General features: G+C 63.0%; 49 protein-coding genes and 5 pseudogenes (2 of these 54 only partly in view). 13 read left to right on the top strand and 41 right to left on the bottom strand.

Going from position 1 to position 57,671, the window contains the following annotated elements:
- The 4 genes from P5W99_RS07245 to P5W99_RS07230 form a co-directional block, all read right to left on the bottom strand.
- Window positions 1-466: the 5' portion of an HlyD family efflux transporter periplasmic adaptor subunit gene (locus P5W99_RS07245; RefSeq protein ID WP_434662353.1), read on the bottom strand. The gene continues 746 nt to the left of window position 1, outside the view; 466 of the gene's 1,212 nt are visible here — the first part of the coding sequence; the start codon lies at window positions 464-466; the stop codon falls past the left edge of the window.
- A 100-nt stretch (window positions 467-566) separates the two neighbouring features.
- Complete coding sequence (locus P5W99_RS07240; RefSeq protein ID WP_421079441.1) at window positions 567-1,175, bottom strand: hypothetical protein; 609 nt, start codon at window positions 1,173-1,175, stop codon at window positions 567-569.
- 9 nt (window positions 1,176-1,184) lie between these two features.
- Window positions 1,185-1,580, bottom strand: a complete 396-nt coding sequence (locus P5W99_RS07235; protein ID WP_421079440.1) for a hypothetical protein — start codon at window positions 1,578-1,580, stop codon at window positions 1,185-1,187.
- Between the two features lie 302 nt (window positions 1,581-1,882).
- On the bottom strand, window positions 1,883-2,917 hold the full coding sequence (locus P5W99_RS07230) for an IS630 family transposase (RefSeq protein WP_421079439.1): 1,035 nt from the start codon (window positions 2,915-2,917) through the stop codon (window positions 1,883-1,885).
- A gap of 321 nt (window positions 2,918-3,238) precedes the next feature.
- Between P5W99_RS07230 and P5W99_RS07225 the strand changes: the two genes are divergently transcribed.
- Together P5W99_RS07225 and P5W99_RS07220 are read left to right on the top strand one after the other, a co-directional pair.
- The gene (locus P5W99_RS07225) at window positions 3,239-3,409 is read left to right on the top strand and encodes a hypothetical protein (protein WP_421023898.1); all 171 of its coding nucleotides are present in this window, start codon (window positions 3,239-3,241) and stop codon (window positions 3,407-3,409) included.
- 121 nt (window positions 3,410-3,530) lie between these two features.
- The gene (locus P5W99_RS07220) at window positions 3,531-6,785 is read left to right on the top strand and encodes a YadA-like family protein (protein WP_434662348.1); all 3,255 of its coding nucleotides are present in this window, start codon (window positions 3,531-3,533) and stop codon (window positions 6,783-6,785) included.
- 115 nt (window positions 6,786-6,900) lie between these two features.
- On the opposite strand, the gene P5W99_RS07215 is transcribed toward P5W99_RS07220, so the two are convergent.
- The 9 genes from P5W99_RS07215 to P5W99_RS07175 all read right to left on the bottom strand — a co-directional run bounded on the left by P5W99_RS07215 (window position 6,901) and on the right by P5W99_RS07175 (window position 15,150).
- Window positions 6,901-7,410, bottom strand: a complete 510-nt coding sequence (locus tag P5W99_RS07215; RefSeq protein WP_421023896.1) for an ureidoglycolate lyase — start codon at window positions 7,408-7,410, stop codon at window positions 6,901-6,903.
- Window positions 7,411-7,541: 131 nt separating this feature from the next.
- Window positions 7,542-8,063: a 2-oxo-4-hydroxy-4-carboxy-5-ureidoimidazoline decarboxylase gene (gene uraD, locus P5W99_RS07210; protein WP_421023895.1), complete on the bottom strand. Its 522-nt coding sequence runs from the start codon at window positions 8,061-8,063 to the stop codon at window positions 7,542-7,544.
- Entirely contained in the window at window positions 8,060-9,019 is a 960-nt protein-coding gene (gene puuE, locus P5W99_RS07205; RefSeq protein ID WP_421079437.1) for an allantoinase PuuE, read from the bottom strand. The genes uraD and puuE overlap by 4 nt, the downstream gene beginning before the upstream one ends.
- A gap of 257 nt (window positions 9,020-9,276) precedes the next feature.
- Complete coding sequence (locus P5W99_RS07200) at window positions 9,277-10,065, bottom strand: aspartate/glutamate racemase family protein (RefSeq protein ID WP_421023893.1); 789 nt, start codon at window positions 10,063-10,065, stop codon at window positions 9,277-9,279.
- Between the two features lie 45 nt (window positions 10,066-10,110).
- Window positions 10,111-11,625 (bottom strand): NCS1 family nucleobase:cation symporter-1, encoded by a 1,515-nt coding sequence (locus tag P5W99_RS07195; RefSeq protein WP_421023892.1) that lies wholly within the window; start codon window positions 11,623-11,625, stop codon window positions 10,111-10,113.
- Window positions 11,626-11,995: 370 nt separating this feature from the next.
- Complete coding sequence (locus P5W99_RS07190) at window positions 11,996-12,718, bottom strand: GntR family transcriptional regulator (RefSeq protein WP_421079436.1); 723 nt, start codon at window positions 12,716-12,718, stop codon at window positions 11,996-11,998.
- A gap of 314 nt (window positions 12,719-13,032) precedes the next feature.
- Entirely contained in the window at window positions 13,033-13,959 is a 927-nt protein-coding gene (gene ldcA, locus P5W99_RS07185; protein WP_421023890.1) for a muramoyltetrapeptide carboxypeptidase, read from the bottom strand.
- A 103-nt stretch (window positions 13,960-14,062) separates the two neighbouring features.
- On the bottom strand, window positions 14,063-14,632 hold the full coding sequence (tadA, locus tag P5W99_RS07180) for a tRNA adenosine(34) deaminase TadA (RefSeq protein WP_421025209.1): 570 nt from the start codon (window positions 14,630-14,632) through the stop codon (window positions 14,063-14,065).
- A 119-nt stretch (window positions 14,633-14,751) separates the two neighbouring features.
- Window positions 14,752-15,150 carry a DnaJ family domain-containing protein gene (locus tag P5W99_RS07175; protein WP_421023889.1) on the bottom strand — a complete coding sequence of 133 codons (399 nt, stop codon included), beginning with the start codon at window positions 15,148-15,150 and terminating at the stop codon, window positions 14,752-14,754.
- Window positions 15,151-15,322: 172 nt separating this feature from the next.
- Between P5W99_RS07175 and P5W99_RS07170 the strand changes: the two genes are divergently transcribed.
- Complete coding sequence (locus tag P5W99_RS07170; protein WP_421023888.1) at window positions 15,323-15,661, top strand: hypothetical protein; 339 nt, start codon at window positions 15,323-15,325, stop codon at window positions 15,659-15,661.
- 26 nt (window positions 15,662-15,687) lie between these two features.
- Here the strand turns inward: P5W99_RS07170 and P5W99_RS07165 are convergent, their stop codons facing one another.
- A complete protein-coding gene (locus P5W99_RS07165; RefSeq protein WP_421079435.1) occupies window positions 15,688-16,884 on the bottom strand; it encodes an amino acid aminotransferase in 1,197 nt (398 codons plus the stop codon).
- Window positions 16,885-16,966: 82 nt separating this feature from the next.
- A complete protein-coding gene (locus tag P5W99_RS07160) occupies window positions 16,967-18,394 on the bottom strand; it encodes an amino acid permease (protein ID WP_421023886.1) in 1,428 nt (475 codons plus the stop codon).
- A 254-nt stretch (window positions 18,395-18,648) separates the two neighbouring features.
- Here P5W99_RS07160 and P5W99_RS07155 point away from each other — a divergent pair, with 254 nt between their 5' ends.
- Window positions 18,649-19,122, top strand: coding sequence for an Lrp/AsnC family transcriptional regulator (locus tag P5W99_RS07155; protein WP_421043849.1), 474 nt, complete (start codon window positions 18,649-18,651; stop codon window positions 19,120-19,122).
- A 174-nt stretch (window positions 19,123-19,296) separates the two neighbouring features.
- Here the strand turns inward: P5W99_RS07155 and P5W99_RS07150 are convergent, their stop codons facing one another.
- The 3 genes from P5W99_RS07150 to P5W99_RS07140 form a co-directional block, all read right to left on the bottom strand.
- Window positions 19,297-19,803 carry a hypothetical protein gene (locus tag P5W99_RS07150; protein ID WP_434662340.1) on the bottom strand — a complete coding sequence of 169 codons (507 nt, stop codon included), beginning with the start codon at window positions 19,801-19,803 and terminating at the stop codon, window positions 19,297-19,299.
- A gap of 78 nt (window positions 19,804-19,881) precedes the next feature.
- Window positions 19,882-21,129 (bottom strand): type II toxin-antitoxin system HipA family toxin, encoded by a 1,248-nt coding sequence (locus P5W99_RS07145; protein ID WP_421079425.1) that lies wholly within the window; start codon window positions 21,127-21,129, stop codon window positions 19,882-19,884.
- Window positions 21,122-21,361 (bottom strand): XRE family transcriptional regulator, encoded by a 240-nt coding sequence (locus tag P5W99_RS07140; protein WP_434662480.1) that lies wholly within the window; start codon window positions 21,359-21,361, stop codon window positions 21,122-21,124. Before P5W99_RS07140 ends, P5W99_RS07145 begins: the two co-directional genes overlap by 8 nt.
- 405 nt (window positions 21,362-21,766) lie before the next feature.
- Here P5W99_RS07140 and P5W99_RS07135 point away from each other — a divergent pair.
- Window positions 21,767-22,078, top strand: a pseudogene (locus P5W99_RS07135) (DUF2397 family protein); the annotation flags it as partial.
- 32 nt (window positions 22,079-22,110) lie between these two features.
- Here the strand turns inward: P5W99_RS07135 and P5W99_RS07130 are convergent.
- The 9 genes and pseudogenes from P5W99_RS07130 to P5W99_RS07090 form a co-directional block, all read right to left on the bottom strand.
- Window positions 22,111-22,473 (bottom strand): annotated as a pseudogene (locus P5W99_RS07130) (Arm DNA-binding domain-containing protein); the annotation flags it as partial.
- 992 nt (window positions 22,474-23,465) lie between these two features.
- Window positions 23,466-24,404, bottom strand: coding sequence for an electron transfer flavoprotein subunit alpha/FixB family protein (locus P5W99_RS07125; protein ID WP_421023883.1), 939 nt, complete (start codon window positions 24,402-24,404; stop codon window positions 23,466-23,468).
- Between the two features lie 27 nt (window positions 24,405-24,431).
- On the bottom strand, window positions 24,432-25,181 hold the full coding sequence (locus P5W99_RS07120) for an electron transfer flavoprotein subunit beta/FixA family protein (RefSeq protein ID WP_421023882.1): 750 nt from the start codon (window positions 25,179-25,181) through the stop codon (window positions 24,432-24,434).
- On the bottom strand, window positions 25,178-26,818 hold the full coding sequence (locus P5W99_RS07115; protein ID WP_434662335.1) for a GMC family oxidoreductase: 1,641 nt from the start codon (window positions 26,816-26,818) through the stop codon (window positions 25,178-25,180). Before P5W99_RS07115 ends, P5W99_RS07120 begins: the two co-directional genes overlap by 4 nt.
- Window positions 26,815-28,038: a CaiB/BaiF CoA transferase family protein gene (locus P5W99_RS07110; RefSeq protein WP_421079422.1), complete on the bottom strand. Its 1,224-nt coding sequence runs from the start codon at window positions 28,036-28,038 to the stop codon at window positions 26,815-26,817. Before P5W99_RS07110 ends, P5W99_RS07115 begins: the two co-directional genes overlap by 4 nt.
- Window positions 28,031-29,809: an FAD-dependent oxidoreductase gene (locus tag P5W99_RS07105; RefSeq protein WP_434662332.1), complete on the bottom strand. Its 1,779-nt coding sequence runs from the start codon at window positions 29,807-29,809 to the stop codon at window positions 28,031-28,033. The genes P5W99_RS07110 and P5W99_RS07105 overlap by 8 nt, the downstream gene beginning before the upstream one ends.
- A gap of 12 nt (window positions 29,810-29,821) precedes the next feature.
- Entirely contained in the window at window positions 29,822-31,003 is a 1,182-nt protein-coding gene (locus P5W99_RS07100) for an acyl-CoA dehydrogenase family protein (RefSeq protein WP_421079420.1), read from the bottom strand.
- 20 nt (window positions 31,004-31,023) lie between these two features.
- Window positions 31,024-31,848 (bottom strand): HpcH/HpaI aldolase family protein, encoded by an 825-nt coding sequence (locus tag P5W99_RS07095; protein WP_434662329.1) that lies wholly within the window; start codon window positions 31,846-31,848, stop codon window positions 31,024-31,026.
- 15 nt (window positions 31,849-31,863) lie between these two features.
- Complete coding sequence (locus tag P5W99_RS07090; protein ID WP_421023876.1) at window positions 31,864-33,345, bottom strand: NAD-dependent succinate-semialdehyde dehydrogenase; 1,482 nt, start codon at window positions 33,343-33,345, stop codon at window positions 31,864-31,866.
- Between the two features lie 239 nt (window positions 33,346-33,584).
- Between P5W99_RS07090 and P5W99_RS07085 the strand changes: the two genes are divergently transcribed.
- From P5W99_RS07085 to P5W99_RS07070, 4 genes are all read left to right on the top strand, one after another.
- Complete coding sequence (locus P5W99_RS07085; RefSeq protein ID WP_421025208.1) at window positions 33,585-34,613, top strand: TRAP transporter substrate-binding protein; 1,029 nt, start codon at window positions 33,585-33,587, stop codon at window positions 34,611-34,613.
- A 77-nt stretch (window positions 34,614-34,690) separates the two neighbouring features.
- Window positions 34,691-36,562, top strand: a complete 1,872-nt coding sequence (locus tag P5W99_RS07080) for a TRAP transporter large permease (protein ID WP_421079585.1) — start codon at window positions 34,691-34,693, stop codon at window positions 36,560-36,562.
- Window positions 36,563-36,593: 31 nt separating this feature from the next.
- Window positions 36,594-37,304 (top strand): GntR family transcriptional regulator, encoded by a 711-nt coding sequence (locus P5W99_RS07075; RefSeq protein WP_421023875.1) that lies wholly within the window; start codon window positions 36,594-36,596, stop codon window positions 37,302-37,304.
- Window positions 37,305-37,322: 18 nt separating this feature from the next.
- On the top strand, window positions 37,323-38,252 hold the full coding sequence (locus tag P5W99_RS07070) for a D-2-hydroxyacid dehydrogenase (RefSeq protein WP_421023874.1): 930 nt from the start codon (window positions 37,323-37,325) through the stop codon (window positions 38,250-38,252).
- A 55-nt stretch (window positions 38,253-38,307) separates the two neighbouring features.
- Here P5W99_RS07070 and P5W99_RS07065 read toward each other — a convergent pair.
- The 4 genes and pseudogenes from P5W99_RS07065 to P5W99_RS07050 all read right to left on the bottom strand — a co-directional run.
- Window positions 38,308-38,507 (bottom strand): annotated as a pseudogene (locus tag P5W99_RS07065) (IS256 family transposase); the annotation flags it as partial.
- Between the two features lie 51 nt (window positions 38,508-38,558).
- Window positions 38,559-39,112 (bottom strand): annotated as a pseudogene (locus P5W99_RS07060) (protein mobD); the annotation flags it as partial.
- 42 nt (window positions 39,113-39,154) lie between these two features.
- Window positions 39,155-39,586 carry a hypothetical protein gene (locus P5W99_RS07055; protein WP_434662326.1) on the bottom strand — a complete coding sequence of 144 codons (432 nt, stop codon included), beginning with the start codon at window positions 39,584-39,586 and terminating at the stop codon, window positions 39,155-39,157.
- A gap of 814 nt (window positions 39,587-40,400) precedes the next feature.
- A pseudogene (locus P5W99_RS07050) lies at window positions 40,401-40,590 on the bottom strand (LysR family transcriptional regulator); the annotation flags it as partial.
- 294 nt (window positions 40,591-40,884) lie between these two features.
- Here P5W99_RS07050 and P5W99_RS07045 point away from each other — a divergent pair.
- Window positions 40,885-41,805: a LysR family transcriptional regulator gene (locus P5W99_RS07045; RefSeq protein ID WP_057928653.1), complete on the top strand. Its 921-nt coding sequence runs from the start codon at window positions 40,885-40,887 to the stop codon at window positions 41,803-41,805.
- Here the strand turns inward: P5W99_RS07045 and P5W99_RS07040 are convergent.
- The 10 genes from P5W99_RS07040 to P5W99_RS06995 all read right to left on the bottom strand — a co-directional run bounded on the left by P5W99_RS07040 (window position 41,802) and on the right by P5W99_RS06995 (window position 54,651).
- Window positions 41,802-42,503, bottom strand: coding sequence for a sterol desaturase family protein (locus P5W99_RS07040; protein ID WP_057928652.1), 702 nt, complete (start codon window positions 42,501-42,503; stop codon window positions 41,802-41,804). The two genes, P5W99_RS07045 and P5W99_RS07040, sit on opposite strands and share 4 nt — an antisense overlap.
- A 62-nt stretch (window positions 42,504-42,565) precedes the next feature.
- Window positions 42,566-43,942: an MFS transporter gene (locus P5W99_RS07035; protein ID WP_057928651.1), complete on the bottom strand. Its 1,377-nt coding sequence runs from the start codon at window positions 43,940-43,942 to the stop codon at window positions 42,566-42,568.
- Window positions 43,943-44,009: 67 nt separating this feature from the next.
- Window positions 44,010-45,731, bottom strand: a complete 1,722-nt coding sequence (locus tag P5W99_RS07030; RefSeq protein ID WP_421023872.1) for a GMC family oxidoreductase — start codon at window positions 45,729-45,731, stop codon at window positions 44,010-44,012.
- 45 nt (window positions 45,732-45,776) lie between these two features.
- The gene (locus P5W99_RS07025) at window positions 45,777-46,583 is read right to left on the bottom strand and encodes an enoyl-CoA hydratase/isomerase family protein (protein WP_421023871.1); all 807 of its coding nucleotides are present in this window, start codon (window positions 46,581-46,583) and stop codon (window positions 45,777-45,779) included.
- A gap of 6 nt (window positions 46,584-46,589) precedes the next feature.
- Window positions 46,590-48,164 (bottom strand): AMP-binding protein, encoded by a 1,575-nt coding sequence (locus P5W99_RS07020; RefSeq protein ID WP_057928648.1) that lies wholly within the window; start codon window positions 48,162-48,164, stop codon window positions 46,590-46,592.
- Window positions 48,157-48,693 (bottom strand): (2Fe-2S)-binding protein, encoded by a 537-nt coding sequence (locus tag P5W99_RS07015; protein ID WP_028213734.1) that lies wholly within the window; start codon window positions 48,691-48,693, stop codon window positions 48,157-48,159. The genes P5W99_RS07020 and P5W99_RS07015 overlap by 8 nt, the downstream gene beginning before the upstream one ends.
- Complete coding sequence (locus P5W99_RS07010; protein WP_057928647.1) at window positions 48,690-49,511, bottom strand: FAD binding domain-containing protein; 822 nt, start codon at window positions 49,509-49,511, stop codon at window positions 48,690-48,692. Before P5W99_RS07010 ends, P5W99_RS07015 begins: the two co-directional genes overlap by 4 nt.
- Window positions 49,508-52,549: a xanthine dehydrogenase family protein molybdopterin-binding subunit gene (locus P5W99_RS07005; RefSeq protein WP_057928646.1), complete on the bottom strand. Its 3,042-nt coding sequence runs from the start codon at window positions 52,547-52,549 to the stop codon at window positions 49,508-49,510. The genes P5W99_RS07010 and P5W99_RS07005 overlap by 4 nt, the downstream gene beginning before the upstream one ends.
- A gap of 4 nt (window positions 52,550-52,553) precedes the next feature.
- Window positions 52,554-53,168, bottom strand: coding sequence for a UbiX family flavin prenyltransferase (locus P5W99_RS07000; RefSeq protein ID WP_434662318.1), 615 nt, complete (start codon window positions 53,166-53,168; stop codon window positions 52,554-52,556).
- Complete coding sequence (locus P5W99_RS06995; protein WP_421023870.1) at window positions 53,161-54,651, bottom strand: UbiD family decarboxylase; 1,491 nt, start codon at window positions 54,649-54,651, stop codon at window positions 53,161-53,163. Before P5W99_RS06995 ends, P5W99_RS07000 begins: the two co-directional genes overlap by 8 nt.
- 279 nt (window positions 54,652-54,930) lie before the next feature.
- On the opposite strand from P5W99_RS06995, the gene P5W99_RS06990 reads away from it, so the two are divergent.
- The 3 genes in view from P5W99_RS06990 to P5W99_RS06980 are tightly spaced (at most 19 nt apart) and all read left to right on the top strand, a layout consistent with a single transcriptional unit that may run on beyond the window.
- Window positions 54,931-55,872: a LysR family transcriptional regulator gene (locus P5W99_RS06990; protein WP_421023869.1), complete on the top strand. Its 942-nt coding sequence runs from the start codon at window positions 54,931-54,933 to the stop codon at window positions 55,870-55,872.
- On the top strand, window positions 55,869-57,308 hold the full coding sequence (locus P5W99_RS06985; protein ID WP_057928643.1) for an aldehyde dehydrogenase family protein: 1,440 nt from the start codon (window positions 55,869-55,871) through the stop codon (window positions 57,306-57,308). Before P5W99_RS06990 ends, P5W99_RS06985 begins: the two co-directional genes overlap by 4 nt.
- 19 nt (window positions 57,309-57,327) lie before the next feature.
- Window positions 57,328-57,671, top strand: the 5' end (the start) of a protein-coding gene (locus P5W99_RS06980) for an XdhC family protein (protein WP_421023868.1). It continues 679 nt past the right edge of the window; 344 of the gene's 1,023 nt are visible here — the first part of the coding sequence; the start codon lies at window positions 57,328-57,330; its stop codon lies beyond the right edge, outside the window.

Below are 57,671 nucleotides of genomic sequence, written 5' to 3'. Positions count from 1 at the left end.
CCTCGCTCACGAGCAGGCTGTTCTGCGCGCCCTGCACGCCCAGTTCAGCGAGCTCAGCGCAGCGGCTGGCTTCGTTGCTGCGCGCCGTGGAGAGCTGCGTCGTGAGTTCGATGCGACGCTGGGTATAGCGCGCGTCGGCAGCGCGGCGCTCGTCGTCGCGCACCTGGGCGTCGAAGGCCGTTCGGCGCGTGCCGTCGGTCGCGAGCGACAAGTCGCGCTCGACGCGAAAAAGCGGCTGTCCCGCACTTACCTGCTCAGGCGGCTGAACGTAGATCGACGAGATCAACCCGCTCGCGCCCTGGATCTTGATTTCAGCCGGCGACACGATTTCGCAGCGCACGTCCTGCTTCAGCTCTACCTCGTGCGTGAAGGCAAACGCCACGCCAAACACCACGATCGTCGACGCCGCGTAGGCAATCCAGCGCCAGCGAATATCCCGGAACTCGGGAAGATAAATCGGTTCCACGTTGTTATCGTTCCCCCGCGGCCGGTCATGCCGGCCGAAGTGTATTTTTTCGGCGCCATGCGCCGTTTGGTCTACTCGCTCTTGTACTTCTTAAGGATTTCTAACGAGCTGCCGCAAAGTGATATACCGACGGATGCCCAGCATAGAGCCAATGCGGATAATTTTCGCGGCGCGCAATCTCGATATCGTTAGCGAGATATTGAGGTGCAGCGGCATCGGCAAGCGCGATAGGATCGAATATCCTAATGCCAAATCGTCCTTTCTCGAAATTCAGATAAAACGGGAGCAATAGCGCATCCACCGGCATGCCTAGCCGGAATACGCCGTTATGCAGGCGCGCGGGCCGGTCCCCGATCGTCACACCGACCGTCTCCATGGGAAACTTGGCCAATGTATAAGGCGGAACATCGGAAAACACCACGGCCACGCCATCGCGACGCAATGCGCGTATGACCCGCAAGCCCAAACCGTTGCGGCTTTCGCGGCCATTCTCGTCGTAGGTGTAAAGCACACGGATCGAAGGAATCATCGCCGCGTCGTTACCGTACATGTCGCGCTGCACGCCGGAAACGACTGCCATTGATTCCATTCCCAGAACGCGACGCACTTCGTCCACCACCCAGATGTTCGCGTACTGGGACACATAGTGAAACGGCGAGAGCACGATGACGCGACCCGGTTCTTTAGTCCTGATCTGATTGATTCGCAAAACCAATTGCTAAGCTGCCGCGCGCAGATCGGGCCAGGCGTCCCGGTGCAATGCGCGCCCGGCATAGATGCGTTCGTCCAGCCATGCCTCGCGTACGTTCGCGCTCATCGTACGTAGCGCTTGAGTGCGTGCGAGGCCCACGTCAATGCGGCCGGCTTCGTAACGCGATACACCGTTTGCGCGGATGCCGCCGTCGAAGACCGATCGAATCATCCAGCTGGCAAGCGCCCCCCGCTCGACCGCGACGAATGGCAAACGGGCGAGCAGCCGGCGACGCAGCGCCAGACGCCCACTGGCAAATCGTGCGTAAAGGCGTTTGAAGAATTGTGAGGTTGTGCCCACGGACATTTCTTGGCCCAACAGTATCGGAACGAACCGAAGCCCTAAAAACCGAAAGGGGTGCATTTACCCCCCCCCTTTCGTTCAGATCAGGCGATCAACGCAGAACCGGCGTCGGATCCGGCTGAGGCTGATTCTTCGACTTGCAGCAGCCGCCTGCGAGCTTGGCGTTGGCCAGTTGGCCACGATCGATTTTTTCCATTTTGGTTCTCCAGTTTTCGGATGAAAGCCACCCCGTTTTGGTGGCGCGGCCATCTTAACAGCCGGAATAAAATTCAATCCATTATTGACACATTTTCGTATTAATCTTCAAATCCCCACAAATTTCTCAATTACTGACCAGTTCAGTAAATAGTGCGTATATTTGATCAAGCTGCGTAGCGAACATGCTTTTCTTGAAACAGATTGCGGATAACGTAAGGCTGCTTCTGCCGTCGATGCAGGTGGCGTCGCACGCTCTTGACCATGTCAGCCTTGCTGGTCGGCCGGCTCTTGCCCATCGCGTTGGTTTTCACGTCCTGATTGAGCAATTCGTCGGGGTTCAACTCGGGGCAATATCCCGGCAGCCGGATCAGGCGCAGACGCTCAGCGTTTTCCGCGACGAACTGCCGGACTGCGACCGACCGATGCACCGGATGCCCGTCGACGATCAGATAGATTTTGCGTGTTGCCTGCCTGAGCATGCGCTTCATGAACTCGATAAACACGGCGTTCTTGAACTTGCCCTCAAAGACCATGAAGGACAACTCCCCGCGATTGGTGATCGCCGAGATCATGTTGCAACCAAAGCGCTGGCCGGTGGCGCGCACCACTGGCGTTTGGCCCATCGGCGCAAAGCTCTTTCCGCTCACATGGTCACTGCGCAATCCCATTTCATCGCCCCAATGGATGGTGGCCCTTTCTTGCTTCGCCTCCTTCACGAGCTTCGGGTAGTCCTCATTCAGCCAGCGGGCGATCGCCGCATCGTTTCGTTCGTACGCGCGGCGCACCGGCTTCTGGGCACTCATGCCCCACGCCTTGAGATAGCGCCCGGCTGTCGTCGGCGAAACCGTGACACCGTATTCCCGCTCGATCAGGCTCGCGACGGACTCGCGCGTCCACAGGTAAAACGGCATCGCCAGCTGGTCCGGCATCCTGCTCACGATCAGCCCACGAATCCGGCTACCCTGACGAGCATCCAACCGTCCGCCGCCAGGGCGGCGGCCCCGTTTGCCGGGCTTCAACGCCCGTACGCCGCCTTCTCTGGACAGCTTCATCCATTTGCTGACCGCTCGCAGGCTTACGCCAAACGTCGACGCCGCTCCGGTCTGCGTCATTCCCCCTCGGACCGCTTCCACCACGAGTCTTCTCAGGTGGGCTTGCGTCGCGACATCCAGTTTCCGGGCATCAGTCTTTGTCTTCATGCACGTATAACGCACCACGCACTATTTGGTGCACACGTCAGTAAATAAGCAAAAGCGACCAATGAATAAGAATTGTGCTTTTTCTGCTGTAGTCAATGGATATAAATTTAAGACTCATATTTATGTAAAAATCTCCTTTCCATAAATTACGTCATCCTTATAACTAGAATTAATAATATTCGTATTCATGACACCGCACTCCCCCCATAGAGTTGCCCAACGCATCGCCGAAACGGGGTTTCCTTTTTCGACAGCCGTGCACTCACACGGAGGTCATTGGCGCATGCGCTGACGAAAATCAACTCTAATATGGTTGCCTGAATGAATAAGACCTATCGCTCTGTCTGGAGCGAACAGACCAAACCTCGGTCGCCGCGCCCGAAACCGCCACGGCACACCGCAAATCTTCGCGCCGGCTCGCTGTCCTCGCCACCGGTGCTGTTGGATTCGCTGCAGGCCTCTCTTCCGCAACAACCGGTGCTGCAACGCTGACACCTGCGCAACTTGCCGCTCTCTCCGCCGCGGCTTCGACGACCAAAACCACGACAAGCACCACAACAGGTACAACCGTTGCGCCGGTGCCGGGAACGGTCGGCCAGGGCGGTCTTGAGATTTGCTCGGCACCTCGGGATATTCGTGGGGCTCCAGCGGTGGCAGCCAGTCGCTCGATTGCTCCAGTGGCAGCGGCACGTCCGACGGCCTGGCCTTCTCGCTGAACAACGCCGCGGATGCAAAGGGTGGCTACGGATTCGGCGCATCGACCGCACAGGTCGCTGGCTACCAGAATGGCACGCTCGCTATCCGTGGCGCTAGCGTGATGGTTTACGGTCCGACGACGTTCGACAGCGTCGTCACGATGAGCAACCAGAAGATCGTGCAACTCTCGCCAGGCACGATATCGGCGGACAGCACGGACGCCGTCAACGGCTCGCAACTCTACGCGCTCAGCGTCGGAGTCGGCAACGCCGTGCAGTATGACTCGCCGGCACAGGATTCTGTCACGCTTGGCGGCGCGGCAGCCATGAACCCGGTCGCGCTGCACAACGTCGCGAACGGCACACTCTCGGCGGCCAGCACCGATGCGGTCAACGGCGGCCAGCTCTACGCGACGAATTCGAGCATCTCGAACCTCGCGGGCGACGTCACCAACATCCAGGGCGACATTACCAACATCAACGGCAAGCTCGCTGATGCGGTGATGTACGACCCGTCCGCGCACGACTCGGTAACGCTGGGCAACGCGAGCGACATGAAACCCGTCGGACTGCATAACGTCGCCAATGGTGAAGTCTCGGTTGCCAGCAACGACGTCATCAACGGTTTGCAGCTCTATGACGCCATCCAGAAATTCGACAGCAAGTCGATGCATTACGTCGGCATCAACAGCATGCCGAACGATGGCAACTACAACGGAGAAGGCGCAACCGGCACGGCTGCGATCGCCGTCGGCGCGAACGCACTCGCCAGCGGCGACAATGCGCTCGCCATCGGCACTGGCGCCACGGCCTCGCACAGCGACGCCGTCGCACTCGGCGCGGGCTCGACGACGGAAGCCGCAATCGCCACCACCGACGCCACGATCGGCGGTCAGGACTACACTTTCGCGGGCAGCAATCCGGCAAGCACCGTCAGCATCGGCAGCGTCGGTAACGAACGTACGCTCACGAACGTCGCAGCCGGCCGCCTGAGCGCTTCGTCGACCGACGCCGTCAACGGTTCGCAGCTGTACGCGACCAATAGCGCGCTCGACAACCTCGCGCAGCAAACCAGCAACATCGTGCAGTACGACGATACGAGCAAGAGCACCATCACGTTCGGCGGCGCACAAGGCACGAAGCTCACCAACGTGGCGGCTGGAGACGCGTCGGTTTCGAGCGCGGACGCGGTTAACGGCGCGCAGCTGTACGACGTCAAGGAAGGCGCCAATATCGCCATTACGAAGATCAACAACACGCTGACCACCGCGGGCTGGGGTGCGCAGGCTGCGTCGTCGGATCCCACAGGCTATACGTATGGCGGCTTCATCATGGACGCCAGCGGCAAGGTCAGCAATCCTGCCGTCCTCTACGTTCCGAACACCATCGGGACCTCGGCATCGCAGATCGTCCTCGATCCGGGCCAGGGCAATAGCCCGTATTTCGTCAACGGCAGCCGGTCCCAGTACCTGCCCAAGGGCACCGTCATCAGCAACGTGGCGAACGGTCTGGTGGACACCGACGCGGCCAGCGTGGGCCAGGTCTACGACATCGTCAGTGCGGCAACGGGCGGCGGCCTCCAGAGCACCTTGCTGCGCTCACAGGCGCCCGACCCCGCGAACGGCAGCTCCGGCGTCAACGCGGCCGGCCTCACGCGGACCTATACGACTGCGGCGTACTACTCGCAAGTCAGCGGCCTCGCGGACAGCTCCGGTTCTCGGGGTCCGTCCGACGCGGCACGCGCTTCGGGCGCCGGCTCTATCGCGATCGGCTCGAACGCCTTTACGCCTTCGGCAAACGGCGTCGCTGTCGGTGTGCAGGCGTTTGCGAGCGCGAAGGACGCGGTAGCGATCGGCGCTGGCTCGGTGGCGAACCAGTCGAACACGGTCTCGGTCGGTAATGACGGTACCGGTTCGTATATCGCATATGACGCGAACGGCCAGGTGCAGACGATCCAGAACGCCGTCAACACGCGCCGTATCGTCAACCTCGCAGCGGGCCAGGGCGACACGGACGCGGTCAATGTCGGCCAGCTGCGCAGTGTGGCAGCGGCTCTGGGCGGCTGCGCCGGTATCAATGCGGCCGGCGGCCTGATCGCACCGTCCTACTCGGTGGGCGGCACGACGGTCAATACGGTGGGCGACGCCATCGCCAATCTCGACAACCGCGTGCAGAAGAACACGGCCGAGATCGCGGCGCTGGCTGCGGACGCAACGAGTTCGTCGGCAACGGTCCAAAGCGCATCGAGCACGGCAGCGGCTGCGCCCGTGGTGCAAATGGCTGCGGCACCGCGCTCGCTGCTCGGCGCAAGCACGGCCGGCAGCAACTCCGTCAGGTCGATGGCCGCCGTTGGCGACACCTCGTCCGGCACCGACGCCGATGCAGTCCATTACGATAACGCCGACCACTCGAGCGTGACGCTCGCCAGCACGAGCGGCGGCAATGTCAAGCTGAGCGGCCTGTCGAACGGCGCCCTCTCGCTGGACAGCACGGACGCGGTGACCGGACAGCAGCTCTACGCCACGAACCAGCAGGTCGACAGCCTGAACCAGGCCCTGCAGAACATCAGCGTGGGCGGCTCCACGGCAACCTCGATCAACTCGACGAGCGGCGTCGCGGCAGCCTCGGGCTCGCAATCGTTTGCAGTCGGCGGCGGCTCCGTGGCAACGGGCGCGAACTCGACGGCGATCGGTGACAAAGCCAACGCGTCGGCGAACAACGCCGTGGCGATCGGCGCGAACTCGATCGCGAACCGCGACAACGCGGTCTCGGTCGGCGCCGAAGGCTCCGAAGGCTCCGAGCGTCAGATCGTCAACGTCGCGGCCGGCACGTCGGGCACCGACGCGGTCAACCTGAACCAGTTGAACAACGCGATGGCGCAGCAATCGAACGCGTTCGGTCAGCAGATCGGCAATCTGCAGAACTCGATCAACACGGTTTCGAAGAACGCGTACGCCGGCGTGGCGGCTGCAATGGCCATGCCGAACCTCACGCCTTCGGGTCCTGGGCGCACGGTGGTCGCGGCGGGTGGCGGCTACTACATGGGCGGCAGCGCTGCGGCAGTCGGCGTGACGTATCGTTCGGCGAACGCGCACTGGCTCGTCAACGGTGGCGTCTCTGTCACGAGCACCGGCAACACGGCGGCTCGCGCTCAGGTCGGCTACGAGTTCTGATCGCAGCCAAACTCGCATGACCGGGGCATGTCGCTAACGCGCATGCCTCTTCAAATGCAAAAAACCACGGCCTCGGCCGTGGTTTTTTCTTTCGCCAGCGCGATGCTTCAGCGCATCAGCGTTGCGCTGCGACCATCGCCTCTTCGGTCAGCCAGAGCGACTCCGGCAGATCCTGCTCGTTGAGGTTCAAGCCATCGCCGCCGCGATCGACGACGATGAAGTCGCTCACCTCGCCCAGTGCGATCAGCGGGTGATGCCAGACGCCCTTCGCATAGTTCACGCCTTGCCAGCCGTGCGAAACGAATGCGCGAATCTTCGCGACGTCCAGATCGCCCGCCGGCGCCACCACGACGAGATACGGCTTGTCGTTGAGCGGCACGAATGCCTGGCTGCCGAGCGGATGGCGCTCGAGCATCTTGATCTCGAACGGCAGCACGCGCGGCTGGCCGCGGAAGAGATTGACCAGCGTGCGGCCGTTCTCGTCCGTGACGTCCACTTTCGCGAGATCGTGATAGCGGATCGTCGTGCCCAGATTGATCGGAATTTGCTTCGCGCCAGCCAGCTCGATCACGTCGCCGAAGGGCGCGAATGCTTCGGGGGTCAGCAATTCGATTGCTAGTGTCATGCCAAGATCCTGTGTCGTATCGCTCATATTCGCCTCGTTATCGCTCAAGCGGGTGCACGCGCGAACCCCGGGTTAGCGGCGCCGCGCGGTAGCAGACGCGCCGTCGCGATATGCGAGGCGCGGCGTCAATCTCATGCGTCGATCAACTCGTCGAGCCGGAAGCGCGCGATGCGATAGATCTGGTCGAGACTCGCGCGCATTTCGTCGGTGCGCGTGTTGTTCACACGCGACTCGAAATTCGCGATGATGCCATGGCGGTCATAGCCGCGCACCGCGAGAATGAACGGAAAACCGAACTTCTCGCGATAAGCCTGGTTGAGGGCCTGCAGCTTGTCGAATTCCTCCTGCGTGCACAGGTTCAGGCCTGCGCCACTTTGCTCACGCGTGGATTCGTCGGTCAGCTCGCCGCGCACGGCGGCCTTGCCCGCGAGTTCCGGGTGAGCGTTGATGAGTGCGAGCTGCTTCTCTTCGCCAGCGGTCTCCACGATATTCGACATCGTCTTGTGCAACGTGTCGATGCTCGTGTAGGGGCGCTGCTGCGCCGCTGCTTCCGCCACCCAGGGCGAGTGCTCGAAAATGCCCGAAAGCGCTGCCACGAAGGCGTCGGTCGAGGCGGTATTCAACTGGTCGAGGGTGTATTGCATTGCCTTCATGCGGCGGCCCCGCGGTGGTCGTTCTGCTGCGGTTGATAGGGATGGTGCTCGCGCCAGTGGCGCGCAATGTCAACACGACGCGTGACCCACACGCGATCGTGCTGTTCGATGTGATCAAGGAAGCGCTGCAGTGCGCGGAACCGCCCCGGGCGGCCGAGCAAACGGCAGTGCATACCGATCGAAAGCATTTTCGGCGCTTCGTCGCCTTCTGCGTAGAGTACGTCGAACGCGTCGCGCAGGTAGGTGAAGAAGTGATCTGCCGTGTTGAAGCCCTGCGGCGTCGCAAACCGCATGTCGTTGGTGTCGAGCGTATAAGGCACGATCAGTTGCGGCACCTGCTTGCCGCCGGCGACTTCGACATCCATCCAGAACGGCAGATCGTCGCCGTAATTGTCGGAGTCGTAGAGGAAGCCGCCGTGTTCCGCCACGAGGCGGTGCGTGTTGGGGCTGTCACGGCCGGTGTACCAGCCTAGCGGACGCACGCCCGTCACGCGCTCGATCGCTTCCATGCCGAGCTTCATATGCTCGGCTTCGAGTTCGGGCGTGGCGTCCTGATAGTGAATCCAGCGATAGCCGTGGCATGCGATCTCGTGGCCGAGCTCGACGAATGCGCGCGCAACTTCGGGATGGCGCTCGATTGCCATGCCGACACCGAACACGGTGAGCGGCAGGCCGCGCTTTTCGAATTCGCGCAGAATGCGCCACACACCCGCGCGCGAGCCGTACTCATAGATCGACTCCATGCTCATGTGACGCGCCGGATAAGCGGCAGCGCCAACGATCTCGGAGAGGAACTGCTCGGAGGCTGGATCGCCGTGGAGCACGCAGTTCTCACCGCCCTCTTCGTAATTGAGCACGAACTGCACTGCGACGCGCGCCTGACCGGGCCAGTTGGCCTGCACCGGATGCCGGCCATAGCCGATCAGATCGCGGGGATATTGGGGATCGAGTGGCATGCTGATCGAATCTTTCGGAATGGATAACGAAACGTAAAAACCGCGCGGACGGTCCACACTTTCAGAAAGCGGCTGAACCGGCTGAAAGCCTTGCGCCACAAGGCTTTGCGACGCGCCGGGCGAGACTGCTTTTAGAATCGGCCCAGTGTAGCTAAATCACCCGGGCACGCCCATACGCACTGACAGATAGTAGGGGTCAAGCGAGATGTATGTGCCGCGCAAGCCCCGTCCGGCGCGGCACAGGGCCCGTTGCGTGTTTACCCGAACCGCAGCGGCCGCGCCGGCGACGGCGTTTCGGTGGCGCTCGCCGCACTGGTCGGGCTAAAGTGCGCGAATTCTCCATCGTAACGCTTCACGAGGGGCCGCGCGAAGTCGCCCCGCTTGGCCGTCGCGAGACGCAGCGCGACCAGCGCCTCCACCCACTTCACGGCTGCTGTCACGCCATCCACCACCGGTACGCCAAGCGCGTCTTCCACTTGTGCGCAAAGGCTCGTCATGCCGGCGCAGCCGAGCACGATCGCGTCCGCGCCGTCTTCGTCGAGCGCCCGGCGGCACTCGTCAACGATCGCGCGGCGCGCCGCCGAGCCCGGCTCGTCAAGTTCGAGCACGGCCACATCGATCGCCCGCACGTTGCGGCAAAAGCGATTCATGCCATAACGCTCGGCGAGATGCCACGCCATCGTCTTGGTGCGCGAGAGCGTGGTCACGACCGAAAAGCCCGGCGCGAGCACGCTCGCCGCGTGCATGGCCGCTTCGGCGATCCCCACCACCGGCCCGCGCGCGAGCTCGCGCGCCGCGTACAGCCCCGGATCGCCGAAACAGGCGATCACGTAACCATCGAAGCCCTCGCGCTCGCCCGCCTCCACTTCTGCGAGCAGGCCCGGCGTCGCGAGCGCCTCGTCGTAGTAGCCCTCGATAGAGGGCGGCCCCATCGTCGGACTCACGGCGACGATCTCCGTACCCGCCGCAGCCACCGCGCGGGCGCACTGCCCCATCGCAGCCGTCATGCGCTGCGTGGTGTTCGGATTGATCAGTTTGATACGCATGTCAGTTCTCTGGTCGTTTGGCACCTGTTTCGCACCTGTTTCGTGTTACGTGCGTGCCCGTGCACGCTCACCCATCGTCAACGCGCGATAGAACAGTGCGCCCAGTCCCGCGCCGATGAACCACGAGAAGTTCGCTGCGCTCTCGAGCGACGGCAGCATCACGCAGAGAATCGCGATGACCGCTGCGGGCAGCAGCGCCGACACCGCCCGCCAGTTCACGCCGTTGCTGTACCAGTACGCGCCCTTCGGCGAGACGGTGTAGAGATCGTCGACGGCGAGACGGCCGCGCTTCACGAGATAGAAGTCGACGATCAGGACGCCATACAAAGGCCCGATGAAGGCGCCCAGCACGTCGAGCGTGTAGTGAATCACGGCGGGATTGTTGAAGAGATTCCACGGCGTGATGAAAATCGACGCCACCGCGGCAAGCATGCCGCCCGCACGCCAGCTAATGAGACGCGGTGCCACGTTCGAAAAATCGAACGCCGGCGAAACGAAGTTCGCGACGATATTGATGCCGATGGTCGCGATCGTGAACGTCAGCGCACCGAGAATGACGGCGGTGGGATGATCGATGCGGCTCACCGTTTCCACCGGATCAGTAATCAGTTGTCCGAACACAGGCAGCGTCGCCGAGGTCGTGATCACCGTGACGATCGAGAACGCGAGGAAGTTGACCGGCAAGCCCCAGAAGTTGCCGCGATGCACGCTTCTGAGCGATTTTCCGTAGCGTGAGAAGTCGCCGAAGTTGAGCATCGGCCCTGAGAAATACGACACCACGAGCGAGACCGCAGTGATCATCACCGGGATCACCTCCGCGCCGTGATACTTCACGCCACCGAGATTCAGGCCGATGTTGTGCCAGCCCGCGCGATACACCATGTAGCCCGCCAGAATGAACATCACCGCATAGACTGCCGGACCGGCGAAGTCGATGAACTTCTTGATGGTTTCCATGCCGTTCCAGAACACCAGTGCCTGCAGCACCCACAGTGTCATGAAACCGGCCCAGCCCATTGCCGAGAGTCCGAGCATGCCGTGCTTGTGGACGTCCGCGTATGGCATCAGTTGCGGCATGAATTTGAGCACGACGATCACGAGCGCGCTCGACGCCAGATAAGTTTGGATTCCATACCATGCCACTGCAATCAGGCCGCGAATCACAGCAGGAATGTTCGCGCCGAGCACGCCGAAGGTGCCACGGCAGGCGACCGGATACGGCACGCCGTGACGCTGGCTGGGCCGCGCGATGAGGTTGCATAGGACGTTGACGAGCGAGATGCCGACGATCAGCACCAGCAACACCTGCCAGCTCGTCAGGCCGAGTGCGAAGAGACTGCCCGCGAACACGTAGCCGCCGACGCTGTGCACGTCCGACATCCAGAACGCAAAGATGTTATAGGCACCCCAGGTCTGCTCCTTGAGCGGTGCGAGGTCTTCGTTGTAGAGGCGTTCGCTGTAGCCGGCCGGCAGACGCATGCCGTCCGCCGTGTCGCTGCTCTCGGAAGAATCGAAGGTGGGCACTGCCGGACTGCCTGGTGATGCGCTGAATTGAGCCATGGTCCGCTCCTTGGGATGGATACGCCGACGGAAAAAAGACGCGTGAAACGCCTCGAAACGCGCGCTGCGCCGCATGCCGCGGCCGCCGCGATATTCCCGGATGGCTCCGGACCCAGGCAGGGGGCGTTGCGCCCTCGCGGCGTCTGGCTCGACGCCCATCGCACCGTGCGGTCGCGCCTACGCGCGCCCTGCCCATGGTGTTGCCCGTCCTGCGGGCGCCGTAGCGACGCCCGCTGCCACATCGATCCTTTCTCTAGCGCGCGGCGGCCCGAATTTCGCAGCGCCGCGCGTGTCTCCAGTTCAATTCAGTGTTGCACTTTTGCCCGGCGCCGCGCTGCTCCGCCCCGGTGGGAAATCACTCGATCTTTCGTCAACGCCCAGCCGTGGCTGCGGCGCGCGTGCCGAACACGTCCTGCAGATCCACCGACGCGCCCGCCGGACGGTCGAGCATCCTGAGCTCGACGCCCTGCAGGTGGCGCGTCATCAGCGCGGTGGCCTCCTGCACCTGTCCGGCCTCCAGCGCCTGCACGATCGCCTCGTGGTCGTCGAACGAGCATGGGCTGCGGCCCGGCGACTCGTACAGCGCCGAGATCAGCGTCGAGCGCGCCACGAGGCCATTGAGGCAATCGCACAACACGGTATTGCCAGTCAGTGCCGCAAGCTGCGTATGAAATTCGCCCGACAGCCGGATCCAGGCCGGGAAATCGCGCCCTTCGAACGCCTTGCGCTCGCGCCGAATGGTCTCGCCGATGCCCTTGAGCCGCCGGCTGCCATGCTGCGCACTGCAAATGCGCTCCACCACCGCCAGTTCGATGATGCGGCGCATCTCGAACACCTCGTGCACCTCCTGGAGCGACGGGCTGGCGACAAAGGCGCCGCGGTTCGGCTCCAGATCGACGAGGTGATCGCCGGCGAGCAGCGAAAGCGCCTGCCGGATCGGCCCGCGCTTCACATTGAACACTTCGCACAACTGCGCTTCCGTGAGCTTCGCGCCAGGCGGCAAACGATGTTCGAGGATCGCGGCGCGGATGCGCGCGGCAATGGCCTCGGGTTTCGTTCCGGTCGCGTCGGCTTCGGTATCGGCGTTTCGCATGTCTCTCACCTTGATGTTGTGTATCCTAGTTTGGACATAAAGATTGTCAACAATTTTATCGACCAACCTGGGGAAGATACTCAGATCAGCGTCCGATTCGTATGCCCAATTTTCGCCAAACCCGAGCAAATATAGGGCACAACGCACAGATCCAGTGAGCCCCCATTCCATTCCAGCTCATTTTTTGTCAACAATTTAATGGCGATGACGCTTCCAGAGCACCCGCCCGACTCGTAAGTTTTTGGCTGTTAGTTGCATATATGACACCTAGAAAAAGCGCCCGAAGGCGCTTTTTCTATCTCGCAATCGTCGAGTCAGGCGAGATATGGATAGTCGCTCACAGTGAGTTCGAAGCCGTGAGCGTCGGCATTCAGGTGAGCGTGGGCGCCGAACGGCAGCGTGACCATGTTGTCGATGTGGCCGAACGGCAGGCCCGTAATAACCGGAATCCCCACGACCGAGCGAACTTGCTCGACCATCGCCAGGAAGTCGTAGCCGTTGTCGTAATCGTAGGATTTGCCGCCGGAAAAATCGCCGAGCACCAACGCATGCTGGCGCGAAAGAATGCCCGATAGATGGAGTTGATAAAGCATCCGCTCCACCCGGAACGGCTGTTCGTTGATGTCCTCGACAAACAGGATCCCGCCCTCCACCGGCGGCATATAGGGCGTGCCGACGAGCGAAGTGAGCATGGCGAGATTGCCGCCCCACAGCATGCCCGAAACGTTGGCATGCTGCGCCTGCGGCGCGTCGACCTTGAGCGTGAATTCGGGCTTCGAGAGCGTGTTCCAGAAGTGGTCCATCGTGAAGCTGCTCAACTCCGGCGCGCCGAAATCGCTCACGAGCATCGGGCCGCCGAATGTCGTGAGCCCGGCTTGTGCGTAGAGCGCAAGCTGGATCGCGGTGAAGTCGCTATGTCCGACGAATGCGATCGGCTGTCCGGAGAGGCGCTTTTGCAGGCCGTGGTAGTCGAGGCCGTGCAGGATGCGCACGGCACCGTAGCCGCCGCGCACGGCGAGCACGATATCGGGCAGGTCGCGCCCGGGATCGGCGAGGCGATTCAGCTCAGCGGCGCGCTGGCCATCGGTGCCGGCAAACCGCTGGAAGCGCCGCTCGGCGGCCTCTGTTCCCTCTACGCGGTGGCCCTGCGCGCGAAGACGCGTAATCCCGCGGTACACGGCTTCCTGGTCATGCGGATAGCCCGACGGTGCAATCAGTTCGATGGTGCGATGCATGGTCATGGTCAACAGGTCAGGTAATCGGCGACCGTGCCATGCGCCTGCCACGGCGCGGACGCGTGGCCGCCAGCGGCTATTATCCGTTGTTATCGATTGCTATCGCTTGTTATTGCTTGTTTTCGGCCACACCGGGATCGGCGCCGGCAATGGCCGCGCGGCGCGCTTCGCGGCTCGCGCGGCGGCGCTCCGCGAAGAACGAGCGCAGTGCATCGCCGCATTCGGTCTCGAGCACGCCCCCCGCCACGCACGTGTGGTGGTTGAGCTGGCCGTTCGAAAAGGCGTCGACGACACTGCCACATGCCCCGGTTTTCGGATCGCGCGCGCCGTACACCACGCGCGCGATGCGGGCGTGCATGATCGCCCCCGCGCACATCAGGCACGGCTCCAGGGTCACATAGAGTTCGCAGCCGGGCAAGCGATAGTTGCTCAACGCCGTGCCGGCGGCGCGCAGCGCGGCCATTTCGGCATGCGCCGAAGGATCGTGTGCACCTATCGGATGATTGAAGCCCGTCGCGACGACCTCGTCGCCACGCACCAGCACCGCGCCGACAGGCACTTCGCCGGCCGCGCGCGCCGTTTCGGCCGCGTCCAGTGCAAGGCGCATGAAATGGCGGTCGCGCTCGGTGACGGGTTCGCCGACAAGCTCGGCTCGGGCCTCGGCAGCTTCGGTGGATATGGGAGAGTCTGTGGATCCAGGCGGATCGGTTTGCGGCGCGCCCTCGCCCGGCACGGGCTCAGGGCGCTCCACGTGGCGCTTCTCGAGCTCGCACGGCGGCGTGGCAGCGGGCACGCCGCTCACGCGGCCCCCGCCGCGACGCCTTGCAGCGTCGCACGCTCGGTCAGACGCTCGGCAATGCGGCGGCGATACTCGTGCGGCACCACCAGCGGGCCGCCGCGCAGCGACTCCAGCGCCATGTCGAGCGCCAGCATGCGGGCGCGCAGCCGGCACTGGGCGGCCTTATCGCTCACCTTGGCGAGTTCTTCCTCGAGATCGCGCAGTGCGCGAAGCTGTTCGACCGCGGGCGGCACGAAACCCGCATTTTTCAGAATGCGGTTCGCCACGCGCACCTCTTCGGGGACGAAGGGGTCGTCGTCGAGCGACTGCGGCGCTCCGGCGCCCGGCAAATCGTCGAATTCGCCGCGCGCGGCTGCGGCGGCAATCCGTTGTTCGACGAGAGCATCAAGCAATTTCATCAGCAATCCACTACGTTGCGTCGATCAGATTCTATCAGGGTAACACCTGGAAGACCCTGCGCGTCTGTCATGGCTGACGTTCGATTCCGACGGATTGACAGATGGAGAATTTAATGCGCTGCGCATGTGATCGCCGGCAACGCAAAGCCGGATTCGTCTGATTGGAGCGCGCATGCCGAGTAGCTTATTTTCGAGCCAGATCCGCAACGGCCGCGATGGAGCGGCGATCCGGCGGCTCAATTCCGCTTTCAGGCTCAACTCGGGCCCAATTCGCGCTAAAAAAACCATGAAATCTGCTTCGATTTTCGACGCTTCGCCGGCTTCCGGCGATCGCACCGACGCCCCCCAAGCTGGTTCGCGCAGCTACCGCACCGCGCGGCGGCTGCGCCTTGGGGCCGCTTTAATGCTGCTGGCCGCCAGCCTTTCCGGCTGCGGCGTGTTTTGCGCCGCGGGCGGCGGCAGCGGCGGCATAGGAGGGGGATGCGGGGTGGGAACGGGAATGAGATTTTGAGGCGCCGCTGAGGGCGCCCTGGACTCTCAGGCCTTCAGCACCTTGCCCACCGCATCGACCACGATGCTCACGTTGCTTTCGTTGAGCCCCGCGACACACATGCGGCCCGAGCGCAGGATATACACCCCGAACTCCTCCTTCAGACGCTCGACCTGATCCGCGCTCAGGCCCGTGTACGTGAACATGCCGCGCTGCTTCACATAGCGCGAAAGCGCCTCGCCGCTCACGTGCGCCGCGAGCCCGTCATGAATCGCCCGACGCATGCGCGCGATGCGCTCGCACATCGCCGCCAGCTCCGCTTCCCACGACGCCTTGAGCTCCGGGTTCGTGAGCACCCGCGTAACGATCTTCGCGCCGTGCGTCGGCGGATTGCTGTAGTTCGAACGCACCGCGCCCGTCAGTTGCCCGAGCACGCAATCGGCCGCCTGGGCGTCATCGCAGATTACGTGCAGAGCGCCGCAGCGCTCGCCGTACAGCGAGAAGTTCTTCGAGAACGAATTCGCCACCAGCGCCGGCACACCGCGCCGCCCAAGCTCGCGCACCGCGAATGCGTCGGCATCGAGACCCGCGCCGAAGCCCTGATAGGCCATGTCGACGAACGGCAGCAGATCGCGCTTTTGCAGCACGTCGATCAGCTGGGCCCATTGCGACTCGTCCAGATCCACGCCGGTCGGGTTATGGCAGCAGGCATGCAGCAGCACGACGCTCTTCGCGGGCAGTGCGTCGATGGCCGAAAGCATGGCCTCGAACTTCAGGCCACCGGTGGCTTCGTCGTAGTACGGGTAGGTGTTCACCACGAATCCCGCGCGCTCGAAGATAAAGCGATGGTTCTCCCACGTCGGGTCGCTCACCCACACCTGGCTCTGCGGGAAATAGCGCTTGATGAAATCGGCGCCTACCTTGAGCGCACCCGAGCCGCCAAGCGTCTGCACCGTGGCGATGCGGTTCGCCGCACGCGACGGACATTGCGCACCGAACACGAGCGCCTGCACAGCGTCGCGATATTGCGCGAAACCGGCCATGGGCAGATACGGCTTCGCGCCCGGTTCGGCCAGGATCGCTGCTTCGGCCTCGTGAACCGCCTTCATCACCGGCAGACGGCCTTCATCGTCGAAATAGATGCCAATGCTCAGATTGACCTTGTTCTGTCGCGGATCTTTCTGGAAGTTCTCGTTGAGCGAGAGGATCGGGTCGCCGGGGTAGGCATCGATATGTTCGAACATGGCGTTGGCTTGCGAGTTATGGATGTTTACGAAATGCTGGCCGGAGCGATGTGACGTGACGTGACGTGACATGCGACAGGGTCTAGCGGGCCTGGACGCTGCCTTGCAGCGCCGGCACCGCGCCGCGGCGCCAGAAGCGATAGGCGAGCGCGAGCACCGCCAGCCAGACCGGAATTAGATAGACGGAAATCCGCAGATCCGGAATCAGATACATTACAACGAGAATGCCGGCGAGGAACACCAGGCACAGGTAATTCGTGAGCGGATAGCCGAGGCTCTGAAAACGCGTCGTCTGGCCCGCGCGAGCCTTCTCGCGGCGGAACTTCAGGTGAATCAGGCTGATCATCGCCCAGTTGATGATGAGCGCCGACACCACCAGCCCCATCAGCAACTCGAACGCCCTGCCCGGCATGAAGTAATTGATGATCACGCACGCCGCCGTCGCGACCGCCGTCACGGCGAGCGCCGCCAGCGGAATGCCGCGCCGGTTTACCTTGAGCAATGCCTTGGGCGCATTGCCCTGCTGTGCCAGACCGTAAAGCATGCGGCTGTTGCAATAAACACCGCTGTTGTAGACCGAAAGCGCCGCCGTGAGCACCACGACGTTGAGCACGCTTGCGACCAGATTGCTGTTCATCGCGTGAAAGATCAGCACGAAGGGGCTGCCGCCAGACACGACCTTTTCCCACGGATAAAGCGAGAGCAGCACGCCCAGCGCGCCCACATAGAAAATCAGGATGCGATAGATCACCTGATTGGTCGCGCGCGGAATCGTGTGCGAGGGGTCGTCGGCTTCGGCGGCGGTGATGCCGACGAGTTCGAGACCGCCGAACGAGAACATGACGACCGCCATCGACATCACGAGACCCGACATGCCATGGGGGAAGAAGCCGCCATGGCGCCAGAGGTTCGACACGCCCGCTTCCGGCCCCGCCGAGCCCGAGAGCAGCAGCCAGCCGCCGAACGCGATCATGCCGACGATCGCCAGCACCTTGATGATCGCGAACCAGAACTCGAGTTCGCCATATGACTTGACGCTCGCGAGATTGACGCCATTGATCACGACGAAGAAGACGAGCGCCGACACCCAGGTCGGCAGCGCCGGCCACCAGTAATGCATGTAGATGCCCACGGCCGAAAGCTCGGCCATGCTCACGAGCACGTAGAGCACCCAGTAGTTCCAGCCCGACAGAAAGCCGGCGAACGGACCGAAATATTTATCGGCGAAATAGCTGAAGGATCCGGCGACGGGCTCGTCGACGACCATCTCGCCCAGTTGCCGCATGATGAAGAACGCGACGATGCCCGCAATCGCGTAGCCGAGCAGCACCGAGGGGCCGGCGGTCTGGATCGTCTGCGCGATGCCGAGGAACAGTCCCGTGCCGATCGCGCCGCCCAGTGCGATCAGCTGGATATGACGGTTTTTGAGGCCGCGCTTCAGGTGACCGTCCTGGTCGCCGGGTTGCGCACCGGGTTGACCACTGCCGCCACGTGTGTCGTTTGAAACCATGTCTCTTCCTGTCTCTTCTTTATCGATGCGTCCGCCGGGGATCCTGGTGGGTTCCCAGCGCGGCCGCGCGAAATAAAATTGCGCGCACAACCCTCTGCGCCGGCGCGCTCTCAAGGCCGTCAGCGTTGACCGACAGTCCCGTCAGGCGAACAAAGTGTATAGGCGGAGCGGAAAAATATGATTTCATCTGATACGCAGGCAAACCCTGATTGGTACAATTTCATTTCGCATTAGCCACCCCCAAGGCAACGAAAGTGCAAAACTTCACCCTTGACTCCATCGACCTGCGGCTCCTTGCCGCGCTACAGGAGCACGGACGCGCCTCGAATCTGGAACTGGCCGCCGCCGTCAAGCTCTCGCCGGCCCAAACGCTGAGACGTCATCGCCGGCTCGAGGAACTGGGAGTCGTCAAGCGCTACGAGACGCGGCTCGACGCCCAGGCGCTCGGCTTTGGCGTGGTCGCGTTCATTCAGGTGACGATGGAGCGCGGGCACATGCGCGAGCTCGTCAAGTTCAAGGAACTCGTCGCGCAGTTGCCCCAGGTGCAGGAGTGCTATTCCGTGACTGGCGATATCGACTATGTGCTGAAGGTGGTCGCGCGCGATCTCAAGGCGCTGTCCGAATTCCTGCTCGACACGCTCATGCGCGCGCCCGGTGTGAGCAGCGTGCATTCGATCGTCTGCCTCGATGAACTCAAGGGAACGAGCGCCCTGCCGCTGGAGGCGTGAGCGGAGCGCCAGACGGAGTGAAGCAGGCTTGCTGGGGATAAGTCCAGTGCGAAACGCAATTTTATAGCATTTGCATGCCCCGTATGAGGGATGATTGCGCTCTCGCTGAGGGAAGGCATGCCGGCAGTGGACTTGCGCGCGGGGTACGGGAGATCCCGATAACTATCAGCCCTCTCAGTCCGACGGGCCGCCGCACTTCAGCAGCCAACGACCTTTTGTGTCGTAACGCGTCTTGCCGAGGCAGCTATCGACCAGAACGAATTCCCGCACGGTCCATGTGATCGGCTTAATCTCGCGCGGATCGACCGGGCCGTCGTCGCCGTACAGCACGTGAGGTGCAGGCGCTCGGTATGCAGCCTCGGTCATCGCGCAAAAAAACAACTCCCGGCCAGTATTCCCTGCCGGGCGTTTCTCAGAACACTGGGTGAGCAGCGGTTTGCGGCCAACTACCATTCGATACGTTGGGCGTGCGGCCACGGCCGTTGGCCCGGCCGCGCCGCTGGGGATCACTCCCACTCGATTGTCAATGTCCGGGATGGAGCCTTTTAGGGACGGCGTTTCCGCTTGGTCACGCGACATCGATACCGTCAGCGGTACCGAAAATCCTGCTCGGCACTTATCAGCTTTCGCCGGGCCACGCCGGAGCATTCGAGCTCGCTTTGTTTCAAAAACCGCGGACACCCATATCTCCGGACGATTTGCGAACGCGATACCGTCGCTGATACCGTCAGGCTAGTTCGAACGCGATTCTCTGTACCGTCACAACCGCAATGCGGCGCAAAGATCGTCGTGCTCGAAGGCACTTGCCATGCGAGCGATCTCTGCGCGCTTGCAACCGACTTCCTGAGCAACCGCCTGCCATGTCCGGCTCACGTCGGCTACCTCCCGGATCATGGCCCGAGCCTGTTTCAGCGACAAGCCGAAAAACTCCGCCGCATTCTCAAGAAGGTCGACCGAACACGTCCCCTCATCGAGATCGATGTTAGTCGTCAGGATGCGCGCCTTGACGTCGGTTGGCGTGGGATTGAGGTCGTAGGCCGGCGACAACACCCAACCGTCGCGGCCGGCCCAGAGGAAACCGTGGTTGCGCAAATGGTCATCGACGTTGGAAACCAGAACATTGAAGGTCACACGACGATACAACTGCGCGGCATCGGTCCGCGCCTTCGCTCCGTGTTGTGTCAGTACATCAACCAGTTCGGGATAGCTGCCGCGTTGGCCGTCCCGCGATCCTGTCATCGACATTGCCGAGAGAAAGGGAATGCGAATACTCCCGGCGCGATCGAAGCGGCGCGACAACAGCACAGACTTGCCCGCTACCTGAAGCAGTTCGTGATGCGGGGTGGAAATACCGGCGCGTTCAGCCAGGCGCAGGGCAACTTCCTCCCAGGCCTCGATACTGTATTCGTCGGTCTCCTTCGGGAATTTGGCAATCGACAAATGGCCATACTGGTCGATGACCGAAGCCTTGGGACGTGCGCCACCGAGTGACGACCCGGGCGCGAAGATCAGTTGCAGATCATCATCGGTTTCCTCGTCCCGCAAGATGCGCTCAGTGATCTGAAGCAGCCGCCCCAATTCGATCAGCGCGGGGACACCAGCGGGCACGGGCGCCTGGAATTCATCTTCTCCATTCCAGCGGAATCGCAGCGCGCCCAAGCGCGTTTCGTCAGCTACGCCCAGCAGATAGTCCAGTTCACCGAGCGTGCGGACGCGCCGTCCTTCACGTTCGGCTTGTCGACGCTCCGCGCGCTGCATGAGGCGACGCCCCCACGTATCGGGCGCCGAATCGCCGATCGAACCAAAGACGGGTTGATCTGGCGGCGGCGGGAAGACACCACGCGTCAACGCAAGCGCCGGCTCAATCGAAAAGCGCTCGTCGTCGACGAGCCAAGCCTCATCATATTCGAACGTGACCGTTTCTTCCCGACGCGACGCATGGCGCCTGAGCAACCCCACCGGTCGCAGTGAGCCATCGAGATCGATGTATACCTCGACATCAGCCATGGTCACCTTTCCCTCCTGCACGAGGCAATCGGACGCGCTGAGGCAAAGCCGCGGTTGCAAGTGACTGTCCCACTGTATCCCGGGCAGCATCGGCAACCCCCCGTAGTCCATCCAGAAGCCCAAGCGCCTGCAGCACGGCCGCGTAGATGCCGATACTCACGCCCGGATCGCCCGCCTCGACGCGCTGCAGAGTCGCTCTCGACGTAAAGGCCCGCTCGGCAATCACCGCCATGGTCAACCGGCGGCGGCGGCGCGCGTCGTGAATGTCGGAGCCGAATTTGCGCAGGGCCCGCCGGACGCCGGCGGAAGGAGTATGAGGGGTCGGCATTTTGCTATCTTCATGAGTCTCTATACTTGGTTAATGTATCACGAAGATAGCATTTCTTCCCCGATAGTCGGCATCGGCTGAGTGGCTCGACGTCGGATGCTGACTTCGGCTCGCCATCCAGCCAGGTTCCGGTCGAGTTCGACCACATCGCGAAAAACTCGTTTCCACTACGAACCGGAAGCCGTGCCAGGTGACGGAGCTGACGCCAGCCCCACTTGGCGAGGTGCGCTGCATCGAGCCGCCGTCTAATCGAGGACGAGCCAGGCTCGCTCATATAATGAGTCACAGCAATGGCAATGTACTGACAAAATGCTACGCTCGGTAACTCAGATTCGGCAGAGTTGCCTGACCGGGGGAGGAGACATGCGAGAAGAAGAGGCGCTCCTATTTCGCCACGTGAGCGCGGATCGAGGTGTCCTATATCGCCAGATCCTGGATGTTTTTGCCTCGGCGCGGCGTCAGTTTCGGCTGCAGTTGCGGCCTGACGACGTCCTGGCTGAAGGAACGTCGGGCTCGCCCCCGCCTTCCCTGGAAGACTTGAATCAGGCTCTCACCCAGCTAACCGCTTGGGGGAATCTCGAAACACAGGCTGACATGAGTCGTGCTTCGAGCCTGAGCATGTTCTATCGGGCGCGTCTCTTGTACCGGCTGTCCTTGCGTACAGGTCGCGTCGTGTCCGCCATTCTGCCGCCCTTAAGCCAGCTGTCGGCCCATTCACCAAAGGTCTTCGCGGCAGCTCGCCGCTGCTTTTCCCGCTGTTTCTCCACTGCCGGCGACCTGCCCTCACGGACGGCACGACGGGCGTCCAGCAGTTTTTCCCGCGCGAACGCCAGCGAGATGCCCCCTCGACCATAGCGGCCGATGGTCAGCGTTTCCCGCCGCCCGTTCACGCGGTAGTCGTATCGAAAAGAAATGGTGCCCGCCGGAGAGACTGCGACATACATGCCGTCGCGGTCGGCGATCTTGTACAGGGCTGTACGGGGCTTGAGGTTGCGAAGTGCAAATTCGGTGAGCATCTTTTCTCGTTCTCGTGGTTGGTACAACTTTTACCGTCATCAACCACGAGCCCTGGATGTGCCCGCAAACCCGCACCACGCCTAGCTTTTTGGAAAAAAATCTACCGTCACGCCCGAATTGCGCTGTCGGTAGATTATCGAGTCCGGATAATGAATAAGATGGATACCGTCTCTTTTGCCGTCATCTTGTGACGCAGACGTCCTTGGCTGTCACTGGAATCGCCGAAAAATCCTTTTATATTCAATGACTTGAAATCCGCATTCGAGCAAGTAAAGACTTCTCGCGCAGATTCAAGCCATTGATTTTATTGGGAATTTTTTACCGCCTACTCCCACTCGATTAGCAACCACCAGCCGCAAACCCAACGCTGCGCTTGACTCGGGTCCCATAGCGCCCGCCGATACCGTCAGCGATACCGGCATTCCCGCCCGGCACTCAACAGCCGTAGGTGGGCCGCATCGGAAAATCAGCGCCGCCTGCTTAAGAAAGATTGTCTAAGCCATGCATCTCCAGATGACTTCGGAAGTTGATACCGTCAGCGATACCGTCAGGTCACAACTGGCTAACTGAGCCGGTCGGCGGCTGATCGACCCATTCCGGTCGTCCGACACATGGCGGACTTGTCGTCGGATATCAGATCGGCAGCGGTCATTCGTCGAGGCTGTGCTGGACACCTGCTCGGACGCCACGGGCCCGGTTTGTCTACCGACTTGACTTCTAGATGGCACGAACCGAAAGCAATGCGAAAGGTACCGAAACGTTGCGCATGCGAATGTCTTCGCCAAGCGCATCGCCTCGCCGAAGTGACGCTCGATTGCCACGTGCTTGTGCTCGACGGTAATAAGCCAACGGTCACCCGCCCGGCACTGTCGAAGTCCCATTTCGGGCATGAAGATAACAACCAGCGCCAAGGAGCGGCGTCACCTGTCTCCGCGTGCACAGCTTCGGCTCGTGGAGCAAATTCAATCGGGGGCGAGCTATCGCAACGATTCTAGCCGTCGATCGCTCCAGTAAGTTCTGGCGCAACCGTAAAAAGATCGCCGACCAGACCATAATCCGCGACGCTGAAAATCGGCGCTTCTTCGTCCTTGTTGATCGCAACGATGACCTTCGAGTCCTTCATGCCCGCCAGATGCTGGATCGCGCCGGAAATGCCGACCGCGATGTACAGCTGCGGCGCGACGATCTTGCCGGTCTGGCCGACCTGATAGTCGTTCGGCACGTAGCCGGCGTCGACGGCTGCGCGCGATGCGCCCATGGCTGCGCCGAGCTTGTCGGCCAGAGGCTCAAGCACCTTCGTGTAGTTCTCGCCGCTGCCCAGACCACGGCCACCCGACACGATGATGTTCGCCGACGTCAGTTCCGGACGGTCGAGCTTCGTCACTTCGCGGCTCACGAACTGCGAGATGCCGGAGTCGGCCGCAGCTTCGACCTTCTCGACCGACGCGCTACCGCCTTCCGCTGCAACCGGATCGAAGCCCGTTGCGCGAACCGTGATGACCTTGATCGCATCGGCCGATTGCACGATCGCAATCGCGTTGCCCGCATAGATCGGGCGCTCGAATGTATCGGCCGAGTCGACAGCCGTGATGTCGCTGATCTGCGCGACGTCGAGCTTCGCGGCGATACGCGGCGCGATGTTCTTGCCATAAGCCGTTGCCGGCGCGAGGATGTGCGAATAGTCCTTCGCGATGTTCAGCACCGTCGCTTCGACGTTTTCCGCAAGGCCTTCGGCCAGTTGCGGCGCGTCCGCGAGCAGCACCTTCGCGACGCCTGCGACCTTCGCAGCAGCATCAGCCGCGCCTTGCGCGTTGTGGCCAGCGATCAGCACATGCACGTCACCACCGATCTTCTGCGCGGCGGCCACCGTGTTCAGCGTCGCCGCTTTCAGCGCCGCGTTGTCGTGTTCAGCAATTACCAGAATCGTCATTTCATTCGTCTCCGTGTGCCCGAAAAATCAAAGCACCTTGGCTTCGGTCTTGAGCTTCTCGACCAGCGTCTTCACGTCGGCCACCTTCACGCCAGCCGAGCGCTTCGGCGGCTCGCTGACCTTCAGCGTCTTCAGACGCGGCGTCACGTCCACGCCCAGGTCTTCCGGCTTCACGGTTTCCAGCGGCTTTTTCTTCGCCTTCATGATGTTCGGCAGCGTCACGTAGCGCGGCTCGTTCAGCCGCAGATCGGTCGTCACGACTGCGGGGAGCTTCAGCGACAGCGTTTCCGCGCCGCCATCCACGTCGCGCGACACGGTCGCCTTGCCGTCAGCAACAACGACCTTCGAGGCGAACGTCGCCTGCGGCAGATTCGCGAGCGCAGCGAGCATCTGGCCGGTCTGGTTGGAGTCGTCGTCGATGGCCTGCTTGCCGAGAATGATCAACGAAGGCTGCTCCTTGTCGACCAGCGCCTTGAGCAGCTTGGCGACGGCGAGCGGCTGAAGGTCTTCACCGGATTCGATCAACACTGCGCGATCCGCGCCGATCGCGAGCGCGGTGCGCAGCGTTTCCTGCGCCTGCGCCACACCCGCCGACACGGCGATCACTTCCGTCGCGACGCCCGCTTCCTTCAACCGCACCGCTTCCTCAACCGCGATTTCATCGAACGGATTCATCGACATCTTCACGTTGGCGAAGTCGACGCCCGTACCGTCCGACTTGACCCGGACCTTCACGTTATAGTCGACCACTCGCTTTACACCCACTAGCACTTTCATACCGTCTCCTTCGAATGTGTCGAAGCCGGGCGCGCCGCCGTTGACGAACGGATCATGTCAGCTGCGCGCTCGGCCAGCATCAGCACCGTCGCATTAGTGTTGGTCGAGGTTATCGACGGCATCACCGACCCGTCGACGATGCGCAGCCCGGTCGTTCCGCGCACCCGCATTTCAGAATCGACGACGCTCCTTTCGTCCTCTCCCATCCGGCACGTGCCAACCGCGTGATACACAGTCGAGCCATTGTCACGCACGTATTGCAGTAACGCCTCATCGGTGTCCGCCTGACGGCCAGGTATCGTTTCGTCGACGATATAGCGGGCGACCTCGGGCTGCGCGAAAATCCGGCGGCCGATCTTGAGTCCTTCCACCATCGTGTTGCGGTCCAGTTCGCTGCTGAGGTATGACGGTGCGATCGTCGGCGCTGCCGTGATCTCGCTGCTGGTGATGTGCACGTGCCCACGGCTTTCCGGGCACATCTGCCAGACGCCGCAGGAGACACCGGGCTCCGACTCCAGCACCCCGATCCGTCCTTCGGCGAAGCTGCCTGGCGCGATCACGAACTGCACGTCGGACCGGGTTGCGAGCCGCGTCTGTGCAAAGCCGCCGACGATCGCCGCGCTATACGTCAGTACGCCGGTGCCCGACACGACGTAGCGCATCATCTCGTGCGCGAGGGCGAGTCCGTGCGAGCGCTCGTTCGCGGTACCTGCACCCCGTACCCGATAGCCGAGCCGGACTACATAGTGATCTTGCAAATTGTTGCCGACGCCCGGTAACGCAATGCGTGTTCGAATGCCCGCATTGTCGAGCACGTCCTTATCGCCGATGCCACTCATTTCGAGCAGCCTGGGCGTGCCGATCACGCCGGCGCTTAGAATGACCTCGCGGGTCGCGCGAAACTGCATCGAAACGCCTGCGGTCGTCGTCGCATTGACGCCGCTCACGTGCTTGCCGTTCATTTCGAGCCCGGACACCTGCACGCCGGTCACCACCGTGAGGTTCGGCCGCGCCATTGCAGGCCGCAGATAACCGCGCGCTGCGCTGGACCGGCGACGTCCGTCGCGGGTTTGCTGGTAGTACCAGATCGACGGACCGCGCGTGTCGCTGTTTGGATCGTCTACAAACTCGAGACCGGCCTTTTGGGCGGCTTGCACGACCGCACCGCAAATCTCCGGCGGATTCTTCACCCGGCTGACCTGGATCGGACCATCGGTGCCGCGTTGCGGACTGTTCCCCTCGGTCCACGTTTCCGAGCGACGATAGAACGGCAGACAATTGTCGAAGGTCCAGCCCTTGGCGCCCAACTGCTCCCAGCTATCGATATCCTCCGCAAACGGGCGCACATAAAGCAGGCCGTTGATCGCGCTGGACCCGCCGAGTCCGCGTCCACGCGGAAACAGGATTGCACGGCCGCCGGTCTCGGCGTCGGCCCGCGTGCGATAGCGCCATGTCACGGTTGGATGGTCGAGCAATCGCACGAAGCCGGCCGGTACGTGGATGAACGGGTGACGATCGCGCTCGCCGGCTTCGACAAGAATCACTGAGACGTTCGGATCTTCGGTGAGGCGATTTGCGAGAACGCAACCCGCCGTCCCCGCGCCGACGATCACGTAGTCCGCTGTGTACGAATTCATGATTTCGCTCCGACAGCGGCCGGTTCACGACCTTCGAGTGCTGCGATCTCCTCCTCGGCGAAACCGAATTCGGCAAGTACTTCAGCCGTGTGTTGTCCGAGCATAGGTGGCGGACGGCGGTAAGCTACCGGGCTGCCGCGAAAATTCACCGGACTCGCGATGTTCGTTATCGTGCCCGCAAGCGGATGTTCGATCTGGATGACCGCGCGGTTATGCGCGATCTGCGGGTCCTCCGTCAACGCGGTGTGATAGTCCTGCACCATCGCGCACGGCACGTCCGCGGCACTGAGCTGCCTCACCCAGTACTCGGCGGTATGCAGCAGAAACTGCTGTTCGAGGATCAGGTCGAGCGCATGCCGATTCGCGGTCCGCGCGGTGTTGCCGACAAATCGCTCGTCGCTCAGCAAGTCTTCGCGGCCGAGTGCCCTGCAAAGGTTCTGCCAGAATTTTTCGGTGAAGCAAGCCGCGAAGAAATAGCGGCCATCGGAGCCCTGATAGTTGCGATACGGCACCATCGTCGGATGGCCGCTGCCGAGGCGCTCCGGCGCTTTGCCGCTTCTTAGTGTCTCGCCGTCGCGAGGGATGGTGCTGAAAAGCGCAGCCGACAGCAGCGACGTATCGATGCGCTGACCTTCGCCATGCCGTTCACGATGCAACAACGCCGCCGAGATGCCGAACGCGAGCAGCGCAGCCGCGCCGAAGTCGGGCAACGGCGCCCCGAGCCGAACCGGATTGCCGCCGGCTTCGCCCGTCATGTCCATGAGACCTGCGACAGCTTGCACGATCGGATCGTTTGCGGGCCACGCGGCGTAAGGACCGCTCTGTCCGAACGCCGACACGCTTGCATAGACGATCATCGGATTGCGCGCTTTCACCGCCTCATAGCCGATGCCGAGCCGATCCACCGTGCCCGGTCGGAAGTTTTCGACGACGACATCCGCCTGCTCCGCCATGCGCAGAAATGCATCGCGTCCTTTCGGCGATTTCAGGTCGAGGCGGATGCTGCGCTTGTTACGGTTCTGCGACAGGAACTGCACGCTTTCGCCTTCGACGAATTGATTGCCGAGATTGCGCGAGAGGTCACCTGCGTTCGGTTCCTCAACCTTGATCACGTCCGCGCCGAGGTCGGCAAGCAGCACTGTACCGACCGGACCTGCGGTCATGACGGTGAGATCGAGAATGCGGTAGCCCGACAACGGGCCGACTTGCTTCTTATCCATGATTTGCCGCCTGGGAATGCGATGCGTCCGTGAATTCGGGACGGGGGTAATCGAGCACGTCGAAGGTGAGACGGAACGGGTCGGCCTCACCGCGCGTGATGGTCAATGCGTGACTGAAACGGTCGTCGTCGCGCTCGGGATAATCGGTGCGATAGTGGCTGCTGCGCGATTCGCGCCGCTCGATACACGCCTGCACGATGACGTCGGCAGTCGTTGCCATGTTGTCGATCGTCAACGCATCGATCACTTGATGGGGCGTCGCCCCGCCCCCTGCTGCAAACTGCGCGCGCGCCTCGCGAGCGGCGGCTAACGCGATGTTCAGACCGCTTTCCGTCTTCTCGACGAGGCAATGCGCCTGCATCGCTGCACGCAGATCGGAGGCGATACCTTGAGCGTCGAACGACGCATTCGGTTTCAGCGCCGTTTCGAGGCGCCGTGCAAGCGGCGCCACATCAGACGTGGCCGGCCCCGCGCTGCCGCGTGCGAATGCGGCCGCACTCACGCCTGCGCGATGACCGAAAACCTGACCTTCGGCAAGCGAGTTGCCGCCCGGACGATCGGGACCCCGCACGCCGCCCGCAAGTTCGCCGATCACGAAGAGCCCCTCGATGGTCGACATCGCGTCGGTGTTGGTCATGCGGACACCGCCATTCAGGCATTGAAAAGCAATCCCGACGTCGAGCAGATCGCGCTTCGGATCGAGTCCCTTGGCGCGCATCCAGCGCAGGGTGTTCGGAATGGTGGCCGCCAAGCATTCCTCGGCGATGTCGGCGAAAGAGAAATGCACTGCGCCGCGTTCCGTGCCTCTGCCCTGCGCGATTTCCGTTGCGATCGCGATATCGATGTAGCGCGACTCGTTCGAGATGGTGAACGGGAACACTTTCTCGTCCATCGCAGCCTCGGGCGTCACGCCAGTCGGCAGATAGTCCGAAAGGAATTCGCGACCGTCGCGATTGAGCATCTTAGGATGCAGGATGAAGCACGACTTGCTGAAGAGCTGCACGTAAGGGTGCACCATCGCCGGCCCGAACTGGTGGAATTCCATGTTCACGAGTTCTGCGCCATGCCGGAAGCAGATCGCCTGGCCGTCGCCGGTCATCTCCGCTGTCGACACCTGCTGCGAGAACAGACCGTGCGCGCCGCCCGTGCCAAGCACGACGGCCCCCGCCGACACAATCAGCAGCCGCCGCGAATCGAGGTCCATCGCGACCACGCCGCTCACGCGCCCTGTCGAATCGCGTAGAAGGTCGATCAGCGCCGCTGGTTGACGGGTCTCGACACCGAGCCTTCTGGCCTCGTCCGCGAGCGCGGTGACGAAGGCTTTGCCGGTTTTGCCCTTCACGCCGAGCGCCCGCGCATAGCTGCCGAAGTCGCTGCGAATGAGCTTATAGCCATCGTCGATGCGATCGAACGGCACGCCGAGTTCGATCAGGTCAGCGATGCGCTGCGGTGCGTCCTCAGCCAGAACGCGCACCAGCTCGCGGTCGATGAACCCAGCTGCCGGACGCATCGTGTCTTCGTAGTGGACCGTTGCGCTATCGTCGGGACTGCCGTAGCCGAATGCCCCCATGCTCATGATTTCGCTGGCGCCGTGCACCGTACTGCCACCCTGTCCGACCGGCGCCTTGGCCAGCATGAGGACCTTCGCACCTGCCTGTGCCGCGGACACGGCAGCACGCGACGCCGCGCCGCCACCGCCGACCACCACTACGTCGGCTTGCGTGTAGTCGACGCCAAAGCCCAATTTCTCCAATGTCCGAACTGCCGTCACGTCTGTCTCCGCTTACGATTTGAGCCCGCGCGCCACGATGTTGCGCTGGATTTGATTGGTGCCGCCGAAGATCTGGAACATCTTGGCTTCGCGGTAGTGACGCTGCATCGCGTATTCCGCGGAGTAGCCATTGGCACCCATGATCTGAATGCCGTCGGTCGCGACCTGCACGTAGGTGTCCGACGCGAAGTACTTTGCCTGCGACGACTCCACGTCGCAGCTGTCGCCTTCGTCGAGCAGCTTCGCCGCCCGAAACGCCATCAGGCGAGCGGCATCCACGCGCGTCTGCATATCGGCGAGCAGATGCGACACGGCCTGGAAGTCGATGATGGACTGCCCGAACTGTTTGCGGTCATTCGCATACCAGCGCGCAAGATCGATCGCCGCCTGCGCGCCGCCCACACACATCGCCGACAACGCGATACGCTCCTTCGACAGCACCGTGGTGAGCTTCTTCCAACCCACGTGCAGGCCGCCCACGATCATGTCCTTCGGAACACGTACTCCGTCGTACACCACTTCGCACGTCCGGATAGCGTGGCCGCCGAGCAAATCGATTGGGTTGATGGTCAGGCCTCTCGATTCCTTCGGTACGAGGAACAGGCTGATCCCGTCGTGTTTCTTCGCTTCCGGATTGGTGCGCACCGCGGTCAGAATGTAGTCGGCCTGCAGCGCGCCGGAAATCCACATCTTTGTGCCGTCGAGAACGAAGTCGTTTCCGTCGGCCACGCCGCGCGTCGTCAGCGAGGCGGCATCCGAGCCGGAGCCGTTTTCGCTCAGTGCGAAGGCAAGAAAGGCACGCCCTTCGGCTAGCTTCGGCAACACGAGGGTCTTGATCTCGTCTGTAGCAAAGCGCGCGAGCGCGCCGCCCACCATGTTCACGTTGGCATTCCAGAAGCGCGCGAGCGCAATGGTGTGATACGCGACGACCTCCAGATAAGCGGCCATGTCGAGATAGCCTCCGACGCCGCCGTACGCTTCTGGCAGCGTGATGCCGAACCATCCCTGTTCGGCTGCCACCTTCACGAGTTCCTGCGGGAAGCGTTTCTCTTCGTCGCACTGGCGAACGTATTCCGGCGATGCATGGCGCGTCAGCACGCGATTCACCGAATCTCGAAATTCGAATTGATCGGCATTCAGATAGGGTTTCAGGTCGCGCCGGTTGACCAGATTGCTTGCGTATTCGGGGTTCATGACGTCTCCTTCTTGACCGATCAGGACGCCTTGCGTTGCGCCATTTCTTGTTGCGTCTCGCCGAGCGGGATTGCACGCAACATCTGCGAACGCGACTTCGCCCCCGTCATCAGGAAGGCAAGATCCGAGCCGCTGAGAATGAAACGCGCGCCTTTTTGCACGTAGGCGGTCATCAATGCCTCGTCGTACACCCCGCCGACGCCCGGCACCTTGCCGTGCCGGCGACATGCGGCGCACACGGCGTCGACGGCGGCCGCCACACGCACATGGCCGAGTTGTCCAGTGATACCGAGATCCGCCGCGAGATCGGTCGCGCCGACCAGCAGCACGTCGATGCCCGGCACCGCAGCGATCGCGTCGGCGTTCTCGAGCCCTTCGCGGGTTTCGATCATCGCCACGACCAGCACCTCTTCGTTGATCGCGCGGACCACATCGGCGATGGGAAGAGCCTGGAAGCCGACCTGCGGCAACATGCCCGGGATCGACCGTCCGCCGGCAGGCGGGAAGCGGCACATGTCGGCGATCCGCGCGGCCTGTTCGGGTGTACTCACGTGCGGCACCACGATGCCCATCGCGCCGGTATCGAGCAGGCGAGTCGCGTGGAACGGCTCGTGCCCCGGCACGCGGATGATCGGCGTCACGCCGCCCACGAGGGCGGCTGCGCAAATCTGTGCGGCCGTGTCGATGTCCATCGAATTGTGTTCCATATCGATGAACAGCCAGTCGAAACCCGCCGTCTGCGCAATCTGCGCGATGTCGACGGTGCGGGCCTGGCGCAGCCCCATGCCGAGTGCCAGTTGACCCGCGGCGAGTTGTGCTTTCGCGTGATTCTTGATGCTTCGCATGATGGATTCTTCCGTTCAGGCGCTGGCGTCGAGCGGCTCGTCGTTCGCCAGTTCGAGGTTGATGAATTTGGTGTCCATGTAGTCGCGGATTGCGTTCGGTCCGCCTTCGCGTCCGAACCCGCTGTCCTTGCTGCCGCCGAATGGCGTCTCCGCCGTCGACGCCACGAACGTATTCACGCCGACCACGCCGGCCTGCAGGCGCTCCGTGGTTTCCAGGGTGTTGCGCATCGAGCGCGTGAAGACATACGCCGCGAGTGCGAACGGCAGCCGGTTCGCCTCGGTGATGACTTCGTCCATCGTCGTGAAAGAGGTGAGCGTCCCGACCGGGCCGAACGGTTCGTCGTTCATGAGGCCGATGTGCGAAGCGGGGTTCGCGACGAGCGTCGGCTCGTAGAACCAGCCACGACCGAATTGCGCGGGGCGTCGGCCACCGCACAGCACGCTGGCGCCTTCACTCACGGCTTCATCGACGAGACTTTCGATCGCATCGCGGCGCCTGGACGTGGTCAGCGGACCGAGATCGGTGTCCTGCTGCAACGGATCGCCGACGCGAAGCGCCCTGGAGCGCTCGACCAGCGCCTTGACGGCATGGTCGAAGATCGATTCGTGGATATAAAAACGCGTCGGCGACGCGCACACCTGGCCGGCATTGCGAAACTTGCCGAGTGACGCGAGATGCGCAAAAGCGTCGATGTCGGCATCGCGATGCACGATCACGGGCGCATGGCCGCCGAGTTCCATCGTGACCTTCTTGAGGGTCTGCGCGGACATTTCGACGATCTGACGGCCGACAGGCACCGAACCGGTGAAGCTGATCTTTGCCACGCGCGGGTCGGCCATGATCGTCGGCGTAATCGTGTCGGGTTTGCCGATCACCAGATTCACCGCGCCCTCGGGGAAACCGGCATCGACGAAACAGCGCACCAGTGCCATCGTCGCGCCGGCCGCTTCGTTCGACGGCCGGATCACGATCGCGTTGCCGGCGGCCAGCGCCGGGCCCATCTTGCGGGCCAGCAGGAGCAGCGGGAAATTCCACGGCGTAAAGGCGGCGACCACCCCAAGCGGCTCGTAATGCACCAAATACCGTCCGCCCTTGACGCGACCTTCGTAAGACATGCCGAACACACGGCGCGCTTCGTCGGCGAACCAGTCGATCGACTCAGCGGACGCATTGGCTTCCCCACTGGCCTGTGCGACCGGCTTGCCTGTTTCCAGCGCCACGATTCGCGCGAGCTGCGGCGTGCGTTCGCGGATCAGCGTCGCTGCCCGGCGCAGCAGCGCCGAGCGCTCCCACGGCGTGAGCTTGCGCATTGCGGCTGAGGCCTCGGTCGCGGCGTCGATGGCCTCCGTGACCTGGGCCCGGCTGGCCAGCGGCAGATAGCCCAGCCGCTGTTCCGTCGCCGGATTGATGGAAATCTGGCCGTTGTCAGCCGTCGCGGCTTGCCAGCGGCCTCCGAGCAGCAAGCCGTGCTCGCGGTAGTGCGCTTCTAGTTCCATTGCCTCCTCCTGATAGGTATCGCGGATGTTCCCGGCTTTGTAGGTGCTTTCCCGGGCTCGTATTGCATGCACTCTTTTTCTTATATCAACACCTTGACATAGAAGTGTCAACACTTTTAGAGTGTGTGTCAGCGAAATGCTGTCAGTCGTATGCATTTCCGTCGCTGAGGTCACAAGAAGAACGCCACCGGCACCGCCGAATGCGTCACTCAGCATTTCCTTTCATGGAGCGAGACGAAATGAGTTCGTATTCCCGTCGTACCTTTCTTCAAACCCTCGGAGCCGCCACGGTGGCGGCGACGGGGACCGTCGCTTTGCCATCCCTCGTTCGGGCGCAGACCGCGCAGTTCAAGCTGAAGTACGCGAACAACCTCGCGCTGTCCCATCCGCTCAACGTTCGCGCGAAACAAGCGGCGGACGCCATCAAGAACGAATCAGGCGGCCGTGTCGATTTGCAGATTTTCCCGAACGGTCAGATGGGCACGGATACAGACATGCTGTCGCAGGTTCGCTCGGGCGCCATCGACTTCCTGACTCAGGGTGGCGTGGTGCTGTCGACCCTCGTGCCGGTCTCGGCGATCAACGGCATCGGCTTCGCGTTCAAGGATTACAACCAGGTCTGGGCAGCAATGGACGGCGAGCTCGGGAGCTACATTCGCGCGGCGATCTCGAAGGTCGGCCTCGTCGCGATGGAGAAACCGTGGGACAACGGCTTCCGGCATCTGACGAGCTCGGTCAGGCCGGTGCAAAGCCCGGCCGATCTCAAAGGCCTGAAAATTCGCGTGCCGGTCAGCCCCCTTTGGACCTCGATGTTCAAGGCGCTCGACGCCTCGCCCACCAGCATCAACTTCAGCGAGGCGTATTCGGCGCTGCAAACCAAGGTCGTTGATGCAGAAGAAAACCCCCTCGCTCTGATCGAAACGGGACGCTTCTATGAAGTCCAGAAGTTCTGCTCGCTGACCGGCCATATCTGGGACGGCTTCTGGTTTCTCGGCAACGCGCGGTCTTGGGGCGCGCTGCCGCCGGACTTGCAGACCATCGTGGCGAAACACCTGAACGCGGCCGCAGTGGCTGAACGCGCGGACGTCGCCGCACTGAGCACATCGCTGATCGGAAAGTTGCAATCGCACGGGATGGCGTTCAACAAGCCCGATATCCAGCCGTTCCGTGCCGCGCTGCAAAAAGCCGGCTTTTACGATCAGTGGCGCAAGAAATACGGCGACGAAGCCTGGGCGTTGCTCGAAAAGTACACGCAGAAGTTCGCATGAGCGCGGACCATCGAAGAGTTTCCGGAGAGCGAGTCATGACTTCCCAAGTTCATCCCGAACAGGTGTTCGCCCCAGACATGGGCGTCCCGAAAGACCGACATCCGACATCGAAAGTCGTGCGCGTCGGCAGCGCGCTGGAAACGGCAATCAAGTGGATCACCGAAGTGCCCGCCGCGTTGCTGCTGGTGGCCGAGGTCGTGCTGCTGCTCACCAACGTTACCTGCCGCTACGTGCTGCAGGATCCGTTGATCTGGGGCGATGAACTCGCGTCGATCCTGTTCATCTGGCTGTCGATGCTGGGCGCGGTGGTGGCGTTGCGGCGTGGCGAGCATATGCGGCTGACGATGTTCGTCGCCAGGATGTCTCCGCAAAAACGCGCGTTTGCGGAAACGCTTGGAAATTTCATCGTGATGACGTTTGTGCTGCTGCTGGTGCGGCCGGCGACCGACTGGGCAATGAACGAGTGGATAATCAGTACGCCGGCACTGGATCTGCCGAATACCGTTTCGGCGGCCGCCATTCCAGTGGCGGCTGTGCTGATGCTCGTACTCGCCATCACCCGGTTGCTCGAACGCTCGTCGGTGCGCGATTGCGCGAAGGCTGTCACGCTGGTGGGCGGGGTCGCGATTACGCTCTACCTTGCACGGCACGCGCTTGCGCCACTGACCGCCGTCAGCCTGATCCTTTTCTTCGCCGTGGGCGTGGTCACGATCATCTGTCTCGGCGTGCCGATCATGGTCGCCTTTGGCGTGTGCACGTTTGCTTATCTCGCAACCGTCACCGGCGCACCGTTGTCGATCGTCGTGAGCACGATGAATCAGGGAATGTCCAGCCTGATCCTGCTCGCCGTCCCGCTGTTCATCCTGCTCGGCGCGCTGATGGAAGCGATGGGGCTCGCCGAAGCGATGATCCGCTTCCTCGCCTCGCTGATCGGGCATAAACGCGGCGGCCTCGCTTATGTGCTGATCGGCGCCATGTACCTGGTGTCCGGCATCTCCGGTTCGAAGGTGGCGGATATGGCCGCTCTCGCGCCGGGCTTGTTCCCGGAAATGAAAAAGCGCGGGGCGAATGAAGGCGACCTCGTCGCAATGCTCAGTTCGGCCGCGGCCATGTCGGAAACCATTCCGCCGAGTCTCGTGCTGATCACGATTGGGTCGGTAACCGGCGTTTCGATTGCCGCGCTGTTCACAGGCGGCTTCATGCCGGCGGTGGTCGGCGCGGTAGCACTCGCGGCAGTCGTCTGGTTCAGAAGCCGCGGGGAAATCCTGCAAGGCGTGCAACGGGCCTCCCGGGCCGAGGTGGGCCGCGCATTCATGATCTCGCTGCCTGCGCTCGCGCTGCCCTTCGTGATCCGCGCCGCCGTGGTCGAAGGGATCGCAACCGCGACGGAAGTGGCGACGATCGGTGTCGCTTACACCAGCGTGGTCGGTTTGTTACTGTACCGCCGCTTCGACTGGAGCCGGCTCTATCCCATTCTCGTGGAAGCGGCCTCGCTGTCCGGCGCGATCCTGATCATCATCGGTTGCGCAACGGCAATGGGATGGGCGCTTACGCAGTCAGGCTTCTCCGCGCAACTCGCGACCTTGATGATGGCAGCGCCCGGGGGCTCGCTCGGCTTCCTGGCGATCTCCGCCATTACGTTCGTGGTGCTCGGCAGCTTCTTGGAAGGTATTCCGGCAATCGTACTGTTCGGGCCGCTCCTGTTCCCGATCGCGCGTGCGATGGGTATCTCCGACGTGCACTATGCAATGGTCGTGGTATTCGCGATGGGACTGGGCCTGTTCGCGCCACCGCTTGGCCTCGGCTTTTACGCTGCGTGCGCGGTCAGCAAGGTCGATCCGTCAACCGCAATGCGCCGCGTGTGGCCCTATCTGGGGGCGTTGGCGGTGGCTCTCATGGTGATAGTGCTGGTGCCGTGGGCTTCGACGGGTTTCCTGCAATTAAAATAGGGTATCGAATGGCACAGAAAGGGCAATGGACATGAAAAACGCGTCCAACAGTGAACTGAACGGCAAGGTGAACGCGCGCGCGCCCGAGGTGATTGCGTCGAAGCTCGACGACATTCGCGATCGGGTGCGCGCCATGATTCAGCGCGGGGACTTGCGCCCTGGTGAACGGGTGAACGAGCAGGCGCTCGCAAACCAGATCGGCGTCGGCCGCAATTCGGCGCGCGAGGCCCTGCGCGCGCTCGAACATGCGGGGCTCGTGCGAATCATCCCCAATCGGGGCGCCGAAGTACGGCGACTGTCGCTCGAAGAGGCGATGGATCTCTACGAGATTCGAGCAGGGCTCGCACGCACGGCGGGACGTCTCGCCGCGCTGCGTCTGACCACCGACGAGGAGCAGTTGCTGAGCATTCTCGTCGAGCAGATGGACTCCGCCGTGGCTGAGCGCGACACCGCTCTGTATCAGACCCTGAACACCGAGTTCCACCGTCAACTCATGGCAGCGACCAAGAATCCGCGGCTGATCACGATCAACCAGGCTGTCGAGGACGAACTGACGCTTTATATTCACAAAGGCGTGTACTCGTTCACGCAGATGCAGCGTTCTTCGAAGGAACACCGCGAGCTTTTCGAGGCTCTCCGCGCGGGTCAGGCCGACGCGGCCGCACAGGCTTTCGAGAATCACGTGCAGACGGGCAAGAAGCGCATGCTCGACACCGTGTCCACCAATCCGTCCGATCGTTAATGAGCTTGGAGTCGCTTGTTGAAAACCATAGTCTTTCTGGACCGCGCGACGCTGGCGGCCGATCTACCCGATTTTTCGTTCCCGCATCGCTGGGTCGAATATTCTTCCACTACGCAAGAACAGGTGGTGCAGCGCTGCCGTGACGCGCAGATCGTCGTGACCAACAAGGTGCCGCTAACGGGCGAGGTGCTCGCGCAGTTGCCGCAACTGGAAGTCATCGGCGTGCCGGCCGCAGGTGTCAATCATCTGGATATGGAAACATGCCGGCAACGGAGCATCGAAGTAGTCGCGTGTCCTGGCTATTCGACGATCTCCGTGCCGGAGCACGCGTTCGCACTGATGCTCGCGCTGCGTCGCAACCTGGTTCCTTACTGGAACGACGTCTATGCTGGACGCTGGAGCGGCTCCGCCACTTTTTACGCTGAGCTGCATTCGATCGAGGATCTGTATGGCTCGACGCTAGGTATCGTCGGTGCCGGTCACGGTGGAAAGCGACTCGCCGAACTGGCCCGCGCGTTCGGCATGCGTGTGCTCTTCGCCGAGCGCAGGCACGCCAAGGCGGTGCGCGAAGGCTACGCTGCATTCGACGAGGTGCTGCGTGAGGCGGATGTGATCAGCCTGCACTGCCCGCTTACCGACGAAACGCAGCATCTCTTCGGTCTCGCCGAATTCGAGCGAATGAAGCGCAGCGCGTCGCTCGTGAACACCGCGCGCGGCGGCATTGTCGACGAGGCGGCGCTGATCGAGGCGCTCGACCGCAAGTTCATCGCGAATGCCGCGCTCGACGTCCTCGAGCAGGAGCCGCCAGCGGTGAATCATCCGCTGTTAGCCAGGGCGCGCAAGGATCTGATCGTGACTCCACATGTCGCATGGCGGACTCAGGTGGCGATGCAGCGGCTCGTCACACAGCTCGCGCAAGGCATCGAACAGCATTATGCGCGGCGCTGAGAGCGAAATTCGACGAGGTAGTGTTGCGCATCTTCAAGCTGCTCCGCGCCGTCGCGGCAGGCTTGGCAGCGCCAGACGGAAGCCCAGATGGTGATTCATCTCAGCGCCCAGCGCCCGCTCGATCAACGCTTTCTTGAGAGCCAGCGTCGCGGCATTGATGGCTTCGGCCGTCATCGGGCCATTGCCGAATTGTTCGAGCAGCTCATCGGGGATCGCCGGTAGGTCCGCAGGTGCGGTTTTTTGTTTGCGAGGCATATTTTCTCCTGGGGAGCATCATATGCCTTGAACACGAAATTACTGACAGGCCCGATCCGCAAGATCGGGAAAGTCCAGTGAGTGCCCGCGCGATTCGAGGGAACGGCGAAGCTGCGACCCCTGATACAGCGTGAACTTGTCAGCCGGACCGAAGTAACCATTGCGCACGACATTCATCACCGCATCCGGGAACGTCTCGCTGAAAGCGCTCAGCAGTTCAAGGCTGTCACGTTGCCGGTTGATCACCCACAGGACAACAAGCCGGCGCTGAAGCTCGGCAAGCGCTCCGGCCAATGTCGCGCCGAACTGCTCAACACCGGTCTGGCTCGTGCCGCCGTGTTGACAACGATCGCAGCGTCCCGTTGCTCGTCGCAGAAATTGACGAGGCCGATCCAGCCGTTTGCATCGTCCAGGTTATAGGCGATGCAACGTATCTCATCCTGAACCGCTTTCATTACGTCCGGATTGGCGGTATCGGTTTCTACCAGCGCCGCATGAATATCCCGCCGTAGCAGATAATCGGCCAGCGCGAGCGCAACAAAGCTCTTGCCCACGCCGCCCTTGCTGCCACCAACGAGATAGATGGGGTAAGTCGTCATGCCCATTTGAATCCTCTAAAGGTTCTCGGTGTCGGGCCGGATCTCGAATTAGAACGCGTCACGCATCACCATGCTTCCGGGCCTGCTGACTGGCTTTCCCCCATCCTGCTTTTGATTTTCCCTGACAACCTCCTCGCGCGGTACATCGGCCTTACTTACCCTCTTCACGCGAGGCGATGGCGCGGCATTGCCTCGCGCCGGTTCCTTTGCAGCCTGCCGAGCTGGCTGTTCTTTCTTCGATTGGTATAACGCGTATTTGACGGAGCCAACGCTAAAATCGACGCCCTTCTTCCTTGCATGTTCAACGATTTCTTCCAGCGTATATCCCTTCTTTCGCACCGCACCAATCACCAGACGCATCTCTTTCATCGCATCGGTAATCGAGACGCGCTGCTCGGCCTCTGGCTTGACCGGCAGTGACTCCAGAGAGCGGACAAGCTCATCCCATTGCGCCCGGGTATAGCTTTTCGCAACCGGCATGGCTCGCTCCGTCGTGCTCTCTCCATCCCATCTTGTTCACTCAGGAAGACGCAGTCAACACCTGTTCTTCGCCGGATTTTCGCTATCGGAGCGTCAGGGAATCAGACGGATCGCGCTGGAGCAAAAGAAATATTTTGGATGCGTCTGGCACGAGCAACGGACCGGTCCGATATACGGAGAACGTAGCGAAGGGATGCCGAGCAGACCCCACGACGGTGCAGGCGCAAAACGATCACAGGCAACGGACTGAATCGTTCTGGTCACCGTGATGCACACAATGGAACTGCGAGCCGACAGAGACACGATAGTCTCGCAGATTACATCCCTTACTCTGCGAACTTCCGATAGCCATGCATGCATTCGGAAAAGACCCAGCATATTTTGCAAATCAACACCCGCCCGAAGCTGTATCGACGTTGCCGATTCAGCGCGCGCGATTGTCGACTCCAACAGCGCCATCGCAGACATCTGGCATTCAAATATCGGCCGTGGATCAGATCACTACGCAGGAATTTGCCCGCACAGTACGCAGACTCGATCAATCGATATCCCGCACTTACGCGGCGCGGTACGCGGTCGCGCAAAGAGAGACCAGCGGACTTATTGGGAGTATCCTGCGGACGCCACTGGTTACCTCACGGAAATTCTCGACTAACCTCGCCGAGAGCGTTTAGCCAGCAGATAAAAAACGACATTGAAACAAGGGATGGCAGGATAGGCTACCGCCGGATTTGGGCGCCGTATGCAATGTCTGTAAATCGGGGACGACGGATTTGCGCGTTTAGTCAAGTCGGTCTCGTCGATCATCGATACCGAGGGCCTCGCCCGCAGGTGTCGGCACCGCCCCATCTCGCACCAACAGGGGCGTCTAGCGAAGCTTCCAGTGCATTGATCCGTTGAGAAACCGCACCGCGGGTGATGTTCAATGCACTGGCCGCTCGCCCGAAATGCCCCAGTTCTACGACAACGGCGAAGGTCTCCAATTGCTGGCGATCGAATACCATACTCCCCCTCGTCAGCGTCGTGCACGCGCCCGACGCGGCGCAAGGCTGACGGGCGAGGCCACGTCGGGACTACCGCTCGGGCGCTGCGAACCGGGCTCCATGCGCAAGAAACGGTAGCCCAACGCCACGCCGCCTCCCCCGTGGTATGGCTTGCGCAATCGCCTCGGTCGGCCCTGATGGACGCTCGGCTACAATCAGCGAATCGATACCGTGGGTTAGCGATACGACGCCCACCTCATGAAAGACGGCGCGCGGTACTATCTTCGTCGGCCCCGTCCCGTATACCCCTGTCCCATGGAACTGAAGCAGATCCAGTACTTCATCGCGCTTTTCGAAGAAGGCACCGTCACGCGCGCCGCCAGGCGGCTCAACATCGCGCAACCAGCGCTCAGCATGCAGATCGCCAAGCTCGAAACGGAGATTCGGCAGAAGCTCTTCGAGCGTGGGCCGCACGGCATGGCGCCGACCGAAGCCGCACGGTTGATGTACCGCCTTTACACGCCGATCATGCGCGACATCGATCACGCACGCGAGCACCTGAGTCGTCGCGATGTCATCGTGACGGGCCGCGTGTCGCTGGGCATGGTGTCGTCGGAGGCGCAGAGCGTATTGCCCGAATCGCTCGCCAGATTCGATGCGCTTTTCCCGCAAGTCGAAGTCTCCGTCGCCGATGGCTTCAGCGCGCAACTGATCGACGCTGTCGAATCTGGCCGGCTTGATGCCGCCATCATCAACAAGCCGCGCGGACGGCTGACGCTCCACGTAGAGCCTTTGCTCGTCGAAGAAATGGTGCTGGTGACGAGCGTGGTGCATGGCCCAACGCTGCCCGACGAGATCGATCTCACGCAGCAGTCGGGCATCGAATTCGTGCTGCCCACGCGCCGCAACGGCCTGCGAGGCGCGCTCGATGCCGCGCTGATGGCGGCTGACGTCGTCATCAAGCCGAAGTTTGAGATCGATCTGCTCAGCACCATCGTGCAGTTCGTTGAGCAGAGCAGTTTCGCGACAATCCTGCCGCGCGTCGTCGTGCAGGCGAAAGTGGACGAAGGGCGCTTGCGCGCACGCACGATCGCGTCGCCGCCGATCGTGCGCCACATCATTCAGGTCACGCATCCGAAGCGGCCGATCGGGCCGGCCGCCCAGGCGCTCATCACGATTATCACTGATGAGATAAAGCGCGTGACGACGGGTGTTTTGGGGAAACAAGCGCCTTAGCGGCCGCGTTCCAACGGCTCGCGCGCACTACTCGGAACGTCGCTGCGCGTGCCGAACAGCGTGTCGCAGATCGGGAACGTGAGGTTGAAGTTCTGTGTCGCCATCACTTCGGGATCGTGGTGTGTGGCGTGCAGGCGCCGCACTGTGTTGACGAGCGGAACGCGGTCGAGGAACGGGCTGTCGGTGACGTGTGAGAGCGTATGCAGGCCCTCGTACATCAGAAAGTACGCCGCCATCGTGAGCAGCGCGATGTAGCCTGCGTTGCGGGAGAATACGAACCCAATCACGAGCGCGAACGGCACGGCCGCCAGCACGAACGCAACCGGCGCAAAAGGCGGAAACAGCAGCGCGCGCCAGTGACGGTGACCCTTGTATTCAAGCGTCACATGCGTGAAGAACCGGTGATGGACGGCGCAATGGCGCTTGTAGATCATGCTGAAATACTTCGTCGGACGATGCAGCACGTAGCGGTGCGCCGCCCATTCCGCCCAGTTGCCGAACAGAAAGAGCGGAATGACCGCCAGCCATTCGGCGAGCGTCGGTGCATGAAGCTGCATCAGGCAATACACGATCACGCCGCCGGTGAAGAGCAATGTGAAGCCGAGGTGCATTTCGCCGCGATACCACCATGGCGTGGCATTGACATACTCGTCACGGAACTTGTAGGAACGCGCACGAACGTCTTCTTCGAATTTCATCGATGTCTCCGGCTGTTGTGAAAGGCGTGCGCCCGTTGGCGTCCGCCGTTATGCCCAATGACTCAGGAGGGACTGCGCGCGGAACCGCCTTCGAGCTTGCCGAGCGTCTCGGGCACGACGAATGCGCCCACGAGAAAGATCACGCTGATCGCGCCGACGAAGATGGCTAGCGTCATCGGCAACTGACTCGCGTCCTTCGCCACCAGCGACACAGCCGTCGGCATCACTCCGCCGATCGCGAAGCCGATATTCCAGGAGAGGCCCGTGCCGGTCGCGCGGATCGAGGTCGGGAAGCGTTCGTTCAGGAAGATCAGGACCGGCGCGTAGCCGGCGCTGCCGAGCGCGCTGAGAAGGACTGCATAGACGCCGACCATCATGATGCTGTCTGCGGTAGGCAGCAGCAAAAATAGCGCGGGCAACGCGATGAGCCGGATGATGCCGATCAAGATAAACGCGCCCTTGCGTCCGATGAACGTACTCACGTGCCCTGCCGCGACCGAAGCGATCACCACGGCCGCGCTGCAGATCATCAGGATCGCAGCGGCGGCACCGTTCGGCGCATGACTCACGACTTTGAGGAACGTCGGCAGGTAGCCCGATGTCAGGTAGTAGCCGCTGCCGCCGCCGATAGTCAGCAGCAGATTGACGAACAGCACGCCGCGATATTCACGCGAGAAAAGCGTGCGGATCGGCGAGCGCGCCACTTCGACGGTCGCGCTCTTGACCTGCGCGGTGGCCCTCGCAGCCTTTTCGGCGGCGAGCTTCTTCCACAGAGGCGACTCTTCAAGGCTGTTGAACACGAAGAGACCAAGCACCGAGCTGATGATGCCGGTGAAGAACATGCAGCGCCAGCCCCATACGTCAAAGGCATCGCCGGGGAAAAGCGCCGACATCGCGAGGAACGTTACTGAAGCGAGCAGCGCGCCGAGTCCCGCGCCGCCGCCGCCGATCAGCCCCGACACCGCGCCGCGATACTTCGGCGCGACGGATTCGGTGCCAATGGTATGCGTGGATGCGACCACGCCGCCGACGAACACGCCCTGCACGAGACGCAGCAGCAAGAACAACACCGGCGCGACGATGCCCGCCTGGGCGACCGTCGGCAGCACGCCGAAGGCCGCCGTCGACACGCCGACGCCGACGACCGCGACGATCATCGCGCCCTTGCGGCCGTGACGGTCCGCGTAAGAGCCGAAGAGCGCGGAGCCGAGCGGCCGCATCAACAGCGTCACCGCAAACGACGCGTAGACCGCAGCGAGCGAAAGCATCGCGTGCTCGGACGGGAAGAACAGACGCCCGACGACCGGCGCGACGTACAACAACACGAACAGGTCGAACAGATCGAGCGCCCAGCCCATGCACGACGCCAGCACCGCGCCCATGATCTGCCGCTGATTAACCGGAAGCACGGTGGCCCCGTCTTGCGCTGCTACAGACATTTGTATCTCCTTGTGTGTCACAGGCACGCTTTGTTGGATGCGCGCTCTTGTCGAGGTTGAAAAATCGTCAGTGGGCCGCGGCGAGCGGCGATGCCACGCTCGCCCGTCGCTGGGCAACCATCGCATCGGCGATTTTCTCGGCGATCATGATGGTCGGTATGTTCGTATTCGCCGATGGCAGTCGCGGCATCAGCGATGCATCCACAACGCGCAGCCCTCGTGTGCCTCGCACGCGGCCTTCCGTGTCGGTGACGGCGTCGCAGTCCTGCGCGCCACCCATGCGGCAGGTGCCGCTCGCATGCCACACGCCGAACACGTTCGCGCGGATGAAATCGGCGAGCGCGCGGTCGTCGGCAAGCAGCGCGCCCATCTTCAGCCCGCGCGTGAAGAAGCGTTCGATCAGCAAACGCCTCACGGGCGCGGGCGTATCGAGCAGCGCGCCGAGCATCGAAGTCAGAAGCGCATTGCCTTCGCCTACCTTGCTCAGCGCCTTCACGCGCGGCGAGAAAGCCGCCGGAAAGAAGTCACGTAAATCGCGTCCCAGACCCGATGCATCGACAATGCGGGCCAGCATCCGCACGCCAGCGGCGAGCCGTTGCAGATCGCGTTCGTCGTCGAGCAGATTCAGATCGACGCGCGGCGCAACGGCCGCATCGGGCGATGCCAGTTGCACGCGGCCACGCGAATACGGCCGGTTGCACCACAGGAAAAAGAGGCCCAGCCGGTTGCCGAGCGCATGCCACGCTGCGCGCGTCGCGCTCGACAGATACAGATCCGACTCGTCGCAGCCCGCGACGCCCGAACTCATGCGCGCGGCCATCATGCTCGCGCGGCGTCGCGCGAGCGGCATCCGAAAGCGCGGCTCGAGAAAATGACAGAACGTGAGCGACGGATGATCCTGCAGATTGCGTCCGACGCCCGGCAAATCGACCGTACACGGGATACCCATCGCCACGAGTTGGCGCGCATCGCCGATACCGGCGCGCATCAGCATCGCGGGCGACTGCAACGCGCCCGCGCTCAGCACCACTTCGCCCGCATCGAAACGCACGCGCTCGCCGTTCGCCGCAATCGCGGCGACACCGCGCGCCGTCGCACCTTCCATCACGATGCGTTCGACGCGCAGATTCGAATAGATGCTGAGATTCGGGCGCTTGCGCGTGGCTTCGTCGAGATAGGCGATGGCCGTCGACACGCGCTTGTCGTCGATGTTCGAGAACGCGCCCGGAAAGAAGCCGTCGCCGAATTCGCCGTTCTGGTCCTGAAGTTCCGCGAAGCCGTTCGCGCGCAAACCCTTCGCGAATGCATGACAGAACGCCGGCCAGTCCTTCGGCAAGATGCGGCGGATCGGTACGGGACCGTCGCCGCCGTGCAACTCGCCGCCGGGAAAGTCCACGTCGCGTTCGAGCTTGCGAAAGTACGGCAGCACGTCGCGCCACGACCAGCCTTCGGCGCCGTTCGCGGCCCATTCGTCGTAGTCGCGCGGCAGCCCGCGATTGGCCGACTGCACGTTGATGCTCGACCCGCCGCCCATCACGCGACCCTGCTCGTAGACGCGCGGCGCGGCGTGCTGCGTGGCTTTCGCTTTCAGATCGGGCCAGATGTACGTGTCGCCGCAGAAGACAGGCATCGGATAGCTGTCGAGTATCGCCGCGGGCACCGCGCCCGGCGGCGTGTCGGCGCCCGCCTCGATCAGCGCGACGCGCACCGACGGCTCCGCCGACAGTCGATGCGCAAGCACGCATCCTGCCGAGCCGCCGCCTACGATCACGTAGTCGAAGCGATCCATCGCGTTGTCTCCTCTTGTCTCGTCCGCCGCGCGGCGTGTCAGGTATCAGCTGCCGCGAAACACCGGCTTGCGCTTCCCATGAAACGCTTCGACGCCTTCACGGAAATCGTCCGACGAGCGCAGACGGCTATAGCAATGGCCTTCGAGTTCGATCGCGATCGACAGCGGCGCGTCTTCCGAATCGTTCAAGAGCTTCTTCGCGGTGCGCTGCGCGAGCGGCGAGAACGCGCGCAGTTCGTCGACGAGCGCATCCGTCGCCGATTCTAGTTCCGCGTCCGCGACGCATTCGACCGCGATGCCCCACTCGTACGCCTGCTTGCCCGGAATGCGGCGCGAGCGCATCACGATGTCCTTCGTGCGGCCGATGCCGACCATCGATTGCAAACGCGCCGAGCCGCCCGAGCCGGGAATCTGGCCGAGCTTCTGCTCCGGCAGCGCATAGAAGGTCGTATCGGTGACGATGCGGAAATCGCACGCCAGCGACAACTCGAATCCCACGCCGAAGCAGAAGCCGCGATTCGCCGCGATGACCGGCTTCGAGCAGCGCGCGGGCGCCGCGATATTCCACGCGAGCTTCGACACGTGTTCCGGCGATGCTTCCAGAAAGCCCTTGATGTCGCCGCCGCTCGAGAAGTGCTCGCCCTTCGCGCGCACGACGATCACGCGCACTCGTTCGTCTTCGTCGAGTGCTTCGAATACGGCGCGCAACTGGTCGCGAGCGCGCATCGAAATAACATTGAACGGCGGGCGATGCAGGATGATGTCCGCGCGCGCGCGCTGCGCGTCGATTTCGACCGAGAAGCCGTCGAGGTCTTGCAGCAGTGTCTGGCCGTGATGGTTGAGATCACTCATTGTGGGTTACTCCTTGGTGGTTTCTGTAGGTTGCGTGGCCTGGGCGTTCGAATCGGGCGTGTACTCGCCCGCTTGCAGCTTGCGGCGCAGAATCTTGCCGACAGGCGACTTCGGAATGTCATCGACGAACACGTAGTCGCGCGGGCGCTTGAAGTTGACGAGGTCGGACTGGCGGCACCATGCATCGAGCGAGTCGGAATCGACGTACTCGCGGCGCTTGATGAATGCAACCACGCGCTGGCCCCAGCGCTCGTCCTTGACACCCGCGACCGCGACTTCATCGACGGAGGGATGCAGCGACAACACCGATTCGATATCCACCGGCGAGATGTTTTCTCCACCGCTGATGATCATGTCGTCGACGCGGCCCGTCACGTACAGATCGCCGTCGCGGTCGAGATAGCCCGTGTCCCCGGTGAAGTACCAGCCCTCGCGCAAGCACTTCGCATTCGCGTCCGGGCGATTCCAGTAGCCTTCGAAGGCCTCGTCGCCGAGCAGGTCCACGATGATCTGCCCTTCTTCGCCGACTTCGGCGACCTCATCGGGCGAGAGCGCATCGAGCCTCACGACGCGCAGCCGCGTATTGATGCCCGCGCGGCCCGCGCTGCCGGGCTTCTTTGTCGCGTCCTGGTCGATGCTGAACGTGTAGACCTCGGACGAGCCGTAGTGATTGACGAAGAGCTCCGGCTCGAACGCGGCCGAGAGGCGCTTGAGCAGGCCGTCGCTCATCGGTGCGCCCGCGAAGCCGAGCTTTCTGACCGACGACGTGTCCGTGCTCGCGAACGCGCTGTCAGCGAGCAGATCGTGATAGAGCGTCGGCACGAGATAGAGGCAGGTGAGCGCGTGCTTCGAGATGCTTTCGAGCGCGAGCTTCGCGTTCCAGCGCCGCACGCAAACGAAAAGGCCATCGACGAGCGCCATCGCGAGCAGCGAGCGCACGCCCATCGTGTGATAGAGCGGCATCACGCCGAGCGTGCGTTCGCCGCGCCTGTACAGGTTCTGCGCGACGTGCGCGAGCGCGCCCGCGCGTTCATGCCGATGCCGGCGCGGCACACCCTTGCCTTTGCCCGTCGTGCCGGACGTGTAAAGGATCAGCGAGATGTCGTCGGCGGTGGCGTGCGTCGTGTCGGTCACGTCGCCGCTGCGCGTTCGTTCGGCGATGAGCGCATCGAAGGTGGTGGTGCGGCCGGGTGCATCGTCGAGTCCGACGCGCGGCACGTTTTGCGCGGCGGCGCTCTGCGCGACGGAATCGGCGCTGACGGGTTCGTAGACGATCGCCTTCGCCCCCGCGTCAGTCACGCAGTAATCGACTTCTTCCGGCTTCGCGCGCCAGTTGAGCGGCACGATCACGATGCCCGCAAACTGTCCGGCCCAATGCAGCGTCGCCATTTCCCAGCGGTTTTGCAGCACGACAAGCAGCCGGTCGCCGCGTTGCAGGCCGAGCTCGCGCAGGCCATCGGCGACATTCAGGATCATGCGATGCCACTGCGCGTACGTCAGTTGGACATCGCCATCGACGAGCGCGAGCACGTTCGGACTGCGCTCGACGCTTTGCAGAAACGTGCGGCCGAGATCAAGCATGTTCGACCTCTTCCGTGCTTGCCTCGGCCCGGCGGCGCGCGGCCACGTCGAGCACGGCGGCTACGATCGGCGTGTAGCCCGTACAGCGGCAGATATGACCCGAGAGCATCTCGCGCACTTGCTCTTCGGACGGATCCGGCACGCGCCGCAGATAATCCGCGCACGACATCAGAATGCCCGCCGTGCAGAAGCCGCATTGCAGCGCGTGATGCCGCTGGAACGCCTGCTGCAGGTCGCCAAGCGTCTGATCGGGCGCAAGGCCTTCGACGGTATCGATATGCCGCCCATCGGCCTGCACCGCGAGCATCAGGCACGAGCGCGCCGCGACGCCATCGACCTGCACGGTACATGCGCCGCACACGCCGTGTTCGCAGCCGACGTGCGTGCCCGTCGCGCCGAGTTCGTGCCGGATGAAGTCCGACAGCAGTTCGCGCGGCTCGCAATGGCCGCTTCGTTCGCGGCCGTTCAGCGTCAGCGCGATGCGCTGCGCTTTGCCGTGCCGCATGATGGTGTCCGACATCTTGCTCACTTTGCCTCCTCGATCACGCGCCATCCAAGTTGCCGGACCAGATTCCGGCGATATTTCGCGCTGATGTGCGCATCGTCCTGCGCGTTCAGTTTCCAGCTCAAATCGTTCAATGCGCCACGCAGGTCGTCGCCCTGCAAACGCGGCCATTGCTCAGTCACCGGCCGGTCAGCGACGCCGCCGACTGCAATGCGGATCGACTCGTCGGTGACCACGGCCGCGCACGCGACGATCGCGAAATCACCGTGTCGCGCGGAAAATTCCGCGAACGCGTAGCGCTCGCCTGCCTTGCACAGCGGGAAGCGGACCGCTTCGACGAGTTCGTCGGGCTCGCGCGCGGTCATCAGCATTCCCTGAAAGAAGTCCTGCGCGGCGAGCGTGCGGCGCCTCTTTCGCGAGCGCAGCATCACGTCGCCGCGGAGCGCCGAAAGCACGAGCGGCAACTCCGCGCTCGGGTCCGCATGCGCGATCGATCCGCACACGGTTCCACGATTGCGAATCTGAAAGTGCGAGATATGCGGGAACGCCATCGCGAGCAGCGGCACTTCGTCGGTGAGCGTGCTGCGCCATTCGACGCTGCCTTGCGTCGCCGCGGCGTTCACGACGAGATGCCCCGCCTGCTTGTCCACGCGCACGGCATCGAGTTCGGCGGTGCGCGAGATATCGACGAGCACCTTCGGCTGCGCGAGCCGCATATTGAGCACGGCCATCAGCGACTGGCCGCCCGCCAGCACGCGGGCGTCTTCGCCGTATTGCGCGAGCGCGTCGAGCGCGTCTTGCGCGGTCATCGCGCGCAGGTAATCGAACGGTGCGGGCTTCATGCGTGTCTCCTGAAACGTGCGAGGAGTCTTGCGATCCACGATCCGTGCGCTTGCACGGGCTTACCCGCCGCCTGGCGTCCGAGCGATTCGAACAACTGCTTGAGCACGACCTTCGCCGCGCCTTCGAGCATGCGGCCGCCGACCGCCGCGACCTTGCCTGACACCTGCGCTTCGTAGTCGTACGTGAGCCGCGTGCCGCTGCCTTGCGGCGTCAGTTCGACGAGACCGCTGCCGCGCGCGCTGCCGAGCGGCGAGATGCCCGCGCCAGCGAGTCGCAGGCGGCGCGGCGCATCGATCTCCGACAAGCCGATACGCGCCTCGAAACGCGCCTTGATCATGCCGACGCCGACGGTCACGTCCGCGCGATACTGGTTCGGCGCCGTCTCTTCGAGCGCGTGACAGCCGGGAATGACGTTCGCGAGTGCCTTCGGATCGAGCAGCACGGCGAACACAGCTTCGGGTGTCGCGGGCAGATCGACAGCGCCCTGCGCCGTCAGTGCGCGTCCGCCGCCTGGCGTCGCGGGCTTCGTGGCGGGCGCTTCGCGATATTCCGGCCGCGACGGTTCGGGATCGTCCACGCCGATCATCGCCATCACTCTGGGCGGCGTGAGCGGCAGGCGAATGTCTTCGACGCCGAGCGCGTCCGCCACCGCATTCGCGATGCACGGCGGCGTGCTCATGTTGTTGCCTTCGCCGAGACCCTTCGCGCCAAGCGGCGTGAAAGGCGAAGGCGTCTCCAGATGGACGATCAGCGGATCGGGCACTTCGCAGGTCGTCGGCATCAGATAGTCGGCGAGCGTGCCGGACTGGAAGCTGCCGTCCGCGCCGTAGCGGAACTCTTCCATCAGCGCCGCGCCGACGCCTTGCGCGAACGCGCCGCGAATCTGGCCATCGGCGAGTGCGGGATTGAGGATGGTGCCGGCGTCGTGCACGGTCACATATCGGTCGATGCGCACGCGTCCCGTCACGCGATCCACTTCGACGCCGCACATGTCGAACGCGAAGCCATACGCCGCCGATGTATTGATGCGGTCCTGTTCGTCGGGCGCATCCATGTGCGGCGGCGACCAGAACACGGTTTCGCGCAGGCCAGGCTCTTCGCCCTCGGGCAAGAGCGCGGGCGCCCAGTGCGGCGCATTGCTCGCGGCGCGCGCGAACGGCAGTGCGCGGTCTTCGGCGTCGTGCGGAAAGACGCGCGCGCCTGCGAAGCGCACGTCGCCGGGCGCGCAGTTGAACTGCTTCGCGAGCACGCGCGCGAGCTTGTCGCGCACGCGCGTCGCGGCGAGATGCACCGTGCCCGCCACTGCGCCCGCGAACCGGCTCGAATAATTGCCCGCCGCGACGGACCAGGCGTCCTTGTGCGTATCGAATTCGACGTTGACGACGATGTCCTTCGGATCGAGCCCGAGCACATCGGCGACGACTTGCGCACACACCGTCATGTGGCCCTGGCCCGCGGGCGTCGAAGCAATCGTGACGACCACGCCACCGAGCAGATCGACGCTGACGGTCGCGCTCGCGATCGCGCCGTTCTTCGGCCCGGCTTTCCTGCGCGCATCGGCGGGCATCACGGTCGTGATGTAGCCCATGTTCGATACCGACGGCTCGACGATCGCCGCGAAGCCGATGCCATACAGCCGCCCTTCGTTGCGCGCGGCGTCGCGGCGCGCAACGAGTTCCCGGTATCCGCCTTCGTCGAGTGAACGGCGCAGCGCTTCCTGATAATTGCCTGAATCGAGCAGCGCGCCCGCCGCCGCGCGATACGGGAACGCATCGGCGGGAACGAAGTTGCGGCGATACACGTCGAGCACATCGAGCTTCAGTTCGATCGCGATGCGCTGGATCAGCCGCTCCAGCGTGAAGTACACCTGCGGCCCGCCGAAGCCGCGCACGAGCCCCGTCGGCGTCTTGTTCGTCAGCACGACGCGGTTGCGCACGAGCAGATTCGGGATCGCGTACGCGCCCGTCAGGCAGCCGTGCATCCGGTAGAACGTCGCGGGCTCGGGCGCGCGCACGTAGCCGCCGACGTCTTCCAACTGATCGTAAGACAGCGCGACGATGCGGCCATCCGCTTCGACGGCCGCTTCTATCGTTGAAACACGCGCCGTCGCCGATGTCGCCGCGCTCAAGTGCTCGAGCCGATCCTCCACCCACTTCACTGGCACACCCGCCTTGCGCGACGCGAGGCACATCAGCACGACATACGGAAACACGGCCTGCTTCACGCCGAAGCTGCCGCCGGAATCGCGCGGGGCCTTATGACGCAGGCGATTGCCGGGCACGTTCAACGCCATTGCCATGACGGCGTGCAGCGAGAACGGCCCCATGAAATTCGACGTGACGTCGTAGCCTTCATCGCCCGAAAGATACTCGGCGATGACCACGCCGCACTCGATCGGCGCGCACGTGTTGCGCGGATAATGCGCGACCAGCTTCACGCGATGCGGCGCGCGCTCGAAGGCCGCTTCCGGCTCGCCGTAGCGGAAATGCCGGTCGCTGATGACGTTGCTGCCGACGCGTTCGTGCAGCACCGGCGCGTCGTCCTTCGCGGCTTGTTCAATCGACGTCACGGGATCGAGCATCGCGTAGTCGACCTTGATCAGATCGAGCGCGTCTTCCGCGAGCGCACGCGATTCGGCCATCACGACCGCGACCGGCTCGCCGACGTAGCGCACGCGGTCCATCGCGAGCGCCCACTGTTCCATCGGCGATTTCACGCCGACGACGAACGGTCGCGACCACGGACGCAAATCGTCGCGCGTGAGCACGGCGCGCACGCCCGCGAGTTTCGATGCGGCTTGCGTATCGATAGACAGGATATCCGCGTGCGCGTGCGGCGAACGCAGAATCGCGGCGTGCAGCGTGCCCGGCTTGACAGCGATGTCGTCGCCATAGCGGCCACGGCCCGTCAGGATCGCCGGGTCTTCGAGGCGCTCCATCGAGCGCCCGATGTGACGCTGCGGTGCGGTCGCTTCGCGCATCTCTTTGCCGGCGACGCGCGCGTCCATGTCGGCAAATGCGGTTTCGCGCTGATTCATGACGTTACTCCTCACGTGCGGCGCGGCCGCCGAATTCATCGGCGAGACCGCTCCAGCGGCGCGCAATCTCGTCGTGCTCGATGCCGAACAGATCGAGAATGCGCCCGACCGTGTGGTCGACCACGTCCTCGATAGTCTGCGGATGCGCGTAGAACGCGGGCACCGGCGGCATCACGATCGCGCCCATTTCCGTGGCGAGCGTCATGTTGCGCAGATGCGCGAGATTGAGCGGCGTTTCGCGCGCGACCAGCACGAGGCGGCGGCGCTCCTTGAGCATCACATCGGCGGCACGCGTAAGCAGGTTGTCCGCGAAGCCGTTCGCGACGCCCGCGAGCGTTTTCATCGAACATGGCGCGATCACCATGCCTTCGGTCAGAAACGATCCGCTCGCCACGGCCGCGCCGATATCGCGCACGTTGTGCACGACATCGGCAACGGCTTCGAGATCGCCACGCGCGAGGCCGAGTTCCTGTGCGGCCGTCACCGCGCCCGACGACGACACGATGAGATGCGTCTCGTGCGTGCCGAGCCGGCGCAACGTGGCGAGCAAACGCACGCCGATCACCGCGCCGCTTGCGCCCGAAATGCCGACGACGATGCGCTTCTTTCGTTCAGCCATGATCGCGCGACAAATAGGCGTCGAACGCGCTGTTGTCAGCGGCGACGAGTGCGTGCAGGTCGACCGTGTCTTGCCCCGGTATGTGTACGCGCGTGAACACATGCGCGGGATACACGACGGGGCGCGTCGCATCGAGGCCCATCTTCGCGCTCACGCCTTGCAGATGCGACGGCGCATCGTCGGGCTGACCGACCGTCGTCGATGGATCGAGCGGCGAACCTTGCGCGCCTGCTATCACGACGAGATCGCGGTCTGCCTGGAAGCGCGTCGCGATCGCCCATTCGATTTCGGCGGGATCGTGCACGTTCACATCGGTATCGACGACGACGACCTGCTTGATGTCGTAATGCGCGCCGAACGCGCACAGGATGACGTTCTTCGCTTCGCCTTCGCGCTGCTTGTCGAATTGCACCCACAGGTGATAGCGGCACACGCCGCCCACCGACAGATGCACGTCCTTCACGGCGGGATGGCTGCGCTGAAGATGCGCGAGCAACGTGGCTTCGCGCGGAATCGCGCCGAGCAGCAGATGCTCCATTTCGGCGGGCACGATCGTATGAAAAATCGGATCGCGCCGATGCGTGACGGCCGTCACTTCGATGACTTCGCGTGCTTCCTTCGCGCTGTAGTACTTCGGAAATTCGCCGAACGGACCTTCCGGCTCGCGCACGTTCGGCAGAATGCGCCCTTCGATGACGATCTCCGCAAACGCCGGCACGTGCACGCCGTTCGTCATGCATCGCACGACAGGCAGCGGCGCACCGTGCAGCGCGCCCGCGATTTCGAGTTCGTCGTGATCGATCGGCGTGATCGCTTGCGACGCGAGCATCGTCAGCGGATCGACGCCAATCACGATGGCGACGTCGAGGGCATCGCCCGCGGCTTCCGCGTCGCGCTGGAATGCGTAGAGATGACGCGGCAGCAGCAGGATCGCCATGCGATCGGCGCCATGCACCTGAATGCGGTTGATCGAGACGTTCTGCACACCGGTGCGCGGATTGCGCGCGATCACGAGACCGGCGGTGATGTACGGGCCGTTGTCGTGTTCGCTGTGCGTGGGAATGGGCAGCAGCGCGTGAAGATCGATGCCGCTCGTATGCACCACTTGCTGACAGGGCGCGTCCTCACGTTGAATCAGTTTCGATGCGAGCGGCACGGCGGCCGCAGCGGAAAAACGCGCGAGCAACGCGGATTCATCGACGCCCATCGCTTCCGCGATCCACGCGCGCTTCGACATGAAGCCGCTCACGACGGGCATCGCATGTCCGTGCGGCTGCGTGAAAAAAGCAGCTTGGTCGCCGTCGAGCCGCTTCGCAATGGCGGCGAGTTCGTGCTCGAGCGCGACGGGCTTGTCGATCGTCGCGACACGGCCGGTTTTCGCGAGATGCGCGAGCCAGTCGCGCAGCGACAAGCCGGTGTCGGCGTGATCCCGTGCCCAGGCGAATGAGGGAATGCCGTGCGTCGCGGCATCGCGTGTGTTCATCATCGTCTCCATCTGTGAGCGCCTGCCATGGCAAGCGCATGGGATGAAGCGTAGCGAGATCGCGCCATAACATCTAATACTGTTTACTGATGCGACGAATCATTCGTTCTTATATCAGTGTTAGCCCTGATGACAGCGTTCTTACAGTTACGTATCAATAGACCGCTCGCGCACGCCCTTACGGAAGGGCGCGTCACGATAAGCCGCCCTGCACCGTCGACGAACGCAGGGTGATAATGTCATCGCACCCCATTAGCGTAACTGATGCCCCGAGGGAACATGGACCTCAAGCAAATTCAGTACTTCATCGCGCTGTTCGAGGACGGCTCGGTCACGCGCGCCGCGAAGCGGCTGAACATCGTGCAACCGGCCTTGAGCATGCAGATTGCGAAGCTCGAGGACGAACTACATCAGCAGCTGTTCGAGCGCGGCGCAGACGGCATGGCGCCGACCGCCGCCGGACGGCTGATGTACCGCCTGTTTTTGCCGATCATGCGCGATCTTGCCCACGCGCGGCAGCAACTCGTGCAGCGCGACGAAGTGGTGACCGGGCATGTCGGCATCGGGCTGATCGCATCGGTGACGGAAAGCGTGCTCGCGGATTCGCTGTCGCGCTTTCACGCGCGTTACCCCGATGTCGAAGTCACCGTCGCCGATGGCTACAGCGCGACCTTCATCGACTGGGTGGCGGGCGGCCAGCTCGATGCCGCCATCATCAACAAGCCGCGAGCGCGCCTTTCGCTCGACTCGCGCCCGCTGCTCGACGAAGAGATGGTGCTTGCCACCAGCGCCGCGCATGGTCCCGACTTGCCCCATGCAATCGAACTCGCGCAATTGCCCGAACTCGAACTGGTGCTGCCGACGAAGCGCCACGGCCTGCGCGGCGTGCTCGACAGCGCCGCGCAACACGAGGACGTTTTGCTCGCGCCGCGCTTCGAGATCGACGTGCTTTCGACGATTCTGAAGCTCGTCGAGCACACGCGGTTCGCGACGATCCTGCCCCGCATCGTCGTTGAGCGGGCGGCGCGGCATGGCACGTTGCGCGCGTGCCCGATTCTGGCGCCTCGCATCGTGCGGCACATTGTCTGCGTGAGCCATCCGCGCCGCCCGTTGAGCGCGGCGGCAGAAGCACTGATCGAGATCATCGGCGACGAGTTGCACCGCGCGTCGAACATGTCGGGCGACGAGCCCTCACACACCATCAAGGAACGTTCAGCATGAACGCACGACACTGGATTGCCGGTGAATGGACCGGCACGCCCGACATCGACAGCATCGATCCCGCGACGGGCGAGGCCATCGGCCAGTTCGCCGACGGCGGATCGGGCGAAGCCGATGCCGCCATCGCCGCCGCGCGCCACGCGTTCGATCGCACGACATGGGCGCAGGACGCGCGTTTGCGCCAGGACGTGCTGCTCGGCTGGGCGTCGGCGCTCGAAGCCGAACGCGACACGCTCGCAACGCTGCTCACGCGCGAGAACGGCAAGGCGATCACGCAATCGCGCGGCGAGATTGCGGGTGCGATATCGGAAGTACGCTATTACGCGGGGCTCGCGCGGCATATTGCCGGGCACGTGCTCGAACCGGAACCGGGCACGATATCGACGATGCTGCGCGAAGCGGCCGGCGTTGCGGCAATCATCGTGCCGTGGAATGCACCCGCCGTGCTGCTCGTGCGCTCGCTCGCGCCTGCACTGGCGGCCGGCTGCACGGCGATCGTCAAACCGGCGGCGCAGACGTCACTGCTCACGGCCGCGATGTTGCGCTGCTTCGAATGCACGGCGTTGCCTGAAGGTGCGGTGAACCTCGTCAACGAACGGGGACACGCCGCCAGCCAGCGGCTCGTGGATTCTCACGACGTCGATGTGGTGAGCTTCACGGGGTCGACGGCAACGGGCAAGAAGATCATGGCGGCCGCTGCCGACAGCATGAAGAAGCTGTCGCTCGAACTTGGCGGCAAGTCATGCTGCGTCGTCTTCGACGATGCCGATATTGCGGCGATAGCGCCGCGTCTCGCGCGCGCCGCGACGATCATCTCCGGGCAGCAATGCACGGCGGCGCGCCGGGTGCTGGTTCATGCGTCGCGCGCCGCGGAGATGCGCGAGCACCTCGCGTCGGCGCTTGCGTCGCTGAGGGTCGGACCGGGCATCGATCGGGCAACGGATATCGGCGCGCTCATTGACGGCACGACGCGCGATGCGGTGCAACGGACGATCGAGCGCGCGTGCGGGATGGCCGAGCGCGTGCTGCTGCGAGGCACTTGCTCGGGGCATGCGTTTCTGTCGCCGACGCTCGTCGAACATGGCGATCCCAAGGCGTTCTTCTGTCAGGACGAGATCTTTGGCCCGTTCGTCACGCTGGAAGTCTTTGAGAACGAAATGGAAGCGATCGACAAAGCCAACGACACGGTCTTCGGTCTCTCGGCAAGCGTATGGACGCACGACGGGGCGCGCGCGTTCCGCGTCGCGCGTGCGCTGCGCAACGGCACTGTGTGGATCAATGACCACAACAAGCTTTTCGCCGAAGCCGAAACAGGCGGGTATCGCCAAAGCGGACTGGGTCGGCTGCACGGCTACGATGCGCTTGCGGACTTCACCGAGTTGAAGCACATCTGCATGCCGGCCGGCGTTGCGGAACGTATCGCGCCGTTGCGGTGAATGGCAGGGAGGCGAGTCAATGGACAGCGTGGATCTCGAAGTACTGAAAAGCAGCGCTCGATGGTTGGCAGACGGGCATCGCGTGCTGCTGGTGACGGTGGTGAAGACATGGGGATCGTCGCCGCGTCCCGTAGGCGCGATGCTCGCCGTGCGCGCCGATGGGCATGTGGTCGGGTCGGTGTCGGGCGGATGCATCGAAGACGATCTGATCGATCGCGTGCGGCAGCGAGGCATCGAACAGGAAAGGCCGCAGGCGTTGAAGTACGGCGTCAGCGCGCAAGAGGCGCATCGCTTCGGCCTGCCTTGTGGCGGCACCATTCAGCTCGTGCTGGAGCCGTTGATGCTTGCGAGCGGTATCGCCGA

It is taken from the genome of Paraburkholderia sp. A3BS-1L (assembly GCF_051125215.1).
Taxonomy (GTDB): domain Bacteria; phylum Pseudomonadota; class Gammaproteobacteria; order Burkholderiales; family Burkholderiaceae; genus Paraburkholderia.
This window is presented reverse-complemented; position numbering and strand designations above follow the sequence as displayed.

What these genes read in the sequence shown, in the direction of transcription:
- P5W99_RS07235 (WP_421079440.1), bottom strand. Translation starts at nt 1,580, where the DNA reads ATGCACCCCTTTCGGTTTTTAGGGCTTCGGTTCGTTCCGATACTGTTG.
- P5W99_RS07230 (WP_421079439.1), bottom strand. Translation starts at nt 2,917, where the DNA reads ATGAAGACAAAGACTGATGCCCGGAAACTGGATGTCGCGACGCAAGCC.
- P5W99_RS07225 (WP_421023898.1), top strand. Translation starts at nt 3,239, where the DNA reads ATGAATAAGACCTATCGCTCTGTCTGGAGCGAACAGACCAAACCTCGG.
- P5W99_RS07215 (WP_421023896.1), bottom strand. Translation starts at nt 7,410, where the DNA reads ATGACACTAGCAATCGAATTGCTGACCCCCGAAGCATTCGCGCCCTTC.
- uraD (WP_421023895.1), bottom strand. Translation starts at nt 8,063, where the DNA reads ATGAAGGCAATGCAATACACCCTCGACCAGTTGAATACCGCCTCGACC.
- puuE (WP_421079437.1), bottom strand. Translation starts at nt 9,019, where the DNA reads ATGCCACTCGATCCCCAATATCCCCGCGATCTGATCGGCTATGGCCGG.
- P5W99_RS07200 (WP_421023893.1), bottom strand. Translation starts at nt 10,065, where the DNA reads ATGCGTATCAAACTGATCAATCCGAACACCACGCAGCGCATGACGGCT.
- P5W99_RS07195 (WP_421023892.1), bottom strand. Translation starts at nt 11,625, where the DNA reads ATGGCTCAATTCAGCGCATCACCAGGCAGTCCGGCAGTGCCCACCTTC.
- P5W99_RS07190 (WP_421079436.1), bottom strand. Translation starts at nt 12,718, where the DNA reads ATGCGAAACGCCGATACCGAAGCCGACGCGACCGGAACGAAACCCGAG.
- ldcA (WP_421023890.1), bottom strand. Translation starts at nt 13,959, where the DNA reads ATGACCATGCATCGCACCATCGAACTGATTGCACCGTCGGGCTATCCG.
- P5W99_RS07175 (WP_421023889.1), bottom strand. Translation starts at nt 15,150, where the DNA reads ATGAAATTGCTTGATGCTCTCGTCGAACAACGGATTGCCGCCGCAGCC.
- P5W99_RS07170 (WP_421023888.1), top strand. Translation starts at nt 15,323, where the DNA reads ATGCCGAGTAGCTTATTTTCGAGCCAGATCCGCAACGGCCGCGATGGA.
- P5W99_RS07165 (WP_421079435.1), bottom strand. Translation starts at nt 16,884, where the DNA reads ATGTTCGAACATATCGATGCCTACCCCGGCGACCCGATCCTCTCGCTC.
- P5W99_RS07160 (WP_421023886.1), bottom strand. Translation starts at nt 18,394, where the DNA reads ATGGTTTCAAACGACACACGTGGCGGCAGTGGTCAACCCGGTGCGCAA.
- P5W99_RS07145 (WP_421079425.1), bottom strand. Translation starts at nt 21,129, where the DNA reads ATGGCTGATGTCGAGGTATACATCGATCTCGATGGCTCACTGCGACCG.
- P5W99_RS07140 (WP_434662480.1), bottom strand. Translation starts at nt 21,361, where the DNA reads ATGGCGGTGATTGCCGAGCGGGCCTTTACGTCGAGAGCGACTCTGCAG.
- P5W99_RS07125 (WP_421023883.1), bottom strand. Translation starts at nt 24,404, where the DNA reads ATGACGATTCTGGTAATTGCTGAACACGACAACGCGGCGCTGAAAGCG.
- P5W99_RS07120 (WP_421023882.1), bottom strand. Translation starts at nt 25,181, where the DNA reads ATGAAAGTGCTAGTGGGTGTAAAGCGAGTGGTCGACTATAACGTGAAG.
- P5W99_RS07115 (WP_434662335.1), bottom strand. Translation starts at nt 26,818, where the DNA reads ATGAATTCGTACACAGCGGACTACGTGATCGTCGGCGCGGGGACGGCG.
- P5W99_RS07110 (WP_421079422.1), bottom strand. Translation starts at nt 28,038, where the DNA reads ATGGATAAGAAGCAAGTCGGCCCGTTGTCGGGCTACCGCATTCTCGAT.
- P5W99_RS07100 (WP_421079420.1), bottom strand. Translation starts at nt 31,003, where the DNA reads ATGAACCCCGAATACGCAAGCAATCTGGTCAACCGGCGCGACCTGAAA.
- P5W99_RS07095 (WP_434662329.1), bottom strand. Translation starts at nt 31,848, where the DNA reads ATGCGAAGCATCAAGAATCACGCGAAAGCACAACTCGCCGCGGGTCAA.
- P5W99_RS07090 (WP_421023876.1), bottom strand. Translation starts at nt 33,345, where the DNA reads ATGGAACTAGAAGCGCACTACCGCGAGCACGGCTTGCTGCTCGGAGGC.
- P5W99_RS07085 (WP_421025208.1), top strand. Translation starts at nt 33,585, where the DNA reads ATGAGTTCGTATTCCCGTCGTACCTTTCTTCAAACCCTCGGAGCCGCC.
- P5W99_RS07080 (WP_421079585.1), top strand. Translation starts at nt 34,691, where the DNA reads ATGGGCGTCCCGAAAGACCGACATCCGACATCGAAAGTCGTGCGCGTC.
- P5W99_RS07075 (WP_421023875.1), top strand. Translation starts at nt 36,594, where the DNA reads ATGAAAAACGCGTCCAACAGTGAACTGAACGGCAAGGTGAACGCGCGC.
- P5W99_RS07055 (WP_434662326.1), bottom strand. Translation starts at nt 39,586, where the DNA reads ATGCCGGTTGCGAAAAGCTATACCCGGGCGCAATGGGATGAGCTTGTC.
- P5W99_RS07045 (WP_057928653.1), top strand. Translation starts at nt 40,885, where the DNA reads ATGGAACTGAAGCAGATCCAGTACTTCATCGCGCTTTTCGAAGAAGGC.
- P5W99_RS07040 (WP_057928652.1), bottom strand. Translation starts at nt 42,503, where the DNA reads ATGAAATTCGAAGAAGACGTTCGTGCGCGTTCCTACAAGTTCCGTGAC.
- P5W99_RS07035 (WP_057928651.1), bottom strand. Translation starts at nt 43,942, where the DNA reads ATGTCTGTAGCAGCGCAAGACGGGGCCACCGTGCTTCCGGTTAATCAG.
- P5W99_RS07030 (WP_421023872.1), bottom strand. Translation starts at nt 45,731, where the DNA reads ATGGATCGCTTCGACTACGTGATCGTAGGCGGCGGCTCGGCAGGATGC.
- P5W99_RS07025 (WP_421023871.1), bottom strand. Translation starts at nt 46,583, where the DNA reads ATGAGTGATCTCAACCATCACGGCCAGACACTGCTGCAAGACCTCGAC.
- P5W99_RS07020 (WP_057928648.1), bottom strand. Translation starts at nt 48,164, where the DNA reads ATGCTTGATCTCGGCCGCACGTTTCTGCAAAGCGTCGAGCGCAGTCCG.
- P5W99_RS07010 (WP_057928647.1), bottom strand. Translation starts at nt 49,511, where the DNA reads ATGAAGCCCGCACCGTTCGATTACCTGCGCGCGATGACCGCGCAAGAC.
- P5W99_RS07005 (WP_057928646.1), bottom strand. Translation starts at nt 52,549, where the DNA reads ATGAATCAGCGCGAAACCGCATTTGCCGACATGGACGCGCGCGTCGCC.
- P5W99_RS07000 (WP_434662318.1), bottom strand. Translation starts at nt 53,168, where the DNA reads ATGGCTGAACGAAAGAAGCGCATCGTCGTCGGCATTTCGGGCGCAAGC.
- P5W99_RS06995 (WP_421023870.1), bottom strand. Translation starts at nt 54,651, where the DNA reads ATGAACACACGCGATGCCGCGACGCACGGCATTCCCTCATTCGCCTGG.
- P5W99_RS06990 (WP_421023869.1), top strand. Translation starts at nt 54,931, where the DNA reads ATGGACCTCAAGCAAATTCAGTACTTCATCGCGCTGTTCGAGGACGGC.
- P5W99_RS06985 (WP_057928643.1), top strand. Translation starts at nt 55,869, where the DNA reads ATGAACGCACGACACTGGATTGCCGGTGAATGGACCGGCACGCCCGAC.